Source organism: Pseudonocardia sp. NPDC049154 (assembly GCF_040648315.1).
GTDB lineage: Bacteria > Actinomycetota > Actinomycetes > Mycobacteriales > Pseudonocardiaceae > Pseudonocardia.
In genome coordinates, this window is sequence record NZ_JBEZDN010000064.1 from 1 (window position 1) to 45,233 (window position 45,233).

The window sequence follows — 45,233 nt, forward strand, 5'->3', positions numbered from 1 at the left end:
GCGCCCCGGCCGCCGATCGGCCCCCGACCCCACCCGTACCGCGAAGGACGAGAAGACACCGAGATGGCGAACTACACCGCCGCCGACGTCAAGCGGCTCCGTGAGCTCACCGGCTCCGGGATGATGGACTGCAAGAAGGCGCTCGAGGAGTCCGAGGGCGACTTCGACAAGGCCGTCGAGCTCCTCCGCATCAAGGGCGCGAAGGACGTCGGCAAGCGCGCCGAGCGCTCCACCTCCAACGGCCTGGTCGTCGCCGAGGGCGGCACCATGGTCGAGCTGAACTGCGAGACCGACTTCGTCGCGAAGAGCGACGACTTCGTCGACCTCGCCACCAAGATCCTCGCCGTGGCCGTCGAGCAGAAGCCGGCGGACGTCGAGGCGCTGGCCAAGGCCCCGCTCGACGGGGGCACCGTGGCCGACGCGATCCAGGCGCTCTCCGCCCGGATCGGCGAGAAGCTCGAGCTCAAGCGCTACATCCACGTCGACGGCCCGGTCGCGGTCTACCTGCACCGCCGCTCGAACGACCTGCCGCCGGCCATCGGCGCGCTCGTCGCGTACGAGGGTGAGGACGCGGAGGCCGCCCGCAACGTCGCGATGCACATCGCCGCCGCGCGCCCGCAGTTCACCACCCGCGACCAGGTCCCGGCCGAGGTCGTGGAGAACGAGAAGCGGATCGCCGAGGCGACCGCCCGCGAGGAGGGCAAGCCGGAGAAGATCCTCGACCGCATCGTCGAGGGCCGGATCACGGGCTTCTACAAGGACGTCGTGCTCCTCGAGCAGGCCTCCGTGCTGGACTCCAAGAAGACCGTGAAGGCGCTGCTGGACGAGGCCGGCGTGACCGTCAAGGACTTCGTCCGCTTCGAGGTCGGCCAGGCCTGAGCATGACCGACCAGGGGATCGACGCCGAGAACACCATCCGCCGCGGGTACCGCCGCGTGCTGTTGAAGCTCGGCGGCGAGATGTTCGGCGGCGGGGGGCTCGGCGTCGATCCCAAGGTCGTGGAGACCGTCTCCCGGCAGATCGCGGAGGTCGTCGCGAGCGGCGCCCAGATCGCGGTCGTGATCGGGGGCGGCAACTTCTTCCGCGGCAGCGAGCTGCAGCAGCGCGGGATGGACCGCTCCCGCGCCGACTACATGGGCATGCTCGCCACCGTGATGAACTGCCTCGCGCTGCAGGACTTCCTGGAGCGCGAGCACCACCTCGACACCCGCGTGCAGACGGCGATCACGATGGGGCAGGTCGCCGAGGCCTACATCCCCCGGCGGGCCATCCGGCATCTCGAGAAGGGCCGGGTCGTGATCTTCGGGGCGGGCGTCGGCATGCCCTTCTTCTCCACCGACACGGCCGGCGCGCAGCGCGCGCTCGAGATCGGCTGCGAGGCGCTGCTGCTGGCCAAGGGTGTCGACGGGGTCTACACCGCGGACCCGAAGATCGACCCGACGGCCGAGATGTTCCACGAGATCACCCACCGCGAGGTGCTCGAGCGCGGCCTCAAGGTCGCCGACGCCACCGCTTTCAGCCTGTGCATGGACAACCGGATGCCGATCATCGTGTTCAACCTGCTGACCGAGGGCAACATCGCCCGCGCGGTCGCGGGTGAGAGGATCGGCACGCTGGTCAGTACGCCCGAGACCTGAGAACGTCACGCCAGAACGCACCGGGAGCAGCCGTGATCGACGAAACCCTCTTCGACGCCGAGGAGAAGATGGAGAAGGCAGTCGAGGTGGCCAAGGACGACCTGGCCAGCGTGCGCACCGGCCGGGCGACCCCGGCGATGTTCTCCAAGGTCGTCGTGGACTACTACGGCGCCTACACCCCGCTCAACCAGCTCGCCTCGGTGTCGATCCCCGAGGCGCGGATGGCGGTCATCAAGCCGTACGACGCGAGCCAGCTCAAGGCCATGGAGAAGGCCATCCGGGACTCGGACCTGGGCCTGAACCCGAGCAACGACGGCCAGATCATCCGCTGCATCATCCCCCAGCTCTCGGAGGAGCGGCGCCGCGAGATGGTCAAGGTCGCGCGCAGCAAGGGCGAGGACGCGCGCGTCACCATCCGCAGCCTCCGCCGCAAGGCGATGGACGAGCTGCACCGCATCGTCAAGGAGGGCGAGGCGGGTGAGGACGAGGTGACCCGCGCCGAGAAGGAGCTGCAGGGCGTCACCGACAAGTACGTCCACCAGGTCGACGAGCTGGTCAAGCACAAGGAATCCGAGCTTCTCGAGCTCTGAAGGACCGTGACCACCTCGTCCAGTGCCGACCACCAGGCCGACCACGTGACCGACCACGAGGCCGAACCCGGCCGCCCGCCCGATGCGGCCGGGACGCCTCCGGTGACCTCGGACCTGCCCGGGTCGGGGCTGCCGGGCACGCCGTCGGCGCCGCCGCCGCGCTCGGCGCGGCTGGGCCGCAACCTCGTCGCGGCCATCGCCGTCGGACTGTCGCTGGGGGCGGTCATCCTGGCGTCGCTGCTGGTGCAGCGGCAGGCGTTCGTCATCGTGCTGGCCGCGGCCACCGCCGTCGGCACCTGGGAGCTCGCCGGGGCCTTCCGGCGCAGCCACCAGCAGATCAAGGTCCCGCTGCCGGTCCTGCTGCTCGGTGGCCAGGCCATGGTCTGGCTGGCGTGGCCGTTCGGCCTGCGCGGGTCCGCGGTGGCCTTCGCCGTCACGGTGCTGGTCTCGCTGCTGTGGCGGATGGGCTTCGGCGCGCGGGGGAGCGGCGCCAACGCCGCGGACGGCTTCCTGCGGGACGTCGGCGCCGGCATCTTCTGCGCCGCCTACGTGCCGTTCTTCGTCTCCTTCGGCACGCTCCTCGTGCTGCCGGACGACGGGGTGGGCCGGGTCCTGACGTTCATGATCTGCGTCGTCGCGTCGGACGTCGGCGGGTACGCGGCCGGGGTCGTCGCCGGACGACACCCGATGGCCCCGCGGATCAGCCCGAAGAAGTCCTGGGAGGGTTTCGGGGGCTCGCTGCTCGCCGGCATGGCTGCGGGCGCGCTGTCCGTCCTCCTGCTGCTCGACGGCGCGTGGTGGCTCGGCGCGATCCTCGGCGCGGTCCTGGTCGTCACGGCCACGCTCGGCGACCTCACCGAGTCGATGATCAAGCGCGACCTCGGCATCAAGGACATGGGCACGCTGCTGCCCGGGCACGGCGGCCTGATGGACCGGTTGGACTCGATGCTCCCCGCCGCGTTCGTCTCGTGGGCGCTGCTGAGCGTCTTCGTCCCCGTCGCATGAGGAACTCCGCGTCGAGGGTGCCGCCCCGGATGACCGCATGAGGTACAAGGGCTTCGGCGGGCAGGTGAAGACCGGCCCCGCGATCCCCAGCCCCAACATCTGGCACTGGCCGGACGTGTACGAGCGCGAGAACCGCGCGCAGGACGCCGACGGCGTGCTCTGGGCGGCCCTACGCGCCGCGGCGCCGTGGGCGGGGCTCGACGTCGTCGACGTCGGCTGCGGGGACGGCTTCCACCTGCCGCACTTCGCGGAGGAGGCCCGCTCGGTCGTCGGCGTCGAACCGCACCCGCCCCTGGTCGAGCGCGCCCGGCGGCGCAGGTACGAGGTGCTGCGCGGGGGAGCGGAGACGCTCCCGCTGCCCGACGCGTGCGCCGACGTCGTGCACGCCCGCACCGCCTACTTCTTCGGCGAGGGCTGCGAGCCCGGGCTGGCCGAGGCCGACCGGGTGCTCCGGCCGGGCGGCGTGCTCGCGATCGTCGACCTCGACTTCACCGTCCCGCCCTACGGCGACTGGCTGCGCGCGGACCTGCCCCGCTACGACCCCGCCGCCGTCGAGCGGTTCTTCGCGCGGCAGGGCTTCACGCAGGAGCGCGTCACGTCGACCTGGCGCTTCCCGGACCGGGAGACCCTCGAGGCCGTGCTGCGGATCGAGTTCGCACCCGCGACCGCCACGCGCGCGATCGCGGAGACGACCGGCCTCGGCATCCCCGTCGGCTACCGCCTGCACACCCGTCGCAGGCCGGCCGGGATCATCACCGCGCGCTGACCCGGGCCGACTCAGGCCAGCGTGATCCGGTCCCCGGAGACCGTGACGTTCTGCGGCGTCAGGCCCCGGGTGGCCGGCCCCTTCTGCACCTGGCCGTCGAGGCCGAAGGTGCTGCCGTGGCACGGGCAGACCAGCGCGGCGCCCTGCACCTCGGACACCGTGCACCCCTGGTGCGGGCAGGTCGACGAGAAGCCCTCGTAGGTGCCCGCGGTCGGCTGGGTGACGATCACCTTCTGGTCCGCGAACAGCGCCGCGCTGCCCACCGGGACGCTCGACGCCGGACCCAGGGCGGTCCCGGCGGAGGCCGACGGCGCGGCGCTGCTCCCGGTCGTCGCGCCGCCCCCGCTCCCACTCCCACTGCCGGAGTCGCCGCTGGAGCAGCCGGCGGCCAGGAGCCCGATCCCGACGGCGGCGGCACCCGCGCCGGCGACGGCGGCGCGTCGGGAGAGGGCGGGAGTGGTCGGTGCGGCGTGGTCGTCGGGCATCGGAGCTCCTCGGAAGGCTCGGCCGGCTTCGTGGTGGTGTGCGAAACCCTGGCATGACCCGGCTGAGACCGCGCTGTGCGAGCACGAGGAGCGCCCTGGCCGACACGGCCGGGTGACGGTCTCGCTACCGTGGCGGCATGAGCCGAACCGTGCGCACCGCCTCCGGCATCCCCCTGCCGCAGCTGGAGATCCTGCTGGGCGGCGCGGGCTGGGTCGCGGGCTCGCTCGGCTTCGGCGCGGGCGGCGGGACGCTGGTCATGGCGGCGGGTCTGCTGCTCACGGGCTGGTTGTTCCTCACGGTCCGGCGCCGGCAGGGCCTCGCCGCACGCCTCGACCGCGGGCTGCGGGCACGTGTGCTGCGGCTCGCCGTCGTGGTCGGGGTGGTGCTGGTCGTGGTGGGCGTCGGCCTGCCACTGATCGGGCAGGGCTGGGGCGAGCTGACGGTGCCCGTCGGGGCCGTGGTGGTCGGAGCGGGGCTCTGCTCGCTCTCGACGCTGCTCGGGGAACGGTCGTTGCTCGCCGTCGGGGGCCTGCTGGTCGTGCTCGGCGCCGTCGGGTCGCTGCTCGCGCTGAACTCGGGAGGCGCGGCGCTGCCGCTGGGCGTGGTCGGCATCGGCGGGGCCGTGGTGCTGTGGCTCGCCGGCGTGTGGCGGCTCGGGATGGTCGACGAGCTGCGCGCGCGCGTCGGCCGCTGACCCGGCCACAGGGCGTCCCCCGTCACGGGCGGACCGGCCCCGCGGCAGCGGATGGCACACTGGAAGGGCCATGTCGACTTCCCTGCCCCTGGTCTTCGACGCGCCGAAGCGCGCGATCCCGCCCCGCCACCTCGCCGACCTCGATCCCGCCGAGCGCAAGGCGGCGGTGACGGAGCTCGGCCTGCCCGGGTTCCGGGCCGACCAGCTGGCGCGGCACTACTTCGGCAGGCTGACCGCCGATCTCGGCGAGATGAGCGACCTGCCGGCCGCCGCTCGCGCGCAGCTCGGGGCGCTGTTGCCACCGCTGGTCGAGACCGTGACCGAGCAGGTGTGCGACGCGGGGCAGACCCGCAAGACCCTGTGGAAGGGCCACGACGGCACGCTCGCCGAGTCCGTCCTCATGGGCTACCCGGACCGCACGACGGTCTGCATCTCCAGTCAGGCCGGCTGCGGCATGGCCTGCCCCTTCTGCGCCACGGGCCAGGGCGGGCTGCAGCGGAACCTGTCCACCGCCGAGATCGTCGACCAGGTGCGGCAGGCCGCCCGGAAGGCGCAGGAGGGCGCGCTGGGCGAGCCCCGGCGGCTGTCGAACATCGTGTTCATGGGCATGGGCGAGCCGCTCGCGAACTACAGGCGGGTCGTCGCCGCGCTGCGCCGGATCACCGAGCCCGCCCCGAACGGCCTCGGCATCTCCCCGCGCGGGGTCACCGTGTCGACCGTCGGGCTCGTCCCGGCCATCGACAAGCTCGCACAGGAGGGGCTGCCGGTCACCCTGGCGATCTCCCTGCACACCCCGGACGACGAGCTGCGCGACACCCTCGTGCCCGTCAACAACCGCTGGAAGGTCGCCGAGGTCCTCGACGCCGGGCGCCGGTACGCGCAGACGACCGGGCGTCGGATCAGCATCGAGTACGCCCTGATCCGGGACGTGAACGACCAGCCCTGGCGCGCCGACCTGCTCGGGAAGCTCCTGCGCCAGCGGATCGGCACCAAGCGCGTACACGTCAACCTCATCCCGCTCAACCCCACCCCGGGCAGCGAGTGGGACGCGAGCCCCAAGCCCGTCGAGCGCGAGTTCGTGCGCCGGGTGCAGGCCGCCGGGGTCTCCTGCACGGTCCGCGACACCCGCGGCCAGGAGATCGACGCCGCCTGCGGCCAGCTCGCCGCCACCGCCCGCACCTGACCGCGGAGCGAACGGCACTCTCGCTCACCAGGAATGAGCGACAGTGCCGTTCGTGCAGCCCAGGCCTCGTGAGTGGCGATAGCCGCTATAGCGACTATCGCCACTCACAGGGTCAGACGCGCTCGCCGGTGGACGGGTCGAAGAGGTGCAGGTCCTCGCTGGTGGGCGTGAGGGTGATCTGGTCGCCCCGCCGCGCCCCGGACCGCCCGCTGCTCCGGACGACGACCGGGGTCTGCTCGCCGTCGTCGAGGTGGGCGTAGAGGAACGCCTCGCTCCCCAGCTCCTCGACGACGTCGACCTGGGCCTTGATCCCGGACCCGGACCCGTCCCCGTCGGCCCCGACGCTCCACTGCTCCGGGCGGATGCCGAGCTGCACGGTCGACAGCCCGGCCTCGGAGATGCGGGACCGCAGGGCCCGCGGGAGCGCCAGGTCCGAGGACCCCATCCGCACGCCGTCGTCGGTCACCGGCAGCGTGAACAGGTTCATCGCCGGCGAGCCGATGAACCCGGCCACGAAGGCGTTGGCCGGCTGGTCGTAGAGCTCCGCGGGCGTGGCGAACTGCTGCAGCTGCCCGTCCTTGAGCAGCGCCACCCGGTCGCCCATCGTCATCGCCTCGACCTGGTCGTGGGTGACGTAGACGGTGGTGACGCCGAGCCGCCGCTGCATCGCCGCGATCTCCGTGCGGGTGGCCACCCGCATCTTCGCGTCGAGGTTGGACAGCGGCTCGTCCATGAGGAAGACCTGCGGCTCCCGGACGATCGCGCGCCCCATCGCGACGCGCTGCCGCTGGCCGCCGGACAGCGCCCGCGGCTTGCGGTCGAGGTACTCCGACAGCCCGAGGATGTCCGCGGCCGCGCGCACCTTCGAGGCCCGCTCCTCCTTGGGCACCCCCCGCATCTTCAGCGGGAACGCCATGTTCTCGCCGACGGTCTTGTTCGGGTACAGCGCGTAGTTCTGGAACACCATGGCGATGTCCCGGTCCCGCGACGGCACCCCGACCATGTTCCGGCCGCCGATCCGGATCTGACCGCCGTCGATCTCCTCGAGGCCGGCGAGCATGCGCAGGGCGGTGGACTTGCCGGAACCGGACGGACCCACGAGGACGACGAACTCGCCGTCCTCGATCTCCAGGTCCAGCCGGTTGACGGCGGGCTTGGCCCCGGCCGTGTAGATCCGGGACGCCTGGTCGAACACGACTTCAGCCACGACGGGCCTCCTTCACTGGACTGGCCCCGGTCACTTCACGGCTCCGAAGGAGAGGCCCTGGACGAGCTTGTTCTGGGCGATCCACCCGGCGATGACGACGGGCAGCGCGGCCAGGGTGGCCGCGGCGCACAGCTTGGCGAAGTACAGCCCCTCGGAGGTGATGAACCCGACGAGGAACACCGGCACCGTCGCGGCCCGCGCGGCCGTGAGGTTGACGGCGAAGAAGAACTCGTTCCACGCGAAGATCACGCAGATCAGTGCGGTGGCCGCCATGCCGGGGGAGATGACCGGGAGCACGACCTCGCGCAGCGATCGCGCGAGCGAGGCCCCGTCCATGCTCGCCGCCTCCAGGAGCTCCTTCGGGACCTCCTGGAAGAACGACCGCATCATCCACACGGCGATCGGCAGGTTCATGGCCGTGTAGAGGATGATCAGCGTCCAGATGTTGTCGAGCATCCCGAGGTTGTTGACGACGACGTAGATCGGCACGATCGCCGCCACGACCGGGAGCATCTTCGTGGAGATGAAGAAGAACAGGACGTCCTGGACCTTCTTCACCGGGCGCAGCGACACCGCGTAGGCCGCGGGCGTGGCCAGCGCCAGCACCAGGATCGTCGAGACGACCGTGGCGAACAGCGAGTTGAGCAGGTACGGGCCGATGCCGGCGTCGAACACCGCGCGGAACTGGTCCAGCGTCGGCGTGAAGAACAGCGTCGGCGGCGACGTGTAGGCGTCGGTCTCCTGCTTGAAGGCCGTGAGGACCATCCAGAGGATCGGGAAGAAGAACCCGATGCCGACGATCCAGGCCAGCACGGCCAGCAGGGTCGAGCCGACCCGCCCCTTCTTCGCGGGGGCGAGCTGCTCGGTGCGCGCGGCGGGCGCGCGTTCGGCGGTGGGGGCGGCCATCACGTCTCCTCTCCTCCGGAGAAGCTGCGGAAGATCAACCGCAGGGCGAACGTGGCGACGATGATCGTGGCGACCACGACGACCACGCCCATCGCGGCGGACTGTCCGATGTCGAAGCCCAGGAACGCGCGCTGGTAGATGTAGAAGGGCAGGTTCGCGCTGGCGGTGCCCGGGCCGCCCTGGGTCATCATGTAGATGGCGTCGAACGTGTTGATGAGGTAGATCGCGCCGAGCACGATGCCCAGCTCGATGAACCGGCGCAGGTGCGGGATCGTCACCTCGCGGAAGACGCCCCAGGCGTTGGCGCCGTCCACCCGGGCCGCCTCCAGCACGTCGTGCGGCTGGCTCTGCAGGCCCGCGAGGATCAGCAGCATCATGAACGGCGTCCACTGCCAGACCAGGGCGATCATCACCGAGGTCAGCGGGAACGTCGAGATCCAGTCCGTGTCGCCCGCGCCGAAGGGCGAGAGCACGAAGTTGATGAGGCCGTAGGTCGGGTCGAACAGGACCGTCTTCCACAGCAGCGCGGCCGCGACCGGCGTGATGAGGAACGGCGTGATCAGCAGCGTGCGGATGAACCCCCGGCCGAAGAAGGCCCGGTCCAGGAGCAGGGCGAACAGCAGGCCCAGGAGCAGCGAGAACAGCACGGCGCCCGCGGTGAGCAGCACCGTGTTGAGGGCGACCTGGCGGAACTGGCTGTCCGTGAACACCAGGATGTAGTTGTCCAGGCCCACGAACTGCCGGCTGCCCGGACGCACCAGGTTCCAGGACTGCAGCGAGTAGTAGATCGTGAACAGGAACGGCAGCTGCGTGACGATGATCGTGAAGACCAGCGCCGGCAGCAGCGGGGCACGGCGGATCCACCCGTCGGCCCGCGATCCCGGTCCGCGGTCCGGTCGGCGGGGCGTGAGCTCCGCGGGCCGTTCGGCGGTGACGGTCATTGTCCGGCCCCCTGTCGCTGGTAGGACTCGCCGACGGTCTCGGCGTAGACCTGGGCCTGGTCGAGCGCCTCGTCGGCCGTCTGCTGGCCGGCGATGGCCGCCGACAGCTGCTGGCTGACCCGCGTCCCCAGGTCCTGGAACTCGGGGATCGCGAGGAACTGGATGCCGGTGTAGGGCACCGGCTCGACGGTCGGATTCTTCTGGTCGGCCGTCGCGATGGCGTCGAGCGTCTGCTGCGCGTAGGCCTTCGACGCCTCGACGTACTCCGGGATCTGGTAGGTCGACTGCCGGGCCCCCGGCGGCACGTGCTCCCACCCGAGCTGCTGGCCGACCATGGCCCCGTACTCCTTGCTCGTCATCCAGGACAGGAACTTCCAGGTGTCCTCGGTGCTGCCCTTCTCGTCCGAGGTCTTCGGGATGGCGAGCGACCAGGCGTAGAGCCAGCCCGCGTCGGGCTTCTCCACGATCGGGGCCGGCGCGTAGCCGACCTTGCCGGCGACCCGGCTCTCCTCCGGGTTCTCGACGATGCCCGCGGCGACCGTGGCGTCGTACCACATGGCTGCGTTGCCCTGGCTGAACTGCGTGCCGCACTCGCTGAACCCGCTGGTCGCGGCGCCGGGTTCGCCGTACTGGCGGACCAGGTCGACGTAGAAGTTCGCGGCCTGGCGGAACTGCGGCGAGGTGAGCTGGGCGTTCCACTGCGGGTCGTACCAGCGGGCGCCGAAGGTGTTGGCGACGGTGTCGAACGGCGCCATGACCTCACCCCAGCCGGGCTTGCCGCGCAGGCAGATCCCCGACATGCCCGTGTCCGGGTTGTCCAGCTTCTGGGCCGCGGCAGCGATGTCCTGCCACGTCGGCTGCGCCGGCATGGTGATCCCGGCCTGCTCGAAGAGGTCCTTGCGGTACATCAGGAAGGACGACTCGCCGTAGAACGGCACGGAGTACATGTGCCCGTCGGGGCCGGAGAGGGCTCCGCGGACGGCGGGGATGAAGTCGTCCTCGTCGTAGCCCGGGCTGCGGGCCATCAGCGGGTCGAGGTCGACGAGCCAGCCGTTGGCGGCCCACTGCGGCGTCTCGTAGTTCGAGATCATGACCGCGTCGAACTCACCGCCGCTGGTCGCGACCGACGCCGTGATCTTGGCGCGGGCCTCGTTCTCCGACAGGCTCACGAACTTCAGCCGGATGCCGGGGTTCTCGGCCTCGAACTGCGGCGAGAGCTGGATGGCGTCCTGCATCTGCGGGTTGGACACGATCGCGATCGTGATCGTGCGCTGGCCGTCGCCCCCGCCGCCGAGGTCACCGGCGCCCGCGCAGCCGGAGAGGGCGAGCGCGAGTGCGGCGAGCAGGGCGAGGGGCCCCGACCGGGCGAGCCGGAGACGGCCCGGGGTGCGACGGGGCGGTCGGTCGGATCTCCTGTGGGGTGGGGCCACGATGCCCTCCTGATCGGTCGCCGTCGTCCGCCCCGTCGCGGCGGACGGCCCGTGGGGCCGTCCCGGTGGACCGCGGTGGGACCGACTGTCTTCGCGGGCTCCCCGTCGAGCAGACCCCGCACCGGACGTGTTCCATGTCACGACGGAAAGCACGGTAAGGGGAAGTTAAGCGCTTGCGCAACCGCTTACGTCATATGGTTCCATGCATCGGGTGACGCGGCTCACGTCGCGTGGGCCGCAAGCGGGCCCGGGGGCCGGTGGAGCGGGAGGTGCGCGTGGCGACGATGGCCGACGTGGCGCGGCTGGCCGGGGTGTCGATCGCGACGGTGTCGCACGTCCTCAACGGGACCCGCGCCGTCCGCCCCGAGACGCGGGCCCTGGTGCTCGACGCCGTCCGCGCCGCGGACTACACCCCCAACTCCGTGGCGCAGTCGCTCGCCACCGCCCGCACCACCACGATCGGCCTCGCGCTGTCGGCGATCTCCAACCCGTTCCTGGGCGAGCTGATCCACGCCATCGAGGCCGAGGCCGCGCGGCAGGGCTACACGCTGCTGCTCGTCGACCCGCACGAGGACCCGGACTACGAGGACACCGTGATCCGGCGGCTGCACGCCCGGCGGGTCGACGGCGTGCTGTTCGCGCCCTCCGCCCGGCCGGGCGCGGCGCTGGAGTACCTGGCCGCCCGCGGCGTCCCGACGGTGCTCGTCGACCGGCTGATCGACGACCGGATGGACCAGGTCGGCAGCGAGAACGTCGAGGCGGTCGCGGGCCTGGTCGCCCACCTCGCCGGGCGCGGGCACACCCGGGTGGCGCTGGTCGCGGGCCACCCCGGGCTGCAGACGACGGTCGAGCGGATCGAGGGCTACCGGCTCGGGCTGCGCCGCGCGGGCCTCGACCGGGATCCGGAGCTGCTGGTCGACGGGCACTCGGCCGAGGAGCCGGCCCGCGTCGCCGTGCACGCCCTGCTCGCCAAGGCCCACCCGCCCACGGCGGTGATCACCGGCAACAACTCGATGACGATCGGGGCGATGCAGGCCTTCCGGGAGGCGGGGGTCGACGTGCCGCGAGACGTCGCGCTGGCCTGCTTCGACGACTTCCCCTGGGCCGACCTCTTCGCCCCGCGGCTCACCGTCGTCGCGCAGCCCTTCGCGGAGATGGGGCGGGAGGCGGTGCGGCTGCTGCTGCGCCGCATGGCCGACCCCGCCGCCGAGCCCGTGACCACCCGGCTCATCCCCCGGTTCGTGCACCGCGACTCCTGCGGCTGCCCGTGAGCGGCAACCGGCCCCAGGGGGTAACTGCCCCGCACGACCGCGGGTGAGCTGCGGGAACACCTCGGAGGGAGTCCGCTCGCCTCCGACCCCGCCGCACGACACACTGGACCGTGTGGACCTGCCCGTGATGCCGCCCGTCGCGCCGATGCTGGCCAAGCCCGTCAAGGACATCCCGCCCGGTCAGCTGTACGAGCCGAAGTGGGACGGCTTCCGGTCGATCGTCTTCCGCGACGGCGACGAGGTCGAGATCGGCAGCCGCAACGAGCGGCCCATGACCCGGTACTTCCCCGAGGTCGTCGAGGCGGTGCTGGCCAACTTCCCGGAGCGTGCGGTGATCGACGGCGAGATCGTCGTGGCCGACACCGGGCGCAACACGCTGGACTTCGAGGCCCTCCAGCAGCGCGTCCACCCCGCGGCGAGCCGGGTGAAGCTGCTGTCCGAGCAGACCCCGGCACGTTTCATCGCGTTCGACCTGCTCGCGATCGGCGACGAGGACCTCACCGAGGAGCCTTTCGAGGTGCGGCGCGCCCGGCTGGAGGAGGTGCTCGCGAAGGCGCAGCCGCCGGTCCACCTCACCCCGCTGACCCGCGACACGGACGAGGCGCGCCGCTGGTTCGAGCAGTTCGAGGGCGCGGGGCTCGACGGGCTGATCGCCAAGAAGCCCGACCAGACCTACCAGCCCGACAAGCGGGTGATGACCAAGATCAAGCACGAGCGCACCTGCGACTGCGTGGTCGCCGGCTACCGGGTGCACAAGTCCGGGCCCGACGCGATCGGATCGCTCCTGCTCGGGCTGTTCGACGACCGGGGCGTGCTCGCGTCCGTCGGCGTGGTCGGGGCGTTCCCGATGGCGACCCGGAGGTCGCTGTTCACCGAGCTCCAGCCGCTGGTCACGGAGTTCGAGGGGCACCCCTGGAACTGGGCGGCGCACCTGGACGGGGAGCGGACCCCGCGCAAGAACGAGACCAGCCGGTGGAACGCGGGCAAGGACCTGTCGTTCACCCCGCTGCGGCCCGAGCGGGTCGTCGAGGTCCGCTACGACTACATGGAGGGCGCGCGCTTCCGGCACACCGCCCAGTTCGTCCGCTGGCGGCCCGACCGGGAGCCGGAGTCGTGCACCTACGAGCAGCTCGAGCGGCCCGTCTCCTTCGACCTCGCCGAGGTGCTGGCGAGCGGCTGACCGGCGCGTCCCGGCGTCGCCGCTGGTCAGCCGGGCAGGGAGAGGGCATCCTTGATCCCGTGGACACCGCCCACGACCGGCCCGGACACGTGCACGGGCCCGGCTGCGACCACTCGGCCGACAAGCCGATCGGCTGGTGGCTCAAACACGTCGACCGGCTGATCGAGTCGTCGCTCGACCGCACCCTCGCCGGCGAGGGGATCGGCCGCCGCCACTGGCAGACGCTCAACGCGATCGCCGGCGGCGCCGACACCGCCGCCGCGCTCGACGCGTCCCTGGCGCCCTTCCGGGGCACCGGACCCGAGATCCGCATGGTCCTCGACCAGCTGCGGGCCAAGGGCTGGGTGCAGGAGGCGGCCGGACGCGTCACGATCACCCCCGCGGGCGCCGCCGCCCGCGGCCGGTTGGTCGCCGCCGTCCGCGACCACCGCGCGCGCATCACCGACGGCATCGGCGACGACGAGTACCGCGCCACGATCGCGGTCCTGCAGCGCATCGCCCGCAACCTCTCCTGACCGGTCGGACCGCCCGAACGGGCCCTTCCTCCCGGGTCCAGGTGCGCGCCCCCCCGCCTGCGGCGATGATGAGCCCATGGCGATGCCGACCGCGGCCGAACTGGAGGCCGCACGGGAGCGCCTGCTCCCGGACGTCCTGCCGGGCCCGGACGATCCGGCCCTGCGGGTGCTCTTCTGCGGCATCAACCCCGGCCTCGTCTCGGCCGCCACCGGGCACCACTTCGCCCGGCCCGGCAACCGCTTCTGGCCGGTGCTGCACGACGCCGGGTTCACGCCCCGGCGGCTGCGCCCGGACGAGCAGGGGGAGCTGCCGGGCTGGGGCCTCGGCATCACCAACATGGCCGCCCGGCCGACCGCCCGGGCGGACGAGCTGACGGACGCCGAGCTGCTCGAGGGCGGCGAGGTGCTGCGCGCGCTGGTGGAGCGGCTGCGCCCGACCTGGCTCGCCGTCGTCGGGCTGGGGGCCTACCGCACGGCCTTCGCCGACCGCGGCGCCCTCGTCGGGGCGCAGGAGCCCACGCTCGGCGGCACGCGGATCTGGGTGCTGCCCAACCCCAGCGGCCTCAACGCCCACTGGTCGCGCGCCACGCTCACCGAGGAGTTCGCGCGGCTGCGGGCGGCGGCCTTCTGACTCCGCAGGTCATCCGGGGTCGTGCGTGGCACGTGCCCCTCCCGGGGCAGTCGCCGCTCACAGGTCGTCGAGGTCCGGCACGTCCGTCCCCGAGTCCCGCGCGTCCCGGTCAGCCCACTCCAGCAGCGGCTCGATGCGGAAGGGGTCGTCGTCGATGCCGGCGTGCAGGTCCCCGAGCTCGGCGAACCGGGCCGGGACGGTGGCGATGGTGAAGTCCCCGGGCTCGGCCGAGTCGATCTCGTCCCACCGGATCGGGGTGGACACCCGGCCCTCCGGGGTGCCGCGCACCGAGTACGCCGAGGCGATGGTGTGGTCGCGGGCGTTCTGGTTGTAGTCGACGAAGATCGACTTGGGGTCGCGGTCCTTGCGCCACCAGCTCAGGTCGACGATCGAGCAGCGCCGCTCCACCTCGCGGGCGAAGGCGTGCGCGGCCCGGCGCACCTCGGCGAACCCGTGCTCCGGCGGGATCCGCACGTAGACGTGCATCCCCTTGCCGCCCGACGTCTTGGGGTAGCCCGTGGCCCCCAGCTCGTCGAGCACCTCGCGGGCGACGTGCGCGACCCGCCGGACGTCGGCGTACGACGCATCGGGCATCGGGTCCAGGTCGATGCGCCACTCGTCCGGCGACTCGGTGTCGGCGGCGCGGGAGTTCCAGGGGTGGAACTCGACGGTCGACATCTGCACGGCCCACACGACGTCCGCGGGATGCGTCACGCACAGCTCGTCCGCGTGCCGGTTGTAGCGCGGGAAGTGCACGCGCACGGTGCGCACCCAGTCCGGGGCCCCGCGCGGCAGGCGCTTCTGGTGCACCTTCTCGCCGTCGGTGCCGGTGGGGAAGCGGTGCAGCATGCAGGGCCGCTCGCGCAGGGCGCGGACGATCCCGTCCCCGACGGCGATGTAGTAGCGGGCGAGGTCCAGCTTGGTCTCGCCCCGGGCGGCGAAGTACACGCGCTCGGGACTGGAGAGCCGGACCGTGCGGTCCCCGACCTCCAGCTCGACCGCGTCCCCCGCCACCGGACCGGCCGGTGGCTCAGCGCCGCCAGTCGTTGCGCTTGCGGAGGGTCCCGACGATCACGGCCAGCAGGATCACCACGGCGGGCACGACGGCGTAGAGGATCTCCGTCCAGCTCGCGTGGTGGCCGATGAGGATCAGGCACAGCAGGATCGCCACGACGACACCGGCCGTCGGGATGGCCTTCGGGAAGGTGCCGTGCCAGCCCCACTCGGCCGAGGGCTCGTCCGCGGGGTCGACCTTCGCCAGCTCGCGGGAGCTGCTCGCCATGAGTTCCTCCTGTGTCCGCGTGGGCACGTGTCGTGCGGGCCTCATCGTCGCACAACACCGCGCCGGGGATGATGGGCGGTGATGAACGCGAACCCCCCGCGGTCGGTGCTGGTCCTGGGCTCGACCGGCTCGATCGGGACCCAGGCCCTGGAGGTCGTCGACAAGGCGGCCGGCCGGTTCACCGTGGCCGGCCTCGCTGCCGGCGGCGGCGACGTCGGGCTGCTCGCGTCGCAGGTCAAGGCCACCGGGGTGGGCCGCGTCGCCGTGGCCGACCCGGCCGCCGCGGCCCGGCTGCGCGAGGAGGTCCCCGGCGTCGAGGTGCTCGACGGGCCGGGCGCGGCCGCCGAGCTGGTGGAGTCCACCCCGGTCGACGTCGTGCTCAACGGCATCACCGGATCGCGTGGCCTCGGGCCCACCCTCTCGGCCCTGCGCTCGGGCGCGGTGCTCGCGCTGGCCAACAAGGAGTCGCTGGTCGCGGGCGGGCCGCTGGTGCTCGACGCGGCTCGGGAGAACGGAGGTCCCGGGCAGCTCGTGCCGGTCGACTCCGAGCACTCCGCGCTGGCGCAGTGCCTGCGCGGGGGCAGCCGGGAGGAGGTCGCCCGGCTGGTGCTCACGGCGTCGGGCGGGCCGTTCCGCGGGCGGCCGCGCCGCGATCTCGAGCACGTGTCCGTCGAGGACGCCCTCAAGCACCCGACCTGGGACATGGGCCCGGTCGTCACGATCAACTCGGCCACGCTCGTCAACAAGGGCCTGGAGCTGATCGAGGCGCACCTGCTCTTCGACGTGCCCTACGACCGGATCGACGTCGTGGTGCACCCGCAGTCGATCGTGCACTCCATGGTCACGTTCGCCGACGGCGCCACGATCGCCCAGGCCAGCCCGCCGGACATGCGGCTGCCGATCGCGCTCGCGCTCGGCTGGCCGGACCGGGTGCCCGGCGCGGCCCCGCAGTGCACCTGGGACACCGCGCAGAGCTGGACCTTCGAGCCGCTCGACCACGAGGCCTTCCCGGGCGTCCGGCTGGCCCGCGCGGCGGGGGAGACCGGCGGGTGCCTGCCCGCGGTGTTCAACGCGGCCAACGAGGAGCTGGTGGCGGCGTTCGTGGCCGGGCGGATCGGCTACACCGCCATCACCGACGAGCTCGAGCGCGTGCTGGCGGCCGCCGACGCCTGGTCGGGCGACCCCGCTACCGTGGCGGACGTCCTGGCGGCAGAGGAGTGGGCGCGGGCCCACGCGCAGGAGCGGGTGCGGTGACCCCCGCCCACGTAGTGCTTCCCGCGGAGGCGGAATGACCATTGTGTGGACGATCGTCGGGATCGTCGTCTTCTTCCTGGGCATCCTCTTCTCGGTCGCCTGGCACGAGCTCGGCCACTTCGCCACGGCGAAGTGGTTCGGCATCAAGGTCCCCGAGTTCTTCGTGGGCTTCGGGAAGACCGTCTGGTCGCGGAAGGTCGGCGAGACCGAGTTCGGCGTGAAGGCCGTCCCGCTCGGCGGCTACGTCCGGATGATCGGCATGCTCCCGCCCGCCAAGGGCGAGGTGTACGGGCGCAGCCGGCGCACCGGCCCGTTCCAGGGCCTGATCGACGACGCCCGGCAGGCCTCGATGGCCGACGTCGGGCCGGAGGACGCGGACCGGCAGTTCTACACCCGCCGCCCGTGGAAGCGGATCATCGTGATGGCCGCCGGGCCGATCATGAACCTGATCCTCGCGGTCGTGCTGTTCGCAATCGTGCTGATGGGCTTCGGGCAGATGACCTCCACGCTCACCGTGAGCACGGTCAGCCAGTGCGTCCTGCCCGCCACGGCCACGCAGACCGACACCTGCCCGCCCGACGCGCCGCTCACCCCGGCCGCGGCCGCGGGCTTCCAGGCCGGCGACCGGATCGTGTCGTTCGACGGGCGGCCGTTCGAGCGGTGGGAGGACCTGCAGGCCGCCATCCGGAGGGCGAGCGGCACCGTCACCGTCGTCGTCGACCGGGGCGGGCAGCAGGTCACGCTCACCCCGACGCTGATCACCACCGAGCTGCCGGACCTCGACGACCCGCAGCGGACCGAACAGGCCAGCTTCCTCGGCCTCTCGCCGTTGCGCGAGGTCCAGCGCCAGGGGATCGACGCCGTCGGCACCACGATGGTCGACATCGTGGGCCAGGTCGGGCAGAAGCTCGTCGAGATGCCGCAGCGCGTGCCGAACCTGTTCGGCGCGGTCTTCCTCGGCGAGGAGCGCGACCAGGACTCGCCGGTCGGGATCGTGGGCGCCTCCCGCATCGGCGGTCAGATCCTCGCCAGCGACGCCCCGCCGGGCCAGGAGATCTCCGCGTTCCTGTCGCTGCTGGCGCTGGTCAACATCTCGCTGTTCCTGTTCAACCTGCTGCCGATCCCGCCGCTCGACGGCGGCCAGATCTTCCCGGCCATCTGGGAGGCGATCCGGCGGCGGCTGGCGATGCTGCGCGGCAAGCCCGACCCCGGACCGGTCGACGCGGCCAAGCTCATGCCGGTGGCCATGACCGTCGCGCTGATCTTCATCGGCTGGAGCGCGCTGGTGTTCGTGGCGGACGTCATCAACCCGGTCCGGCTGAGCTGAGATCACGATCACCGGCGATACTGGGCCGGTGATCGTGCTGTGACCCGGAACGGAGCCCGCCCTCTGGCCGTCTTCGACATCGACGGCGTCCTGGCCGACGTCACGCACCGCCTGCACCACCTGCGCGCCCGGCCGCAGCGCTGGGAGCGGTTCTTCGCGGCGGCGGACGTCGACCCGCTGCTCGAGGAGGGTGCGGACCGGCTGCGGGCCGCCCAGTCCTCCCACGACGTCGTCTACCTCACCGGGCGGCCGGAGCGGAACCGGCGGCTCACCGAGCGCTGGCTCGCCGAGCACGGTCTGCCCACCGGCCCGCTCTTCATGCGGGAGGACGACGACTACCGGCCGGCCCGGATGATGAAGCGCGAGGTCCTGCGCCTGCTCTCCGACCGCCGCGAGATCGCGTCGGTGATCGACGACGACCCCGCCGTCGTCCGGGTGCTGGAGGCGGACGGCTGGCCGGTCGAGCTGGCCACCTGGCTGCCGCACTCGTCGACCCTGCAGGACGCCCAGGAGAACCAGGGCCGGACGTGATCCTGGCGCGGCTGCAGGCGCTGGCCGTCGAGTGCGGGGAGTCGCTGCGCCCCGGCGCGTCCGAGGCCGAGGTCGTGACCCTCGCCGCGGAGTGCATCGCGCTGTTCGGGGCCGCGCCGCCGCGGGCGTTCCTGTGGCTGCTGCGCGCGACGGACGGGTTCGAGGCGAACGGCCTGCGGGTGTTCGGCACCGGCGGGCTCGTGGAGCACAACCAGGCGGTCCGCGAACCCGGCGGGCTGGACGAGCACCTCGTCCTCGCCGAGGGGTCCAGCGCGCGGTACGCCGTGCACCTGCCTACGGGGGAGCCCCACGAGCTGGGCATCGTGCCGACGGACCTGTTGGCGGTGAACCCGAGCTTGACGTCGCTGCTGACCGCGGCGGTCGACGCCCAGAGTTGAACAACGGGTGACGGACCCGGGTCACAGCGATCCGCGCCCCGGACAGGCGCATACTGGGGGTCGTGAGCGTCTCCCTGGGCATGCCCTCGACCCCCGCTCCCACCCTGGCGCCGCGCCGTCCGACGCGGCAGCTGATGGTCGGGACGGTCGGGGTCGGCAGCGAGCACCCCATCTCGGTGCAGTCGATGACCACCACCCTGACCTCCGACGTCAACTCCACCCTGCAGCAGATCGCCGAGCTGACCGCCACGGGCTGCGACATCGTGCGCGTCGCCTGCCCGAGCCAGGACGACGCCGACGCGCTGCCCGCGATCGCCCGCAAGGCGCAGATCCCGGTGATCGCGGACATCCACTTCCAGCCGAAGTACGTCTTCGCCGCGATCGAGGCCGGCTGCGCGGCCGTGCGCGTGAACCCGGGCAACATCCGGAAGTTCGACGACCAGGTCAAGGAGATCGCCAGGGCCGCCAAGGACCACGGCACCCCGATCCGGATCGGCGTCAACGCGGGCTCGCTGGACAAGCGGCTGCTGCAGAAGTACGGCAAGGCCACCCCGGAGGCGCTGGCCGAGTCGGCGATGTGGGAGGCGAGCCTGTTCGCCGAGCACGACTTCCACGACATCAAGATCTCGGTCAAGCACAACGACCCGGTCGTCATGGTCCGGGCCTACGAGCTGCTGGCCGAGCAGTGCGACTACCCGCTGCACCTCGGCGTCACCGAGGCCGGGCCGGAGTTCCAGGGCACGATCAAGTCGGCCGTCGCGTTCGGCGCGCTGCTCTCGCGGGGCATCGGCGACACCATCCGGGTGTCGCTCTCGGCCCCGCCGGTGCAGGAGGTCAAGGTCGGCCGGCAGATCCTCGAGTCGCTGAACCTCAAGCCGCGCCGCCTGGAGATCGTCTCCTGCCCCTCGTGCGGGCGCGCCCAGGTGGACGTCTACAAGCTGGCCGACGAGGTCACCGCCGGGCTCACCGGCATGGAGGTGCCGCTGCGCGTCGCCGTCATGGGCTGCGTGGTCAACGGTCCGGGCGAGGCCCGCGAGGCCGACCTCGGCGTGGCGTCCGGCAACGGCAAGGGCCAGATCTTCGTCAAGGGCGAGGTCATCAAGACCGTGCCCGAGCACGCGATCGTCGAGACCCTGATCGAGGAGGCGATGAAGATCGCCGAGACGATGGAGGAGGGCGCCGGCGAGCCGTCGGTGACCGTGGGGTGAGCGCCGGATGAACGTCCTGCGGAGCGGCGGTGACCGCGCCGGTGATCGGACCGGTGATCCTGGCGTAGGCAGCACGCCCCGCGTGTGGCACCGTAGAGGGGTGCTGAGGGTCGCCGGGGCTCGGTTGCTCGATGATCGGGACCGCGGGGGCGTCCGCGCTGCCCTGGAGGCCGACCCGGTGGCGTCGTGCATGGTCGCGGCGCGGGTCGAGGCGGCCGGGCTCGACCCCTGGCGGCTCGGCGGCGAGATCTGGGCGTCGGGCTCCCGGCTCGAGGGCCTCTGCTTCTCCGGTGCCAACCTCGTCCCGCTGCGCGGGCAGCGCGGGGCCATCCGCGCCTTCGCCGACCGCGCCCGCCGGCACGGCCGCTCCTGCTCGTCGCTCGTCGGGCGCGCCGAGCTCGTCCTGCCGCTGTGGGAGGAGCTCGCCCCGAACTGGGCGCCCGCCCGCGAGGTGCGCGCCGACCAGCCGCTGATGGTCCTGGCCGGCCCGCCGCGGATCGCGCCGGACCCGCAGGTCCGCCCCGTGCGGCCGGAGGAGATCGACCGGTACCTGCCGGCCGCGATCGCGATGTTCACCGAGGAGGTCGGCGTCGACCCCCGGGCCGGCGACGGCGGCGCGGGCTACCGCGCGCGGGTCTCCGAGCTGATCTCCGCCGGCCGGGCGTTCGCCCGCTTCGACGAGAACGGCGAGGTCGTGTTCAAGGCCGAGATAGGCGCGATGTCCGCGCGGGTCGGGCAGATCCAGGGCGTGTGGGTGCACCCGGCGCGCCGCGGCGAGGGCCTCGGCACGGTCGGGACCGCGGCCGTCGTCGAGCGGCTCACCGCGCTCGGCCGGATCTCCAGCCTCTACGTCAACGGCTTCAACACGCCCGCCCGCCGCACCTACGACCGGATCGGGTTCACGCAGGTCGCGAGCTTCGCGACCGTCCTCTTCTAGCGCATTGTGGAACCATAATGCGCTTTCGGCGGTCTTCTGTGCGCATTATGGAACCATAATGGCGCCAGGTGGGCTCCGAAATCGCGTTATGGAGCCATAATGCATACTCGTCCGGTGCCCCGTCCCGCCCGGATCCCGGCCCTCCTGCTCGCCCTGGTGACGGTGCTCGCGACGGCCGGGTGCGGCCTGTTCGGCGACAGCGGCCCGCAGGACACCGTCGACGCGTACGTGCAGGCCTGGGCCGGGGGCGACGACGCCGGGGCCGCCGCACAGACCGACGACGCCGCGGTCGCCCGCGAGCTCCTCGGCTCGGTCCGCACCGCGCTGAGACCGGCCGCGATCACCGCCGAGGTGGCGCAGGTCCGCACGGCGGGCCAGCGGTCGTCGGCCTCGGTGAACGTCACCTGGGACCTCGGGCAGGACCGGCGCTGGAGCTACCTCGCCCAACTGGACCTGCAGCCCGCCCCGGACGCGGAGACCGGCTGGCGCATCCACTGGGTGCCCGGGGCGGTGCACCCGGACCTGCAGACGGGGCAGACCCTCGCGCTGCGCACCACCAGCCCGGACCCGGCCCCGGTGACCGACCGCACCGGCACGCCCCTGCTCGCGCCGACGGCCGTCGTCACGATCCTGTTGGACCGCAAGGCGACCGGAGACCTCAACGCCGTCACCGGCACGCTCGCCCGGGCGCTGGGCCCGATCGACCGCGAGATCACCCAGCAGTCGATCACCGACGGCGCGGCGCGCACGCCGGACGGTCAGGCCTACACCGTCGCGGTGCTGCGCGAGACCGACTACCAGACCGTCCGCGGGGAGATCTACGACCTCCCCGGGGTGCGGTTCACCTCGTCGTCGCGGCTGCTGGCGCCCGACGCCGACTTCGCCTCCCAGGTGCTGCCCGGCGTGCGGACCGAGGTCGCAGCCCAGGTCAACGGGAAGGACGGCTGGTCCGTCGACGCCGTCGACAGCACCGGGGCCACGCAGAAGACGCTGACCGAGCAGCCCGTCACGCCCGGCACCACCGCGCAGGTCAGCCTGGACCGCACGATCCAGGCCGCCGCCGAGGACGCCGCGGACACGCTGCCGCAGCAGGTCGCGATCGTGGCGGTCCAGCCGTCGACCGGCGACGTCCTCGCGGCGGCCCAGAACGCCGCCGCCGACCAGGCCGGGGCGATCTCGTTCACCGGCCGGTACCCGCCGGGCTCCACGTTCAAGATCGTGACGGCGAACGCGGCGCTGCAGAACCTCGGCGTCACGTCGACGACGCCGGAGCCCTGCCCCGGCACGACGTCGATCGGCGGCCGTGTGGTGCCGAACGAGGACGAGTTCGTGCTGGGCACCGTACCGCTGCAGCAGGCCTTCGCCCGCTCCTGCAACACGACCTTCGCGACCCTCGCCTCCCGGCTCGCCCCCGACGCGCTGCCCACCGCCGGGCTGCAGCTCGGCTTCGGGGCGGACTACACGGTGCCCGGGCTCACCACGGTGACCGGTGACGTCCCGCCGGCCGACGACCTCGTCCAGCGCGCCGAGGACGGCTTCGGCCAGGGCCTGGTCGTCGCCACGCCCTTCGGCATGGCCCTGGTGGCGGCGACGGTCGCGCACGGCGCCCCGGTCGTCCCGCAGCTGATCCGCGACCGGCCCACGGCCACGGTCACCGCCGCGACGCAGCCGGACGCGGCCGCGCTCGACCAGCTGCGCCCGATGATGCGGCAGGTCGTCACGGAGGGCACCGCCACCGGGCTGCGCGGGTCCGGCGAGGTGTACGGCAAGACCGGCACCGCCGAGTACAGCCAGAACGGGACGAACCGGGCGCACGGGTGGTTCGTGGGCTACCGCGGCGACCTCGCCTTCGCCGTGCTGGTTGTCGACGGCGGCTCCTCCGGCCCGGCGGTCGGTGTCGCCCAGCGCTTCCTGGCGGGTCTGCAGGGGTCGTGATCGCGGGTTCGGTGCGGCTGTGGCGGTGCGGGGCGCCCTGGCTGCACGCGGTCGACGATCATGGTGGTGCTGGTCGTCGGAGTGTGCGGGCGGGGTTGTGAGGTGCGCTGCGGCCGTGGCGGTTCGAGGGTCGTGATCGGCGGTCCGGGGCGGGGACGGCGAGTCGGGGTGCCTGACTGCACGTGTTCGGCGATCTTGGCTTTCTTGATCGGCGGTTCGGTGCGAGTGGGGCGGTGCGGGGCGCGCTGACGGCACGCGTTCGACGATCATGGCCGTCCTGATCGCTGTCGGGTGCGTCTGGAGCGTGCCGTGGTGCCGCGGTGGTGGCGGTCCGGGGCCGTGATCGGAGGTCCGGTGCGGGGAGGGCGAGTCGGCGCGCCCTGGCCGCACGCGGTCGGCGATGTTGCCGGCGTTGATCGGCGGTTCCGTGCGGCTGGGGCGGCGCGGGGCGCGCTGACTGCACGCGTTCGACGATCATGGTGGCGCTGGCCGTGGGACGCGTGCCGGGTGGGGTTGTGGTGTGGGCGCTGCGGTCGTGGCGGTCCGGAGGCCGTGATCGGCGGTTCCGTGCGGCTATGGCGGTGCGCGTCGCCCTGGCTGCACGCGTTTGCCGATCATGGCCGTCGTGATCGCTGTCGGGTGCGTCGGAGCGTGCCGTGGTGCCGCGGTGGTGGAAGTCCGGGGGACGTAATCGGCGAGCCGGTGCGGGCATGGTGCTGCGGGGCGCGTGAGTGCACGCGTTCGATGATCTTGGCGGCGTTGATCGGCGGTTCTGTGCGGCTGTGGCGGTGCGGGGCGCGCTGACTGCACGACTTCGACGATCATGGTTGCGCTGGCCGTCGGACGTGTGCGGGTGGGGTTGTGGTGCGGCGCTGCGGTTGTGGAAGTCGGGGGCCGTGATCGGCGGTCCGGTGCGGGGAGCGGTTCGGGGTGGCCTGGTCGCACGCGTTCGGCGATCATGGTGGCGTTGATCGTCGGTCGGGTGCGGGTGGGGCTGTGACGTGGCGCTGCGGCTCTCCCGTCGGGCGCGGGCGTAGGCTCGTGCCGTGCGCCGTCCCCGCATCCCCGTCCTCGCCTTCGCCGGCGACGCCGTCGCCGTGCTGGTGTTCGCCGCGATCGGGCGCGCGAGCCACGAGGAGGCGGGCAGCGTGGTCGGGCTGCTCGGCACCGCCGCGCCCTTCCTGGTCGGCGCCGTTGCGGCGTGGGCCACGCCGTGGGTGCGGGCGCATCCAATCGGGGTCACGGCGGGTGCGCTGGTCCTCGCCGGCTCCGCCGTCCTCGGCCTGCTGCTCCGCGCAGCCTTCACCGGACGTCTGCCGGTGAGCTTCGCCATCGTCGCCACGGTCTCGCTGGCGGTGTTCCTGCTGGGCTGGCGGGGGATCGCCGCCCTCACCTCCCACCTCTCGCGCCGTCGCACCTCCGTCCGCTGACGCACCCCCGCCCCGCACCCGCCTCGCACCCGCCTCGCACCCCGTCCGGGCCTGCATCCCATCCCGCACTCGTCACGAGACCGCACCCGCCGAGCGTCCGCACCCGCCGAGCGTCCGCACCCGCCGAGCGCCCGCTCCCGCCGAGCGCCCGCTCCCGCCGAGCGCCCGCTCCCGCCGAGCGCCCGCACCCGTCGTCCCACCCCTCCCGGCGCCGACCTGCTGTGTGAGCGCACTGTGCCCGGTGCAAGGCGCCGACCTGCTGTGTGGGCACACTGCGCCCGGTGCGACCTGCGTCGCCGTGGGCGGAAGGGCGTGGGAGGTGCGAGCTACAGTCGGGGCGTGACCGCAGTTCTCGTTCCCGGCGCGCCGACCCCGATCCGTGACGTCCCCGCCCACATCCCGCGGCCGGAGTACGTCGGGAAGAAGGCGCCGTCGCCGAGCCGGGACTCGGACGTGCAGACGCCGGAGACCATCGAGGCGATGCGGGTCGCGAGCCGGATCGCGGCGCAGGCGCTGCAGGTGGGCGGCGAGGCCGTGCGCCCCGGCGTCACCACGGACGAGGTCGACCGCGTGGTCCACGAGTTCCTGGTCGACCACGACGCCTACCCGTCGACGTTGGGCTACCGCGGCTTCCCGAAGTCCTGCTGCACCAGCCTGAACGAGGTCATCTGCCACGGGATCCCCGACACGACGGTGATCAACGACGGCGACATCGTGAACATCGACGTCACCGCCTTCATCGGCGGCGTGCACGGTGACACCAACGCCACCTTCCTCGCCGGCGACGTCAGCGAGGAGGACCGGCTGCTGGTCGAGCGCACCCGCGAGGCCACGATGCGCGCCATCAAGGCGGTGCGGCCGGGCCGCGAGCTCAACGTCGTCGGGCGGGTCATCGAGTCCTACGCCAAGCGGTTCGGCTACGGCGTGGTCCGCGATTTCACCGGGCACGGCATCGGCCGGTCGTTCCACAGCGGCCTCGTGGTGCTCCACTACGACCAGCCCGACGTCCACACCGTCCTCGAGCCGGGCATGACGTTCACGATCGAGCCGATGATCACGCTCGGCACGATCGACTACGACATCTGGGACGACGGCTGGACGGTCGTCACCAAGGACCGGAAGAGGACGGCGCAGTTCGAGCACACCGTGCTCGTCACGGCCGACGGCGCGGAGATCCTCACCCTGCCCTGACGGTCATCTCCTACCCCGGCACCGTGAGCGGTGCCACGCTGGGCGCATGACGGAGATCTCGGACCGTTACGCCCGGCATGCGGACGCCTTCGCCGCCACGCTCGCCGCCGTCCCCGCGGACCGGTGGTCGGCGCCGTCGCCCTGCGAGGGGTGGACCGCGGCCGACGTCGTGTCGCACATCGTCGACGTCCACGGCATGTTCCTGGGCCTGGTGGGGCGCAAACCCGAGTCGGTCCCGGAGGACCGCGCGGAGGCGTTCGCGCACGTCAGACGGATCGTGCAGGCCGACCTTGAGGACCCCGAGAGGGCCGGCGCGACGTACGACGGCATGTTCGGCACGCAGACCTTCGAGTGGTCCGTCGACAACTTCGTGACGTTCGACCTGGTGCTGCACCGCTGGGACCTGGGCCGCGCGGCAGGGCTCGAGGTGGTGATCCCGGACGACGAGGTGGCCCGGCTCGCCGTGCAGGTCCGGGGCATCCCCCAGGAGGTCCGCGACGCCGGAACGGTGTTCGGGCCCGCCCTCACCCCGCCGTCCGACGCCGACGCGCACACCCGCCTGCTCGCCGAGAGCGGCCGGAAAGCCTGGTGATCCGGGCCCGGTCCGGCCTTACGCTCGCTGGTGTGAGCACGATCTACGACGGCATCACGCCGAAGCTGTGGGAGTGGCTGGAGCGGCAGCCGGTCTTCTTCGTCGGTACGGCTCCGCTCGCCGGCGACGGCCTCGTCAACCTGTCGCCGAAGGGCACGCGCGGCACCTTCCGGGTGCTCGACGCCCACACGGTCACCTACCTCGACCTCACCGGCAGCGGCATCGAGACCGTGGCCCACGTGCGCGAGAACGGGCGGATCTGCCTGATGTTCTGCGCCTTCGAGGGACGCCCGACCATCCTGCGGCTGCACGGCACCGGCCGGGTCGTCGCCGTCGGCGAGCCCGGGTTCGAGGAGGCCGTGGCCGGGTTCGGCGAGGCCGGCACGAGCCGGATGCACGGCGCCCGCTCGGTGGTGACCGTCGACGTCACGCGGGTGGCGGACTCCTGCGGGTTCGCCGTGCCGCGGATGGACCTGGTCGAGGAGCGCGACGTCCTGGACAAGGCCCTGGCGAAGAAGTCGCCGGAGCAGCTGGTCGAGTACCACCGCACCCGCAACGACGTCAGCCTCGACGGCCTGCCGGGTCTGGTCACGCCCGGCTGATCCCGTCGCCGACGGTCACGCGTCGACCTCCTCGGACATATCGTCCACGACGACCGGACCCACCCCGACGGTCGCACGGGGCAGATCACGGCGACCGTACTCATCGGACTCCGGCGAGCGGGACCTGGAGGCCACCCGGCGCGGGCTGCCGCATGGCGTCCGCGATCGCCGGGTCCTGCGGTCCGAGTCCGAGCTCGCCGAGCACGAAGCGGGTGACGAGCGCGTGCCACTCCGGGGCGCGGCGGAGCATGGCGTGCCCGTCGCCGAGGACGTCGAACCGCGCGACCCGCTCGGTCACCCGGCGCGCGCGGACGGCGTAGGCCAGCGACTCGCGCGGGTCGGTCATGCGCTCGCGGTCGCCGTGCGCGATCAGGACGCTGCGGCCGGCGAGCTGCTCGACGGGGTCGGTGCCGTCGAGCCAGGGGGCCAGGGCGGCGACGGCCCGTACGTCGGGGGCACCGGCGGCGTACAGCACGGCACGGCCGCCCATCGAGTGCCCGACCAGCGCCGTCGGGACGCCCGGGTGGCGCTCGTGCAGCGCGGCGAGCGTCTCCTCGGCGTCCCGAGCGGCGTCGCGGGCGGCGCCGTTCCAGCCGCGCAGCCGGTACCGCAGCATGAGGACGGCGACGCCGTCGGTCCGCGCGAGCGCCCGGGCGAAGGGCACCATCCGCCAGTACGCGAGCCGTCGCCGGCCGCCGGAGTCGGTCGCGTTGGCGCTGCCCCCGTGCGCGACGACGGCCAGCGCGGCCGGCCGGGCCGGCGGCGGTCCGACGGGTTCGAGGCGCGGGAGGCGGTCGGGCACGTCCACTCCAGGCTGATCAGGGCTACTGCTCGGGCTACGTAGTTCCTCCGATTCCACCCCGCCCCGGAGGCTGGTGTCCTGGGAGACATGTCACACCTCGCAGATCCTCGCCCGACCCGGACCCGGCCGCCCGCCCGTCGTGGGCGAGGATCGGGGGCGGACCCGACCGATGGAGGAGACGTGACGAGTCCCGCGGACCTGCCGCCGCCGCTGACGGCCCGCCGGCGCCTGCTGCTGACGCTGCGCCGCCGGCGTCGCGGCTCGGGCTTCTGGTTCGGGCTCGCGATCGAGCTGATCTGGCCGTTCGTCATGCTCTTCACGAAGCTCGGCTGGTCGGGCGGCGAGCGCATCCCGCGCACCGGCGGCGTGCTCATCGCGGCCAACCACGTGTCGTCGTCCGACCCGATCTTCGACACGGCGTTCGTGATCTCGCACCGGCGGATGCCGCGGTACCTCGCCAAGTCGGAGCTGTGGGACGTCCCGGTCGTGCGTTCGGTCCTCGGCAAGGGCGGGCACATCCCGGTGTACCGGCAGTCCGCCCGGGCCACCGACGCGTACCGGGAGGCCGTCGCGGCGCTCGAGCGCGGCGAGGTCGTGGTGTTCTACCCCGAGGGGACGTACACGGCCGACCCCGCGGGCTGGCCGATGAAGGCGAAGAACGGGATCGGGCGGATCGCGGTGATGACCGGGGTGCCGGTGATCCCGCTGGCCAACTGGGGGACGCAGGACGTGCTGCCGACCGACGGGAAGCCCTCGATCTGGCCGCGGAAGCGGGTCAGCGTGGTGGCCGGGCCACCGGTCGACCTGTCGGCGTACATCGGCAAGCCGCGGACCAAGACCAATCTCGACGGCGCCACCGCGGCGATCATGTCGGCCGTCACCGAGCTGGTCGGGCAGGTGCGGGGCGAGACGCCGCCCGCGGAGCCCTACGACCCCGCCGCCACGCCCACCCCCGCCGGCCCTCCCCAGCCCGTCGCGGAGCCGCCTGCAGCGAGCTGAGGGCTCGCACGGCAGGCACCTGTAGGTGCCCGGCCGCCGGTCAGGCGGCGGCGGGGTCCTTGGCGAGGCGGTCGAGGCGCTTGGTGGTGGGCCAGCGGACCGCGGTGGCCCACCCCAGCTTCTCGAAGGCCCGGATGGTGATCGCGGAGAGGTCGATCTGGCCCCTGCGCACGCCGTGCCGTGCGCAGGTCGGGTCGGCGTGGTGCAGGTTGTGCCAGGACTCGCCGAAGGAGAAGACGGCCAGCCACCAGACGTTGGCGGAGCGGTCCCGCGCGGCGAAGGGCCGCTCGCCCCACATGTGGCAGATCGAGTTGATCGACCAGGTGACGTGGTGCAGCAGCGCCACGCGGACCAGCCCGGCCCAGAACAGGGCCGTCAGCGCGCCCCACCAGGACCAGGTGACCAGCCCGCCCAGCGCGGCGGGGACCAGCAGGGTCAGCACGCTCCAGAGGCCGAAGAGCGAGTCGATCCGGCGCAGGTCGGTGTCCGCCAGCAGGTCCGGGGTGAAGCGCTCCTCGTTGGTGAGGTTGCGGTCGAAGAGCCAGCCGGTGTGCGAGTGCCAGAAGCCCTTGGCCAGCGCGCGGGCCGAGGTCCCGAAGAGCCAGGGGGAGTGCGGGTCGCCCTCCTTGTCCGAGAAGGCGTGGTGCCGGCGGTGGTCGGCCACCCACTTGATCACCGGGCCCTGCATGGCGAGGCTGCCGGCGAGCGCGAGCGCGATCTTCAGCCCGCGGGCGGCCTTGAACGAGCCGTGCGTGAAGTACCGGTGGTACCCCACGGTGATCCCGAGGCCGCTGATCACGTAGAACACGGCGCCGATGACAACGTCCGGCCAGCCGAGGAACCCGACGGTCACCGCCAGCGGGATCGCGGCCAGCAGCGCGACCAGCGGGGTGAACACGAAGACGTACACGCCGATCTGCTGCGGGAGGCCGCGTGTCCCGGCGAGCACGGGCTTCGGCCCGGAACGGGTCTCGGACTGCGTCTGCTCGGGCTGGGCGGCCAGGGTCATGCGGTTACCTCGTGTGTCGGTCTGCGGCCCGGGCACCGGCCGCGGTGGATCTGCCGGTCCAGGGTAAGTCGACCTTCACCCGAATGGCGAGATCACAACTCCAGGCCGAGGAGTGCGTTCTCCACCACCTCCGGCAGCGCCGGGTGGATCCAGTACTGCCCGGTGGCCATCTCGCGGGCGTGCAGCCCGAAGGACATCGCCTGGATCAGCGGCTGGATCAGCGACGACGCGTCCGGCCCCATGATGTGCGCGCCGAGCAGCCAGCCGGTGCCCTTCTCCGCGATGACCTTGCAGAGGCTGGTGGTGTCCTCCATGGCCCAGCCGAAGGCGACGTCGCCGAAGCGCTGGACCTTGACCGCGTAGTCGACGCCGATCATCCGGCACTGCTCCTCGGTCTTCCCGACGCTCGCGACCTGCGGGTCGGTGAACACCGCCGAGGGGACGTACCGGTGGTCGATCTCGATCAGGTCGTCCGGGTGCAGAACGTTGTGCCCCACGACCTTCGCCTCCCGGTTGGCGACGTGCTTGAGCTGCCACGGCGAGCTGACGTCGCCCAGCGCCCACACCCCCTCCGCGCTCGTGCGCTGGAAACGGTCGACCTCGATCCGGCCGTCCGAGTGGGTGCCGATGCCGCCGGCGCCCAGGTTCATCCGGTCGCCGTTGGGGATGCGGCCCGCGGCGACGAGGACGACGTCCGCGGCCAGCGTGGTGCCGTCGTCGAGCTCCAGGGAGATCCCGTCGGTGGTCTGCGAGGCGGTCTTGACCTGCGTGTTCAGCTTGACGTCGATGCGCGAGCCCTGCACGGCCAGGTCGGTGTAGGCCTGCGAGATGGTCTCGTCGTGCGACTTGAGCAGCCGCCCGCCGCGCACGACGAGCGTGACCTTGCTGCCGAGCGCGGAGAACACGTGCGCGAACTCGGCCGCGATGTAGCCGCCGCCGATGACGGTCAGCCGCCGCGGGATGTCGTCGATCCGCATCACGGTGTCCGACGTCTCGTACGGGATCCCGGACTTCGCGATCACCGGCGGGATCATCGGCCGGCCGCCCGCGGCGACGACGACCTGGTCGGCCGTCAGCTCGTCCTCGCCCGAGCCGTCCGTGCGCTCGACGCGCAGGGCCCGCGGCCCCGTGAACGAGGCGTGCCCGAAGTACACGGTGACGTTGGGGCTGCGCTGGACCCGGTACTCCCGCCCGCCCGCGGAGATCGGGTCGATGCGGCCGAAGACCCGGTCCCGGATGTCGCTCCAGCGGATCTTGTCGATGCTGGCGTCGACGCCGTACTTCGCCGCGCGCCGGACGTGCTCGGCGACGTCGGCCGCGTAGACGTACATCTTCGTCGGGATGCACCCGACGTTCAGGCACGTCCCGCCGAAGACGCCGTGCTCGACGATGGCCACGTCCTTGTCGGCGTACCGCTCGTCGATGAAGGTGTTGCCGGAGCCGGTACCGATGACGACGAGATCGTGGTGGGACACGGGACGAGGCTAATCGCCCGCGGCCGCGTCGGCGCGACCGGAAGTCTGGTAGGCACGGGCCATGACCGAGACCGCCGCGACGCTCCGCCGATCCTGGGCCCTCGACCTCGACGCCGCCACCCTCTACGAGCTGCTCAGGTTGCGCGTCGACGTCTTCGTGGTCGAGCAGGCCTGCCCCTACGGCGAGCTCGACGGGCGGGACCTCGAGGAGCGCGCCCGGCACTACTGGCTGACCGGGCACGGCGAACCCGCCGCCGTCCTCGGCACGGTGCGGCTGCTCAAGGAGCCCGACGGCGGCTACCGGATCGGGCGGCTGTGCACGGCGAAGACCGCGCGCGGGCGGGGGCTCGGCAAGCAGCTGATGGACGCCGTGATCGCGGAGATCGGGGACGGCGCCTGCGTGCTCGACGCCCAGGAGCACCTCGCCGACTTCTACCGCGGCTACGGCTTCGAGGCGACCGGCCCGGCCTACGACTGGGACGGCGTCGCGCACCTGCCGATGCGGCGCCCGGCGCGCTGAGCCACCCGCTCCGGTGACGCCCGGGGGCCGTTCCTGCGCGATACTCCGCGCAGCCGGGCGGCCCGTGCCGGGGGCAAGTGAGGGGAAGCGATGAGCGACGAGCAGGTCCGGACGACCAGGACCGGGCCGTCCAGCGAGGGGGAGACCGCGCCGGTGGCGCCGTCCGTCACGACCGCGCCGGACGCGACCGCGCCGGACTCCACCGTGGCCGTCCCGACCGAGCCGTCCGCGACGCCGCGGACCACCGGCCGCCACGCCGGGGCGAACCGCACGCGCGTCAGCGGGATGTGGGTCGGGCTGATCCTCTCCGCGATCGTCCTGCTGTTCCTGCTGATCTTCATCCTGCAGAACCTCGACCCGGTGCAGATCCACTTCCTCGGCGCCACGGGCACCCTGCCCACCGGCGTTGCGCTGCTCCTCGCCGCGATCGCCGGGGTGCTGCTGGTCGCGATCCCGGGCAGCGCCCGGATCGTCCAGCTCCGCCGGGCGGCCCGGAAGGGGCGCCGGGCGCTGTAGACCGATGCACGACCGGGCGGGGGAGGCGATCTCCCCCGCCCGGGTGTGGATCAGGGACCGTCAGGCGGCGTTCCGCGGGCTCCCGCTCCGCCCACCGCGACGTCCACCCTGCCCGCCCGAGGGGGCCTGCTGCCGCTGACTCCGGCCGGTCTGCTGCCGGGCCGGCGCGACGCGCCCGGAGCCGCGGCGCCGCCGTCCGGTGCCGGCGGCGGGCTGCTGCTGCGGGGGCTTCGGGGCCTCGACCGGGACGCCGCTGGGCCGGCGCGCCCCGGTGACCTCGACCAGCGAGGCGGAGCCGGGGGCGGCGTCGGCCACGTCCGGGCTGACGCCGGCCTGCCGCATGAGGGTGTCGACGTCCCGCCGCTCCTCGGCCGTGACCAGCGTGACCACCACGCCCGACTCGCCGCCGCGGGCGGTGCGGCCGGCGCGGTGCAGGTAGTCCTTCGGGTCGCCCGGCGGGTCGACGTGCACGACGAGGCTCACGTCGTCGACGTGGATCCCGCGGGCGGCGACGTCCGTGGCCACCAGCACCGGGATGCTGCCGTCCTTGAAGGCGTCGATCGCGCGGTTGCGGGCGTTCTGCGCCTTGCCGCCGTGCAGCGCGCTGGCCTGCACGCCCTCGCGGCGCAGCTGTTTCACCACGCGGTCGGCGCCGTGCTTGGTGCGCACGAAGAAGAGAGTGCGGCCCTCGCGGGCGGCGATCTCGTGCACGATCCGGTTCTTGTCGGCGCGGTCGACCAGGAACAGGTGGTGGTCCATGGTCTCGACCGGCGCGGCCGCGGAGGCGACGGCCCGGGTGACCGGGTCGTGCAGGTAGCGGTCGACGAGTGTCGACACCTCGTTGTCGAGGGTCGCGGAGAAGAGCAGCCGCTGGCCGTCCGCCGGGGTGCGGTCGAGGATCCGCCGGACCTGCGGCAGGAAGCCCATGTCGGACATGCGGTCCGCCTCGTCGATCGCGGTGATCTCGACGGCCGACAGGTCGCAGGTGCCCTCGTTGAGGTGGTCGGTGAGCCGGCCGGGCGTGGCGACGAGCAGGTCGACGCCCCGCGCGAGGGTGTCGATCTGACGGTTCATCGACAGCCCGCCCACGACGACGGCCTGCCGCAGGTGCAGCGCCTTCGCGAAGGGCTCCACTGCGTCGACGACCTGCTGGGCCAGCTCGCGGGTCGGGACCAGCACCAGGCCGCGGGGGCGACGGGCCTGGGCGCGGCCGCCGGCGAGCCGCGCGACGAGCGCGAGGCCGAAGGCGAGCGTCTTGCCGGACCCGGTCTGGGCGCGGCCGAGCAGGTCGCGCCCGCGGAGGGTCTCCGGAAGGCTCGCGGCCTGGATCGGGCGGGGCTCGGTGAAGCCCTCCGCGTCCAGGGCGCGCACAACCGGCTCGGGCAGGCCGAGCTCGGCGAAGGTGGGCAGGCCGCTCTCCGGGACGGTCCAGAGGACCTCCTCGGGCATGGCGGGCTTCGGCGCCACGCGAGCCGGGCGCTGCTGCTGCGGGGCGCCGGAGCGGCGGCCGCCGGAGCGGCGCGGCCTACGGCTGCTCACCGAGGTGGGCTGGTGTGCGCCCTGCTGGCGGGCAGGGCGGCGGGACGGACTGGTCACTGGACCTCCGGGACGTCGGCGCGTCACACGGAGCGGCTCGGGCGACGGTGCGCGGCCGGCACGGGACGGGCCCGGGCGCCAAGGGGAGCGCGCCCGACGGGTACGTGCAAGGCGCCGTCGGTGCGGGCGCCTCGGTCCACCCTACCCGTCGGTCACCGCGCGATCGCCCGGCGGGCACGTGATCTCGCGCTCCCCCGGTGAAATGAGCGAGCGGCGCTCTCGCTCACTGAGTGTGAACAAGAGCGCCGTTCGTGGCGCAGCGGTCCCGGATGATCGCTCACCAGGTGTGAACGAGAGCGCCGTTCGCTCAGGTCAGGCCCGCCTCCGAGACGAGCTCGTGGAAGAGCTCCTCGCCAGCGGACTCCGGCAGGCCGCGGGCGGTGAACCACTCCGCGACCCGCCGGACGTCGCGGACGAGGAAGTCCGCCCCGTGCGGGTTGCCGACGAGGTCGACGACCTGCGGCAGGTCGATCAGCACCACCCGACCGTGGTGCACCAGCAGGTTGTAGGCGGACAGGTCGCCGTGGGCCCAGCCGTGCCGGGCGAGCCCGCGCAGGGCCTCGCCCAGCTGCGCCCACAGGTCGGCCAGCTCCGCGCCCGACGGCCGGAGCTGGGCCAGCCGGGGCGCGGCCGTCTCCCCGTCGCCGACGAACTCGAGCAGCAGTTCGGTGCCGTCGAGCTGGACGGGATAGGGGACCGGCAGGCCGGCCGACCACAAGGTGGACAGCGCCGCGAACTCCGCGGCCGCCCACTGGCCGGACAGCAGCTCGCGGCCGAACGCGGTCCGGTTGGTCATCGCCCGCATCTCCCGGGAGCGGCGCACGCGGCGCCCCTCCTGGTAGCCGGCGTCCCGGTGGAACATCCGGTGCTCGGCGGTGCGGTACCGCTTGGCGGCCATCAGCACCCCGGGCGAGCCGGGGACCCCGCGCTCGACGAGGTGGACGTCGGCCTCCTTGCCCGTCTTGAGCACGCCGAGCTCGGTGTCGACCGCGGCGTGCGCGGTCTCCACCCAGGGCGGACGGGGCTCGGGGCCGTGCTGCGCGCCGGTCCAGGTGGACCAGCGGTCACCGGCGGGCGGGAGGTCGGGGTCCTCGTGCAGGTGCACGGGGTGGGGGACGTACTCGTCGTCGTCGAAGCCACGACGACGTCTGGGCATGCGCTCGCGCATCGGAAGGAGGTTCTCCTGACGTGGGGTGGACACCCCACACGAGCGACCTCGGTGCCGGGTCTCAGCGCGGGGTGCGGTGGCCGGAGGGCGCGCCGGGGCGCGCCGCCACCCGGGCGGCGGTCGTCATCGGGGCACCTCCTTCACCTCACGTCGGTCGGGGAGAGGGTCGCGCGGCCGGCGCCGCGGGCTCAACCGGTTTTCCGTGGTGCCGCCCCCGACTCGCGCACCACCTGCTCGGCCTGCGTGCCGCGCGGGGAGTGGCCGAGCGGGGCGGCGGAGGCAGGATCGGGCGGCTCGGCCCGGTTCCACCAACAGGACACCCGCCCACCAGGGCTCGTCACCGAAGCGGGTCCAGAGGGCCCGGTACGGGGACGACTGCTCGGCCTGGTCCTCGGGCGCGCCGGGAGACCACGCCCACGGCGCGGTGACGGTGCCGTGCCGCCTCTGTAGCCGGCCTCGGTGAACAGGACCGGTCTGCCGACCGGGGCGGCCAGGTCGGCCAGCCCGGTGCGCGACGACGGCCGGTGCGTCGGCCGAGCAGCGGCCATGGCGAGGACCGCGAGGGCCAGGGCCGCGGCACGGACGGCGGTCACCCCGGTACCCACCAGACGGGGATCAGCGCGCGGTAGAGGTCCTCGAACACCGCGACCTCGGGCTCCCCGGGCAGGTCCAGCCAGCCCTGGATGGTCCCGACCGTGCCCTGGGCGACGAACCGGGCGGCGGTGTCGGCGACGGCGTCGGCCGGCACGCCGGGCACCTGCAGCGGCAGCCGCAGCCGGCCGGTCTCGATCAGCCGGCGGCTCGTCTCCAGGAAGTGCTCGCTGAGCATGCCGTGCAGCGCGCCGGGACCGCTGTCCCGGGCGAGCCCGCGGCGGTAGATCGGAGCGTGTCCGCGGATGTGCTCCAGGACCCGCCGGGTGACCTCCCGGACGGCGGCGTCGGTGTCGCCGGGGTCGTCGAGCAGGCCGGCCCGCAGGTCGTCGAGCTCGGCGCGCAGGGCCTCGCGCAGGAGGTCGCCGGGGGAGGCCGCGTGCTCGTAGAAGGTCGAGCGGTGCACGCCGGCGGCCTGGGCCAGCTGCGTGATCGTCAGGTCCGCGACGGGGGTCTCCCGGGCGAGCTCGAGGACGGCCCGGTGCAGCCGGTCCCGGCTGCGACGCCGCCGTGCGTCCATGACCCACCTCACTCGACCCGCGGGAAGGGGCCGATGTTAGCCGACGTTTGTAGGATTCGGATAACCGACGAACGTCGGGCAAATCGAGGAAGAGGAATCATCATGGCGAGCTACGACGTGGCGGACCGGTCCGCGATCGTCACCGGGGCGGGGTCGGGCATCGGCCGGGCCGTGGCGCACCTGCTGGCCGCGAACGGTGCCGCGGTCCTGGTCCACGACCTGAACGCGGACGTGGCGGAGCTCGTGGTCAAGGAGATCCGGGCCGCGGGCGGCACCGGGGAGGCCTTCGTCGGCGACGCGGCGGACCCCGAGGTGGCGCGCGCGGCCGTCGAGGCGGCCGAGAAGCTGGCGCCGCTCCGGATCGCGGTGAACAACGCGGGGATCGGCGGGGCGAACGCGCCGGTCGGGGAGTACCCCGAGGACAGCTGGCGCACGGTCGTCGACGTCAACCTCAACGGGGTCTTCTACGGGCTGAAGGCGCAGATCCCCGCGATCGCGGCTCACGGCGGTGGGGCGATCGTCACCATGGCCTCGGTGCTCGGCTCGGTGGGCATCCCCGGCTCGTCGGCCTACGTCACCGCCAAGCACGGGCTGATCGGCCTCACCAAGAACGCCGCGCTCGAGCACGCCGCGCAGGGCGTCCGTGTGACGGCGGTCGGGCCCGGCTTCATCACCACGCCGCTGCTCGAGGCCAACCTCGACGCGGAGACGCAGCGGGCGCTCGCCGAGAAGCACGCGCTCGGGCGGCTCGGGACCGTCGAGGAGGTGGCGAACCTCGTCGCGTTCCTCGCCTCCGACGCCGCCACCTTCATCACGGGCAGCTACCACCTGGTCGACGGCGGCTACGCGGCCCAGTGAGGTCGGCCCGGTGAGGTCGGCGCCGGTCCGGTGCGGTCGACCCGGGAGGTCGGCGCGGGGTCGGGCCGCCGGATCCGGAGGGCTCCCTGCTCCGGACCCGGTGCCCGCCTCCCGGAAGTGGCGACTCGCGGTGCTGGACCGCGCGACTCGCGGTGCTGAAGCTCCCGACTCGCGGTGCTGGATCGCGCGACTCGCGGTGCTGGATCGCGCGACTCGCGGTGCCGGAGCGCGCGACTCGCGGGAGGACGTGCGCGAGTCGCGCTCTTGGCTTCGGTGAGTCGCGCTCCGGCTTCGCGCTCAGGCGGGGATGACCAGGTCCAGGTGGTCCTCGGTCCGCTCCACCACGTGCCCGGCGCGGCGGGCGAGCCGCGCGACCGCCGCCGCGTCGGCCGGCTCGGCGCGGCTGCTCACGAGCAGTCGGGCCAGCCCGCCCTTGTGCGACTTGTTGTGGTGGCTCACCACCGAGCGCGACCCGTCGGGGCGCTCGGCCAGCACGTTCACCGTGACCGCCCCCGGGACCCGGGCCAGCTGCGCGTAGGCGCCCGACCGCAGGTCCACCACCAGCTGCTGCTCGGCCAGTCGCGCGAGCACCGGCTCCAGCACCGGCCGCCACCGCGCGGCGAGCGTCCCGCCGGACGGCAGCGCCGAGCCGGCGGAGAGCCGGTAGGCGGGGATCGGGTCGCCGGCGTGGACCAGCCCGAACAGCGCCGACCCCACGGCGAGCCGCTCCCGAGCCCGGCCCGCGGCGGCCCCGCGCAGCGACCCGACGTCGAGCGCGTCGTAGAGCACGCCGGTGTACCGGGTGATCGCCGGGGCGGTGGGGGAGGTCCAGAGGGCCGCGTTGCGCTCGATCTCGTCGAGCTGCCGCTCCGACAGGCCGAGGGCCGCCCGGCAGGCGGCGACGTCGTCGGCCAGCTCCACCAGCTCGTCGACCAGCGCCTTGCGCACCGGGTCGAGCTCGGGGTGGCTCAGCGCGGCGAGGTCGAGCGGCGGCCCGTCGCCTCCGGTGCGCTTGGTCTCCGACGGGGGCAGCAGGACGAGCACGCCCGGCAGCGTACGGCCACGGTGATCAGCCACCCGGACCGGTGTTGTGCCGGTATGACGACCCCGTTACGGTCGCCTTCGTGATCCGCCTCGTGGCCCGTCGCCATGTCGACTTCATGCGCGTGACCAGCGCGGCCTGTCGCCCGCGCGGCTGACCTCCCCATCCCTCACGCGTAGCCCCAGAGATCACCACAGGAGACCCCGCATGCCCGAGAACGACCCCACCGCCGCCTGGTCCTTCGAGACCAAGCAGGTCCACGCCGGCGCCTCCGCCGACCCGACCACCGGTGCCCGGGCCACCCCGATCTACCAGACGACGTCGTACACCTTCCGGGACACCGACCACGCCGCGGCGCTGTTCGGCCTCGCCGAGCTGGGCAACATCTACACCCGGATCATGAACCCGACGCAGGACGTCCTGGAGCAGCGGATCGCCGCGCTCGAGGGTGGCATCGGGGCCGTGGCGGTCGCCTCCGGGCAGGCCGCGCAGACGCTCGCCATCCTCAACATCGCGCAGGCCGGGGACCACTTCGTGTCCAGCGCCTCGCTCTACGGCGGCACCTACAACCTGTTCCACTACACGCTGCCGAAGCTGGGCATCGACGTCACGTTCGTCGAGGACCCGGACAACGCCGAGGAGTGGCGCGCCGCGGTCCGCCCGAACACCAAGGCGTTCTACGCCGAGACGATCGGCAACCCGCGCAGCAACGTGCTGGACATCCGGCTCGTGGCCGACCTCGCCCACGAGGCCGGCGTGCCGCTGATCGTCGACAACACGGTGCCCACCCCGTACCTGGTCCGCCCGTTCGAGCACGGCGCGGACATCGTGGTGCACTCGGCCACGAAGTTCCTCGGCGGGCACGGCACGAGCATCGGTGGCGTGGTCGTCGACTCCGGGAACTTCGACTGGGCCGCGCAGGCGGAGCGGTTCCCCGGCCTCACCACGCCGGACCCGAGCTACCACGGGCTGAACTACTCCGAGGCCCTCGGCCCGCTCGCGTTCCTGATCAAGTTCCGGGTGCAGCTCCTGCGCGACCTCGGCCCGGCGATCGCGCCGCTGAACTCGTTCCTGCTGATCCAGGGCATCGAGACCCTGTCGCTGCGGATCGAGCGGCACGTGCAGAACGCCCTCGCCGTGGCCGAGTGGCTCGAGCAGCGCGACGAGGTGGAGAAGGTCTACTACGCCGCGCTGCCGTCGAGCCCGTGGCACGCGCTGCAGCAGAAGTACCTGCCCAAGGGCGCGGGCGCGGTGGTCGCGTTCGACATCCGCGGCGGCGTCGAGGCGGGCAAGAAGTTCGTCGACGCGCTGGAGCTGCACAGCCACCTGGCCAACATCGGCGACGTCCGCAGCCTGGTGATCCACCCGGCGTCGACCACCCACAGCCAGCTCTCCGGCGAGGAGCAGCTGTCCACGGGCGTCGGCCCTGGCCTGATCCGGCTGTCCGTGGGCCTGGAGGGCATCGAGGACATCAAGGCCGACCTCGACGCCGGGTTCCGCGCCGCGAAGAGCGCGTGACGACCACCGATCCGGAGACTCTGCTCCCTCCCGCCACCGGCGCGTGGCGGGAGGGGACGGACCCTGGGCGACGCCGCTTCCTGGACCTCCCCGCCGCGGTGCCGCTCGAGGCCGGCGGGGAGCTCCCGGAGGTCCGGCTCGCCTACGAGACCTGGGGCGAGCTCGACGCCACCGGGTCCAACGCCGTGCTGGTCCTGCACGCCCTCACCGGCGACGCGCACGTGACCGGTCCGGCGGGCCCGGGCCAGCCCACCGCCGGCTGGTGGGACGGGCTGATCGGGCCGGGCCGCCCGCTGGACACCGACCGGTGGTTCGTGGTGGCGCCCAACGTGATCGGTGGCTGCCAGGGCACCACCGGGCCGGCGTCCCGGGCGCCGGACGGGCGGCCGTGGGGCAGCCGGTTCCCGCTGGTCACCGCGCGGGACACGGTCCGGTCCGAGACCGCGCTGGCCGACGCCCTCGGCGTGGGCACCTGGGCGCTGGTCGTCGGCGGGTCGATGGGCGGGATGCGCGCGCTCGAGTGGGCCGCGACCGAGCCGGAGCGGGTCGCCCGGCTGATGCTGCTGGCCTCGCCCGCCGCGGCGTCGGCGGACCAGATCGGCTGGGCGGCACCGCAGCTCGCGGCGATCCGCACCGACCCGGGCTGGCACGGGGGCGACTACCACGACCTCCCGCCCGGCGCCGGGCCGCACGGGGGGCTGGGCGTCGCGCGGCGGATCGCGCACCTGAGCTACCGCAGCGGCTACGAGCTGGCCACCCGGTTCGGCCGCGAGCCGCAGACCGGGGAGGACCCGTTCCACGGTGGCCGGTACGCCGTCGAGTCCTATCTGGACCACCACGCGGCCAAGCTGGTGCACCGCTTCGACGCCGGCTCCTACGTGCGGCTCACCGAGCTGATGAACGCCCACGACGTCGGGCGCGGGCGGGGCGGCGCGGCCGAGGCGCTGGCCCGGGTCACGGCCCGCACGACCGTCGTCGGCATCAGCTCGGACCGGCTCTACCCGGTCTCGCAGCAGGAGGAGCTGGCCGCGGGAATCCCGGGCGCGCAGCTGCGGGTGATCGAGTCCCCCTACGGCCACGACGGCTTCCTGATCGAGTCCGAGGCCGTGGGCGAGCTGACCCGCGAGCTGCTGGCGGAGTAGCGGGTCGGCGGGTCAGCCCGTGACCGAGCCCGCCGGCCCTTCGCGGGGCGCATCGTTCTCGACCGGCGCAGCGAGATCGAGCCGACGCGAAACGATCACCCGCGCTGGACGGACAGGGCCTTGCAGTAGCCCGCCTCGAATCCTTCGACGTAGCGACTCGGTCGGGAGTAGTGGGTTCCCGGTCGGACCTCTCGCAGGGGCCGCCCCTCGCATTGTCGCAGGCAATTCTTGTCACCGTCTTGAATTCCTCGTCGGAATCCGTCCCGGTGGCCCCTATGGAAATCGCGATCATCCACGCGCGCGGTCCTTCCCTCGGCGGTCACACCTGTCGAGGTCGGGACGATCGTCACGGGAAGGGTGGATGACGACCTCACCGTCGTGTCGGCCTGCGCGACTCCTGCCGTTTCGGCGAATGTCGGGCCGACCGCCAGCAGGAAACCGATTGTCAGCCGGGCGAGGGCGGGCCAGCGGACCCTGCCACGAGTGGCGGTGCGGGCCCCCTGCGTCATGTCCCTTCGCCCCCAGACCTGCGATGCCTCGGCGAACCATGGCAGGCGCGGAGACCGGTGCGAAGCAGTGAGATCCCTGGAACGAGCGAGGGTTACCCCTCATGTTTCCCCGCGGGCGGCGGGCCGGAGGGCGCCGCAGCCCGCACCAGGTGCCCTTGCGGGCCGTACATTCGTGGCCCCCGTGATCGGTGGGACGGCCCGGCGGAATGGGGTGGTCCGCCGATCATTCGGTCGCGGAGATCGTCATTTTCGCATCGAACAACGGGCTGGGCCCGGCCGTCGAGCGGTGCGACACTGTCCCGATGCCCGCCTCGCTGCAGGTGGTTCCGAGAACGAGGTCCGCCCCCTGGTTACGCATGGCCGGGACGCTGATCATCGCTGGTGCCGTCGGTGCCTATCTGGTGGCTCCTCTGTGGGCTCCTCATCCACTTCTCGCCGGCACCAATTGGTTGGCCGTCATCGCATTCGCGGCGGTCGCGGTGTTGACCCTGGACGACGAGGAACACCGCAACTACAGGTGGCTGTTCTTCGGGTGCTGCGTGTGCTGGGCGGTGGGACTCGCCGGGAGCCGTGCCGTCGGACCGCTCCCGGTGCTGGCGGCGCTTGCGGAACCCCTGACGTTCGTCTTCGTGGCCGCTGTGCTGCTGCGCTACCCTCGCGCCGCTCTGACCCGCCGTTCGGAGCGCATTTTCCTCCTGCTCCTGCTCTGTTGGCTCCTGGCGGGCCGGATCATCTGGATCGTGACCTCCGACCCGGCCTGGTACGGGTACGACCAGGCGGTGTGGTGGCCGACGCTGCACCCCTCGGCGGTGATCAGTCAATCCGTAGAGTTCGTCTACTACCTCGGCGGCGTCGGGATCGCGCTGACGCTGGTCGCCTTCACCGCCCTGCGTCTCCATCGCGCGCGCGGATTCGATCGGCGCGTACTCGTTCCGGTCCTCTTCGCGACCGCCGGCGTCGCTGCAGTTGTCGGCGTGCACGTGGCGGCGCGCCTCGGCGTCGAGTACGACCTGCAGTCGACGCAGTTCCGGCACTTCTACGCGCTCGAAGCGATCCTGCTGCTGACCGTGTCCTTCGCGTTCCTGGTCGCCGCGGTCCGGCGGCGGATGGCGAGGACCGCGGCCGCAGATCTCCTCCTCGGCGTCGGGCAGCTACACACCATCGAGGACGTGCAGGCGGCGTTGCGAGGCGCGCTGTGTGATCCGACGCTGTGCGTCCTCTTCTGGGTGGCCGAGAGCGGCGGGTACGTGGACGACTCCGGGCATCCCGCATTTCTCGACGAGACCGATCATGGCGAGTTCGTCACGCTGGTGGAGACGACGGACGGGCGCCCGCTCGCTGCGGTCGTGGGGAGTCCTTCCCTACGGCGATACGTCACGGCTGTCGACACCGCTGTGGCCGCCGTCGCGCTCGCCCTCGAGAACGCTCAGCTGCAGGCACGCATACTCGCCCAGCTCGACCAGGTCCGTGCGTCACGGGCACGGATCGTCGAAGCCGGCCTCGTCGAGCGACGCCGTCTCGAACGGGACCTGCACGACGGAGCCCAGCAGCGGCTGCTCGCGGTCGCCATGCACCTGGCCGCGGTCTCGGCTTCCCTCGACGACGACGACGCCGTCCGGCGCGGTGTCGATCAGGCCCGTGGCGAACTCGACACGGCGCTCCAGGAGTTGCGGGGCCTCGCGCGCGGCATCCACCCGGCTGTTCTGACCCAGGCCGGACTCGCTCCTGCACTGGAGAGCGTCGTCGAGGGGCTGCCGCTGGAGGTCGCCCTGGACATTCCGCCGCAGCGCTGGAACTTCGCGGTGGAGGCCACGGCGTACTTTCTCGCGTGCGAGGGGCTCACCAACGCCGTCAAGCACGCCGGTGCGGCGCGTGCTGCAGTGCGGGTGCGGCCGGTGAACCAGTGGCTCCGCGTCAGCGTCGTCGACGACGGGGTCGGTGGAGCGGACGTCGCCCGTGGGAGCGGGCTCGCCGGGCTGCACGATCGGGTGGCCGCCCTGGGCGGCCGGCTGACCGTCGTCAGTCCTCGCGGTTCGGGCACTCGATTGGTCGCGGAGCTCCCATGCGTGTAGCAGTGGCCGACGATTCAGGAATCTTCCGCAGCGGCCTCACGACGCTGCTGTCGATCGCGGGTATCGACGTCACCGCCGACGAGGCGACCGGCGCCGCCCTGCTGCGCGAGGTCGAGTCGGATTGTCCGGACGCGGTCGTTCTGGACATCCGTATGGCCCCCACCTTCACGGACGAGGGTCTCGCGACCGCGGAGGTGCTCCGCCGGCGATATCCGGACCTGGGCGTCCTCGTCTTGTCGACGTACTCGGAGACGGCCTATGCCGCTCGTCTGTTGGCGGCCAGCTCGCGCAGTGTCGGATACCTGCTGAAGGACCGTGTCGCGGACCTGCAGACCTTGACCGACGCGTTGACCCGGATCGTGGCCGGGGAATGTGTGGTCGACCCGGACATCATCGTGCGATTGCTCGAACAGCACCGGGTCGCGAGCAAACTGGGGACGTTCTCCGGGCGGGAACGTGACATCCTGCGTCTCATGGCCGAGGGTCGCTCGAATTCACGCATCGGCACAGAGCTCTTCATCAGTACCAAGACGGTCGAGGCCCACGTCGCCGCGGTCTTCTCGAAACTCGGCCTGTATCCGACGTCCCACGACAACCGTCGAGTCCTGGCTGTTCTCAGCTGGCTCCGGGCGAACGGCGAGATCTCGGGCTCGGGAACTGCGTGAGCGGGCGCACCGGGGTCCGGGTCGGCTGACCGGCCGCATGTCCTGATCCACGACCTCCGTGTCCTTGTCGACGGGCCGGTGACCTCGGCAGGCTCGACGCGGGTCGGGGTGGAGGGGGAGGCCGTGCTGCTGGGACGGGAGGTCGAACGCGTCCGGCTCGAGGACCTGGCCGACGCCGTGGCCGCGGGCGGGTCGGCCGTGCTGCGGCTGGTGGGGGACCCGGGCGTCGGCAAGACCGCGCTGCTCGGCCACGCCACCGGTGCGGCCGAGGAGCGCGGGCTCCGCGTGGTCCGGATGGCCGGGGTGGGATCCGAGAGCGCCCTGCCGTTCGCCGGCGTGCAGCGGCTGCTGCTCGCGCTGCGCGTGCCCGTCGCGACCCTGCCCGCGCCGCAGCGGGAGGCGCTCGACCTGGCGTTCGGGCTGGTCGCGGGGCCGCCGCCGGACCGCTTCCGGATCGGCGCCGCCGTGCGCGCCGCGTTCGAGGCCGCCGCGGCCGACGGCCCGCTGCTGTGCTGCGTCGACGACCTGCAGTGGATCGACGCGGACTCGCGCGACGTCCTCGCGTTCACCGCGCGCCGTCTGCACGAGGGCGGGCTCGGGCTGCTCCTCGCGGAGCGCACGGCCGAGCCCGGCCCGGTGGACGGCCCGTTCGACGACCTGCCCTGTCTGCCCGTCGGGGGCCTGCCCCGCGCCGCCGCGATCGACCTGCTCGACCGCGTGCTCGGCCGCCCCGTCGACCCGCCGATCGCCGACCGGATCGTCACGGCCACGGGCGGGAACCCGCTGGCTCTCGTCGAGCTGGCCCCGTCGCTGTCCGGGCACCAACTGGTGGGCGGGACGCTGCTGCCGGAGCCGCTGCCGATCGGCCCGACGCTCGAGCGCCACTACCTCGGGCGGGTGGGCGCGCTGCCGCCGGACACCCGGACCTGGCTGCTCGTGGCCGCGACGGCGGGGTCGGGGTACACGGTGGTGCTGCTCGACGAGGTGGAGAAGGCCCACCCGGACGTCTTCGACACGCTCCTGCAGGTGCTCGACGACGGGC

General features: G+C 73.0%; 44 protein-coding genes and 2 pseudogenes. 32 read left to right on the plus strand and 14 right to left on the minus strand.

Translation table 11 applies throughout. From position 1 onward, the window contains the following. The first annotated feature begins 63 nt into the window (after positions 1 to 63). The 5 genes from tsf (at position 64) to AB0B41_RS26065 (ending at position 3,998) form a co-directional block, all read left to right on the plus strand. A complete protein-coding gene (gene tsf / locus AB0B41_RS26045; RefSeq protein WP_358207840.1) occupies positions 64 to 879 on the plus strand; it encodes a translation elongation factor Ts in 816 nt (271 codons plus the stop codon). 2 nt (positions 880 to 881) lie between these two features. Next, positions 882 to 1,637, plus strand: coding sequence for a UMP kinase (gene pyrH, locus AB0B41_RS26050; protein WP_358207763.1), 756 nt, complete (start codon positions 882 to 884; stop codon positions 1,635 to 1,637). A 32-nt stretch (positions 1,638 to 1,669) separates the two neighbouring features. Then, on the plus strand, positions 1,670 to 2,227 hold the full coding sequence (gene frr / locus AB0B41_RS26055) for a ribosome recycling factor (RefSeq protein WP_037046992.1): 558 nt from the start codon (positions 1,670 to 1,672) through the stop codon (positions 2,225 to 2,227). A gap of 114 nt (positions 2,228 to 2,341) precedes the next feature. Further along, positions 2,342 to 3,232, plus strand: coding sequence for a phosphatidate cytidylyltransferase (locus AB0B41_RS26060; protein WP_358207841.1), 891 nt, complete (start codon positions 2,342 to 2,344; stop codon positions 3,230 to 3,232). Between the two features lie 37 nt (positions 3,233 to 3,269). Next, on the plus strand, positions 3,270 to 3,998 hold the full coding sequence (locus tag AB0B41_RS26065) for a methyltransferase domain-containing protein (protein WP_358207765.1): 729 nt from the start codon (positions 3,270 to 3,272) through the stop codon (positions 3,996 to 3,998). Positions 3,999 to 4,009: 11 nt separating this feature from the next. Here the strand turns inward: AB0B41_RS26065 and AB0B41_RS26070 are convergent, their stop codons facing one another. Next, positions 4,010 to 4,483 (minus strand): Rieske (2Fe-2S) protein, encoded by a 474-nt coding sequence (locus tag AB0B41_RS26070; protein ID WP_358207767.1) that lies wholly within the window; start codon positions 4,481 to 4,483, stop codon positions 4,010 to 4,012. A 137-nt stretch (positions 4,484 to 4,620) separates the two neighbouring features. Here AB0B41_RS26070 and AB0B41_RS26075 point away from each other — a divergent pair, with 137 nt between their 5' ends. Beyond that, positions 4,621 to 5,178 carry a hypothetical protein gene (locus AB0B41_RS26075; RefSeq protein ID WP_358207769.1) on the plus strand — a complete coding sequence of 186 codons (558 nt, stop codon included), beginning with the start codon at positions 4,621 to 4,623 and terminating at the stop codon, positions 5,176 to 5,178. A gap of 70 nt (positions 5,179 to 5,248) precedes the next feature. Continuing rightward, positions 5,249 to 6,361, plus strand: coding sequence for a 23S rRNA (adenine(2503)-C(2))-methyltransferase RlmN (rlmN, locus tag AB0B41_RS26080; RefSeq protein ID WP_358207771.1), 1,113 nt, complete (start codon positions 5,249 to 5,251; stop codon positions 6,359 to 6,361). Positions 6,362 to 6,473: 112 nt separating this feature from the next. Here the strand turns inward: rlmN and ugpC are convergent, their stop codons facing one another. Genes ugpC through AB0B41_RS26100 form a run of 4 tightly spaced genes read right to left on the minus strand, consistent with a single transcriptional unit; the run spans position 6,474 to position 10,761 of the window. After that, the gene (gene ugpC, locus AB0B41_RS26085) at positions 6,474 to 7,568 is read right to left on the minus strand and encodes a sn-glycerol-3-phosphate ABC transporter ATP-binding protein UgpC (protein ID WP_358207773.1); all 1,095 of its coding nucleotides are present in this window, start codon (positions 7,566 to 7,568) and stop codon (positions 6,474 to 6,476) included. A 30-nt stretch (positions 7,569 to 7,598) separates the two neighbouring features. Continuing rightward, positions 7,599 to 8,474, minus strand: coding sequence for a carbohydrate ABC transporter permease (locus AB0B41_RS26090; protein ID WP_358207775.1), 876 nt, complete (start codon positions 8,472 to 8,474; stop codon positions 7,599 to 7,601). Then, positions 8,474 to 9,415: a sugar ABC transporter permease gene (locus AB0B41_RS26095; RefSeq protein ID WP_358207777.1), complete on the minus strand. Its 942-nt coding sequence runs from the start codon at positions 9,413 to 9,415 to the stop codon at positions 8,474 to 8,476. The genes AB0B41_RS26090 and AB0B41_RS26095 overlap by 1 nt, the downstream gene beginning before the upstream one ends. Further along, the gene (locus tag AB0B41_RS26100) at positions 9,412 to 10,761 is read right to left on the minus strand and encodes a sugar ABC transporter substrate-binding protein (protein WP_358207843.1); all 1,350 of its coding nucleotides are present in this window, start codon (positions 10,759 to 10,761) and stop codon (positions 9,412 to 9,414) included. Before AB0B41_RS26100 ends, AB0B41_RS26095 begins: the two co-directional genes overlap by 4 nt. A 353-nt stretch (positions 10,762 to 11,114) precedes the next feature. Here AB0B41_RS26100 and AB0B41_RS26105 point away from each other — a divergent pair, with 353 nt between their 5' ends. The 4 genes from AB0B41_RS26105 (at position 11,115) to mug (ending at position 14,442) form a co-directional block, all read left to right on the plus strand. After that, positions 11,115 to 12,116, plus strand: coding sequence for a LacI family DNA-binding transcriptional regulator (locus AB0B41_RS26105; protein WP_358207779.1), 1,002 nt, complete (start codon positions 11,115 to 11,117; stop codon positions 12,114 to 12,116). A 112-nt stretch (positions 12,117 to 12,228) separates the two neighbouring features. Beyond that, entirely contained in the window at positions 12,229 to 13,296 is a 1,068-nt protein-coding gene (locus tag AB0B41_RS26110) for an ATP-dependent DNA ligase (protein ID WP_358207781.1), read from the plus strand. 59 nt (positions 13,297 to 13,355) lie between these two features. Next, positions 13,356 to 13,811: a MarR family winged helix-turn-helix transcriptional regulator gene (locus AB0B41_RS26115; protein ID WP_358207783.1), complete on the plus strand. Its 456-nt coding sequence runs from the start codon at positions 13,356 to 13,358 to the stop codon at positions 13,809 to 13,811. 76 nt (positions 13,812 to 13,887) lie between these two features. Then, the gene (gene mug, locus AB0B41_RS26120) at positions 13,888 to 14,442 is read left to right on the plus strand and encodes a G/U mismatch-specific DNA glycosylase (RefSeq protein WP_358207785.1); all 555 of its coding nucleotides are present in this window, start codon (positions 13,888 to 13,890) and stop codon (positions 14,440 to 14,442) included. A 57-nt stretch (positions 14,443 to 14,499) separates the two neighbouring features. Here the strand turns inward: mug and ligD are convergent, their stop codons facing one another. After that, on the minus strand, positions 14,500 to 15,456 hold the full coding sequence (ligD, locus tag AB0B41_RS26125; protein ID WP_358207787.1) for a non-homologous end-joining DNA ligase: 957 nt from the start codon (positions 15,454 to 15,456) through the stop codon (positions 14,500 to 14,502). Positions 15,457 to 15,472: 16 nt separating this feature from the next. Next, positions 15,473 to 15,724, minus strand: a complete 252-nt coding sequence (locus tag AB0B41_RS26130) for a DUF2631 domain-containing protein (RefSeq protein ID WP_358207789.1) — start codon at positions 15,722 to 15,724, stop codon at positions 15,473 to 15,475. Between the two features lie 81 nt (positions 15,725 to 15,805). Between AB0B41_RS26130 and dxr the strand changes: the two genes are divergently transcribed. The 11 genes from dxr to AB0B41_RS26185 all read left to right on the plus strand — a co-directional run bounded on the left by dxr (position 15,806) and on the right by AB0B41_RS26185 (position 27,129). Then, positions 15,806 to 16,978 (plus strand): 1-deoxy-D-xylulose-5-phosphate reductoisomerase, encoded by a 1,173-nt coding sequence (gene dxr, locus AB0B41_RS26135; protein ID WP_358207791.1) that lies wholly within the window; start codon positions 15,806 to 15,808, stop codon positions 16,976 to 16,978. Positions 16,979 to 17,012: 34 nt separating this feature from the next. Continuing rightward, positions 17,013 to 18,305 (plus strand): M50 family metallopeptidase, encoded by a 1,293-nt coding sequence (locus tag AB0B41_RS26140; protein ID WP_358207793.1) that lies wholly within the window; start codon positions 17,013 to 17,015, stop codon positions 18,303 to 18,305. Between the two features lie 39 nt (positions 18,306 to 18,344). Further along, positions 18,345 to 18,836 (plus strand): hypothetical protein, encoded by a 492-nt coding sequence (locus AB0B41_RS26145; RefSeq protein WP_358207795.1) that lies wholly within the window; start codon positions 18,345 to 18,347, stop codon positions 18,834 to 18,836. Beyond that, a complete protein-coding gene (locus AB0B41_RS26150) occupies positions 18,833 to 19,234 on the plus strand; it encodes a hypothetical protein (protein ID WP_358207797.1) in 402 nt (133 codons plus the stop codon). The genes AB0B41_RS26145 and AB0B41_RS26150 overlap by 4 nt, the downstream gene beginning before the upstream one ends. Before the next feature lie 62 nt (positions 19,235 to 19,296). Beyond that, positions 19,297 to 20,442: a flavodoxin-dependent (E)-4-hydroxy-3-methylbut-2-enyl-diphosphate synthase gene (gene ispG / locus AB0B41_RS26155; protein WP_358207799.1), complete on the plus strand. Its 1,146-nt coding sequence runs from the start codon at positions 19,297 to 19,299 to the stop codon at positions 20,440 to 20,442. A 100-nt stretch (positions 20,443 to 20,542) separates the two neighbouring features. After that, positions 20,543 to 21,379: a GNAT family N-acetyltransferase gene (locus AB0B41_RS26160; RefSeq protein WP_358207801.1), complete on the plus strand. Its 837-nt coding sequence runs from the start codon at positions 20,543 to 20,545 to the stop codon at positions 21,377 to 21,379. A gap of 114 nt (positions 21,380 to 21,493) precedes the next feature. After that, positions 21,494 to 23,314: a penicillin-binding transpeptidase domain-containing protein gene (locus tag AB0B41_RS26165; RefSeq protein WP_358207803.1), complete on the plus strand. Its 1,821-nt coding sequence runs from the start codon at positions 21,494 to 21,496 to the stop codon at positions 23,312 to 23,314. Between the two features lie 1,046 nt (positions 23,315 to 24,360). Beyond that, complete coding sequence (locus tag AB0B41_RS26170) at positions 24,361 to 24,744, plus strand: DUF3054 domain-containing protein (RefSeq protein WP_358207805.1); 384 nt, start codon at positions 24,361 to 24,363, stop codon at positions 24,742 to 24,744. Positions 24,745 to 25,083: 339 nt separating this feature from the next. Then, positions 25,084 to 25,935 carry a type I methionyl aminopeptidase gene (gene map, locus AB0B41_RS26175; protein ID WP_358207807.1) on the plus strand — a complete coding sequence of 284 codons (852 nt, stop codon included), beginning with the start codon at positions 25,084 to 25,086 and terminating at the stop codon, positions 25,933 to 25,935. 46 nt (positions 25,936 to 25,981) lie between these two features. Beyond that, the gene (locus AB0B41_RS26180) at positions 25,982 to 26,527 is read left to right on the plus strand and encodes a TIGR03086 family metal-binding protein (protein WP_358207809.1); all 546 of its coding nucleotides are present in this window, start codon (positions 25,982 to 25,984) and stop codon (positions 26,525 to 26,527) included. Between the two features lie 32 nt (positions 26,528 to 26,559). After that, entirely contained in the window at positions 26,560 to 27,129 is a 570-nt protein-coding gene (locus tag AB0B41_RS26185) for a pyridoxamine 5'-phosphate oxidase family protein (protein WP_358207811.1), read from the plus strand. A gap of 100 nt (positions 27,130 to 27,229) precedes the next feature. On the opposite strand, the gene AB0B41_RS26190 is transcribed toward AB0B41_RS26185, so the two are convergent. Next, a complete protein-coding gene (locus tag AB0B41_RS26190; protein WP_358207813.1) occupies positions 27,230 to 27,931 on the minus strand; it encodes an alpha/beta fold hydrolase in 702 nt (233 codons plus the stop codon). 180 nt (positions 27,932 to 28,111) lie between these two features. Here AB0B41_RS26190 and AB0B41_RS26195 point away from each other — a divergent pair, with 180 nt between their 5' ends. After that, the gene (locus tag AB0B41_RS26195) at positions 28,112 to 28,930 is read left to right on the plus strand and encodes a lysophospholipid acyltransferase family protein (RefSeq protein WP_358207815.1); all 819 of its coding nucleotides are present in this window, start codon (positions 28,112 to 28,114) and stop codon (positions 28,928 to 28,930) included. A gap of 40 nt (positions 28,931 to 28,970) precedes the next feature. Here AB0B41_RS26195 and AB0B41_RS26200 read toward each other — a convergent pair whose 3' ends face one another. Together AB0B41_RS26200 and AB0B41_RS26205 are read right to left on the minus strand one after the other, a co-directional pair. Further along, positions 28,971 to 29,939, minus strand: a complete 969-nt coding sequence (locus tag AB0B41_RS26200) for a fatty acid desaturase (RefSeq protein WP_358207817.1) — start codon at positions 29,937 to 29,939, stop codon at positions 28,971 to 28,973. A 92-nt stretch (positions 29,940 to 30,031) separates the two neighbouring features. Continuing rightward, entirely contained in the window at positions 30,032 to 31,414 is a 1,383-nt protein-coding gene (locus tag AB0B41_RS26205; protein ID WP_358207819.1) for a mycothione reductase, read from the minus strand. Between the two features lie 61 nt (positions 31,415 to 31,475). Between AB0B41_RS26205 and AB0B41_RS26210 the strand changes: the two genes are divergently transcribed. Continuing rightward, positions 31,476 to 31,934 (plus strand): GNAT family N-acetyltransferase, encoded by a 459-nt coding sequence (locus tag AB0B41_RS26210; RefSeq protein ID WP_358207821.1) that lies wholly within the window; start codon positions 31,476 to 31,478, stop codon positions 31,932 to 31,934. 90 nt (positions 31,935 to 32,024) lie between these two features. Next, positions 32,025 to 32,450, plus strand: a complete 426-nt coding sequence (locus AB0B41_RS26215) for a lipopolysaccharide assembly protein LapA domain-containing protein (protein WP_358207823.1) — start codon at positions 32,025 to 32,027, stop codon at positions 32,448 to 32,450. A gap of 60 nt (positions 32,451 to 32,510) precedes the next feature. Here AB0B41_RS26215 and AB0B41_RS26220 read toward each other — a convergent pair whose 3' ends face one another. The 3 genes from AB0B41_RS26220 to AB0B41_RS26230 all read right to left on the minus strand — a co-directional run bounded on the left by AB0B41_RS26220 (position 32,511) and on the right by AB0B41_RS26230 (position 36,385). After that, complete coding sequence (locus AB0B41_RS26220; RefSeq protein ID WP_358207845.1) at positions 32,511 to 33,899, minus strand: DEAD/DEAH box helicase; 1,389 nt, start codon at positions 33,897 to 33,899, stop codon at positions 32,511 to 32,513. 454 nt (positions 33,900 to 34,353) lie between these two features. Continuing rightward, positions 34,354 to 35,214 (minus strand): RIO1 family regulatory kinase/ATPase, encoded by an 861-nt coding sequence (locus AB0B41_RS26225; protein WP_358207825.1) that lies wholly within the window; start codon positions 35,212 to 35,214, stop codon positions 34,354 to 34,356. 589 nt (positions 35,215 to 35,803) lie between these two features. Continuing rightward, positions 35,804 to 36,385, minus strand: coding sequence for a TetR/AcrR family transcriptional regulator (locus AB0B41_RS26230; protein ID WP_358207827.1), 582 nt, complete (start codon positions 36,383 to 36,385; stop codon positions 35,804 to 35,806). Positions 36,386 to 36,487: 102 nt separating this feature from the next. Between AB0B41_RS26230 and AB0B41_RS26235 the strand changes: the two genes are divergently transcribed. Beyond that, positions 36,488 to 37,243 carry an SDR family NAD(P)-dependent oxidoreductase gene (locus AB0B41_RS26235; RefSeq protein WP_358207829.1) on the plus strand — a complete coding sequence of 252 codons (756 nt, stop codon included), beginning with the start codon at positions 36,488 to 36,490 and terminating at the stop codon, positions 37,241 to 37,243. A 297-nt stretch (positions 37,244 to 37,540) separates the two neighbouring features. On the opposite strand, the gene yaaA is transcribed toward AB0B41_RS26235, so the two are convergent. Next, complete coding sequence (gene yaaA / locus AB0B41_RS26240; protein WP_358207830.1) at positions 37,541 to 38,287, minus strand: peroxide stress protein YaaA; 747 nt, start codon at positions 38,285 to 38,287, stop codon at positions 37,541 to 37,543. A 205-nt stretch (positions 38,288 to 38,492) separates the two neighbouring features. Here yaaA and AB0B41_RS26245 point away from each other — a divergent pair, with 205 nt between their 5' ends. From AB0B41_RS26245 to AB0B41_RS26270, 6 genes and pseudogenes are all read left to right on the plus strand, one after another. Further along, positions 38,493 to 39,803, plus strand: a complete 1,311-nt coding sequence (locus tag AB0B41_RS26245; protein ID WP_358207832.1) for a bifunctional o-acetylhomoserine/o-acetylserine sulfhydrylase — start codon at positions 38,493 to 38,495, stop codon at positions 39,801 to 39,803. Beyond that, a complete protein-coding gene (locus tag AB0B41_RS26250) occupies positions 39,800 to 40,945 on the plus strand; it encodes a homoserine O-acetyltransferase (RefSeq protein WP_358207834.1) in 1,146 nt (381 codons plus the stop codon). Before AB0B41_RS26245 ends, AB0B41_RS26250 begins: the two co-directional genes overlap by 4 nt. 865 nt (positions 40,946 to 41,810) lie before the next feature. Further along, positions 41,811 to 43,526: a histidine kinase gene (locus AB0B41_RS26255; protein WP_358207836.1), complete on the plus strand. Its 1,716-nt coding sequence runs from the start codon at positions 41,811 to 41,813 to the stop codon at positions 43,524 to 43,526. Then, the gene (locus AB0B41_RS26260) at positions 43,517 to 44,191 is read left to right on the plus strand and encodes a response regulator transcription factor (RefSeq protein WP_358207838.1); all 675 of its coding nucleotides are present in this window, start codon (positions 43,517 to 43,519) and stop codon (positions 44,189 to 44,191) included. Before AB0B41_RS26255 ends, AB0B41_RS26260 begins: the two co-directional genes overlap by 10 nt. Positions 44,192 to 44,368: 177 nt before the next feature. Continuing rightward, positions 44,369 to 44,719: pseudogene (locus AB0B41_RS26265) on the plus strand (AAA family ATPase); the annotation flags it as partial. 432 nt (positions 44,720 to 45,151) lie between these two features. Next, positions 45,152 to 45,233, plus strand: a pseudogene (locus AB0B41_RS26270) (AAA family ATPase); the annotation flags it as partial.

Excerpts from the sequence above, each read along its gene's own strand:
- tsf (WP_358207840.1), top strand. The coding sequence starts at position 64 with ATGGCGAACTACACCGCCGCCGACGTCAAGCGGCTCCGTGAGCTCACC.
- pyrH (WP_358207763.1), top strand. The coding sequence starts at position 882 with ATGACCGACCAGGGGATCGACGCCGAGAACACCATCCGCCGCGGGTAC.
- AB0B41_RS26065 (WP_358207765.1), top strand. The coding sequence starts at position 3,270 with ATGAGGTACAAGGGCTTCGGCGGGCAGGTGAAGACCGGCCCCGCGATC.
- AB0B41_RS26070 (WP_358207767.1), bottom strand. The coding sequence starts at position 4,483 with ATGCCCGACGACCACGCCGCACCGACCACTCCCGCCCTCTCCCGACGC.
- AB0B41_RS26075 (WP_358207769.1), top strand. The coding sequence starts at position 4,621 with ATGAGCCGAACCGTGCGCACCGCCTCCGGCATCCCCCTGCCGCAGCTG.
- rlmN (WP_358207771.1), top strand. The coding sequence starts at position 5,249 with ATGTCGACTTCCCTGCCCCTGGTCTTCGACGCGCCGAAGCGCGCGATC.
- AB0B41_RS26090 (WP_358207775.1), bottom strand. The coding sequence starts at position 8,474 with ATGGCCGCCCCCACCGCCGAACGCGCGCCCGCCGCGCGCACCGAGCAG.
- AB0B41_RS26095 (WP_358207777.1), bottom strand. The coding sequence starts at position 9,415 with ATGACCGTCACCGCCGAACGGCCCGCGGAGCTCACGCCCCGCCGACCG.
- mug (WP_358207785.1), top strand. The coding sequence starts at position 13,888 with ATGGCGATGCCGACCGCGGCCGAACTGGAGGCCGCACGGGAGCGCCTG.
- AB0B41_RS26130 (WP_358207789.1), bottom strand. The coding sequence starts at position 15,724 with ATGGCGAGCAGCTCCCGCGAGCTGGCGAAGGTCGACCCCGCGGACGAG.
- dxr (WP_358207791.1), top strand. The coding sequence starts at position 15,806 with ATGAACGCGAACCCCCCGCGGTCGGTGCTGGTCCTGGGCTCGACCGGC.
- AB0B41_RS26140 (WP_358207793.1), top strand. The coding sequence starts at position 17,013 with ATGACCATTGTGTGGACGATCGTCGGGATCGTCGTCTTCTTCCTGGGC.
- AB0B41_RS26180 (WP_358207809.1), top strand. The coding sequence starts at position 25,982 with ATGACGGAGATCTCGGACCGTTACGCCCGGCATGCGGACGCCTTCGCC.
- AB0B41_RS26200 (WP_358207817.1), bottom strand. The coding sequence starts at position 29,939 with ATGACCCTGGCCGCCCAGCCCGAGCAGACGCAGTCCGAGACCCGTTCC.
- AB0B41_RS26210 (WP_358207821.1), top strand. The coding sequence starts at position 31,476 with ATGACCGAGACCGCCGCGACGCTCCGCCGATCCTGGGCCCTCGACCTC.
- AB0B41_RS26215 (WP_358207823.1), top strand. The coding sequence starts at position 32,025 with ATGAGCGACGAGCAGGTCCGGACGACCAGGACCGGGCCGTCCAGCGAG.
- AB0B41_RS26220 (WP_358207845.1), bottom strand. The coding sequence starts at position 33,899 with ATGCCCGAGGAGGTCCTCTGGACCGTCCCGGAGAGCGGCCTGCCCACC.
- AB0B41_RS26225 (WP_358207825.1), bottom strand. The coding sequence starts at position 35,214 with ATGCGCGAGCGCATGCCCAGACGTCGTCGTGGCTTCGACGACGACGAG.
- AB0B41_RS26230 (WP_358207827.1), bottom strand. The coding sequence starts at position 36,385 with ATGGACGCACGGCGGCGTCGCAGCCGGGACCGGCTGCACCGGGCCGTC.
- AB0B41_RS26235 (WP_358207829.1), top strand. The coding sequence starts at position 36,488 with ATGGCGAGCTACGACGTGGCGGACCGGTCCGCGATCGTCACCGGGGCG.
- AB0B41_RS26245 (WP_358207832.1), top strand. The coding sequence starts at position 38,493 with ATGCCCGAGAACGACCCCACCGCCGCCTGGTCCTTCGAGACCAAGCAG.
- AB0B41_RS26255 (WP_358207836.1), top strand. The coding sequence starts at position 41,811 with ATGGCCGGGACGCTGATCATCGCTGGTGCCGTCGGTGCCTATCTGGTG.
- AB0B41_RS26260 (WP_358207838.1), top strand. The coding sequence starts at position 43,517 with ATGCGTGTAGCAGTGGCCGACGATTCAGGAATCTTCCGCAGCGGCCTC.